Here is a 56,252-nt window from a genome sequence, read left to right as displayed (position 1 = left end):
TCATCTATATCATGACAAGTAGCCGAAGCTTTAAATCCATCTTTATCAACTATCACTTTTTTATGATTCGTTCTATACCTACATGTATCTCCCATACTAAGAGAAGCTCTTATTTTCCAATCATCCCAATTATATTTCTTTTTCTCTTTATTATTTACTATTTCAAAATGCTCCTTAAATTCACTATAACTCATAAATCCCATTCCATAATCTGTTTTAAAATGTATATTTCCATTAATTTCTATATATGTAACTATAAATATATCCCCTATTTCCAATATTCCAAGACCTTGTATTTCCTTTATTAATTTTATTTTATTTCCTTCTATTAGCATACTTTCTTCATCCTTTTCATTCTATCGTTATATTTATCAATTGCTTCTTGTTCTTTTTCATTAACATCTCTATTATATTTACCTTTAGCCTGTACTATTTCTCCATTTCTAACTTCAATTGTTACTAGACTTTTGCTTAAATTATCTTTTCTTCTCATAAATAATATATGACATTTCCCATCTATGACATTTTGAATATAACTACTCACACAATTATTTTGTTGAACTGCTTCATCTTTAATTTCAATTGTATTTTCAGGATATATAAATTTATAATCTTGATAGGCATATTCTAATGTTTTATCTATTCTTTTATTGAATATTTCTTCTTCAAATTCAGTCTTAAGTCGATTATAATTTCGGGATGCTATTTTATGAGTTGTCAAGAAATGCCTTGGATATTTTTCGTATTTATCACTTATTGCACTCATCATAATGACATAATCATATAATTCATTTAGAGTACTTTCAAGTCCATTTAATGCTTCATATGTCATTAGGTTATCTATATAATTTATAAGAGATTGAGGCTTATATTTATATGTATCTATTAATCTATCAAATATTGTTCTATAATAACCATAATTAAGAAGTGATATTAAATCAGTTTTTCTTATTGAATTTAATTCTAAGCTTAACAAATTATTATATAAATTGGGATTTTCATTATAATTATGTATTAAGCTTTCATTCAAGGTTATATTATAATTTCTACAAATAGAAATAAGACCTTTTGGTATATCTTTTATTTCACAGTATATAGGATAAGTCACCTTCTTCAGTCCTGCTGAAAATAATTGTTCATATTTAGAATAATTCTGTATTTCATTTAAAAAACTACCTATATTTCTTATTCTGTTTATTTTTCTTCCCCATGTTCTACTATTTATACTTCTATTTACTCTCTCATCAACAAATTTTAGAAAGCCTCTGTAATGTTCTTCTTCAAAAGAGCTTATTACTTCTTCCAGATTGTATCCTCTAAGTTGGGTACATATGTCTTTTACAATTTTACCTGATTTACCTACACACTCTCCTGTTGCTAAATTATATTTTACATTTTTACCATCCTTGAATTCAAACACTAAAAATTGTTTGTTTTTATATGCTTTCAAATAGTACTCTCCTCCTTTATTTAATGATGACAAATGTATGACATAAATTATTCTTTATTAAAATAATTTATTTAACAATTTTTTGGCAGTTTACATACTTTTCTTTCGACCCTTTATTATTTCTTACTTCTATGAGCTTATCTATATTTTCCATATATTCTAAGTTATCAGATATTCTTATAAGACTTTCAAGAAAATAGATTGAGTAACTTTTAGGAATCTTATTTCTTATAGCTAAATCTATAGCTGTTTTAGCAGCATTATAACTTTTTAAATGTGTATGTCCTTGTTCAAATTTTTTATTAGTATTATATACAATATATCCAGTACCAGATTTGATAATAATGTACTCTTTTCTTTCATATATTTTATTTGATTTCATTATAAATCCTCTATTTTGTGCCATATCATTTCTAACTTTCCATATTTCCTATTTAATTTTCTTCTAATATCGTACGCAGATTTAATTTCTTCTTTTACATTTTGCCACTCCTCCAAAACTTCCTCATGCTCCTTATTTTCTTTTTGCAAAAAGAGTATTTCTTCATTTAATTCATCAATTTTCATACTTAATTCTCTATTTTTTTCTAATAAATCATAGTGTCTTTGTTCATCTATAAGTATTGAAATCACTACCTTTCACCTTCCTCTTATATGCCATTTTGAGATTGTAAGGTACAAATATAAACAGTATTTTATACAAAGCCTTAGAAAGCCATATACGAGGTCATATTTTTAATTTTCTATTTTCCAATATTCTTGAATCCACCATTCCGTTTCTGTATTACTTTTAATCCATTTTTCATCTACTTTTTTATATTTAGCTCTTTCTTCAATTGATTTTAAATAAATCAAATCATAAACATCAATTTTATTGTCCTCAAAAACAGCTTTACTTACTTTTAGAATTTTTTTATTGCCTGATTTTAGATTATACAGTGTGAGTTTAGGAGAATATTTAGTATCCATATCTATTACTAAACAATGCCTTGGATTTGAACTATTGTCTTTTATATCACATGAGCCTACAAACTCAAAATGAGTTTGTATTTTTTTACTAATTGGTATGTCAGTACTTTCGATTTGATTTACAAGATAGGAGCATAATTCTTTCGTATCTACCTCTTTAAACTTTTTTCCTGTTTCTTTATTAGAGTATTTTCTCATAACCTTTATATCACATGGTAAACTATCTTTTTTAAATTGTTTTTTATTATAGATTGAGTTGTAAATATCATAAACTTTTAAAAGTTTGCTAGACTTTCCAAATTCCTCAAAGAAATCTAATTTAATTAGTATAGACAATTGTTTAGAGTTTATTTGTCCTTGCAAGTCATTCAATAGTTCTAAAAATGAATCATATTTATTATCTTTAAGAGAATATAGATACTCTCCTATATCAGAATTTAAAAATTTAATAGATTCAATCCCTTTATAAATACTATTTGTTTTTTTATCAAAGAAATATTCAGACTTGGAGAATCTAAATTTAGGGTTAAAAATATTCACACCTCTTTTTAGTGCGTATTCTGTTATTTTAGATGTTTTTTCTATGTTTCCATTATTTATATTTAATAAAACTGAAATAAATTCTAGCGGATAATAATATCTAAGATAACCACAAGCATATCCTAAATAAGAATATGGTGTTGAATGATTTAATGAAAATAAATAATCACTTGCATCTATTATTACATTTAAGAAATTTTCTATTAATTTTTCTGATTCATATTTACTAATACTATATCTTTTATTCATAGTATTAATAAATCCTAATTTAATTTTTGGTATGAACTCTTCTGTCCCATCTTTTTTCGCAAATCCTCTTCTTACAACATCTGCCTCACCCATTGAATAACCACAGAACTTATTTAAGAATTCTAATATTTGTTCTTGGTATACTAAAAATCCAAGTGTTGGAGCTAAAAATTCATTTAAAGCTTTGTGTCCATTATCCCTAAATTGTCCATTAGCCAATTCATCTCTATAGGAAGCTCCTGCTGGTCTTATAGCTCCATTACCAACAGAAAATATATCTATATAACTAAAATTTGGATTTGCTTTTCTTATTCTTTCTATCGTGCTTTTAGAAAACAATTGCTTTAAGTATGCTTGTGCTGAATCAGACTCCCACTGAAATATTCCTAATGTATTATCTCTTATGCTTTCCCAAACTTTAATATCATTAACCATATTATCAGGAGTTAATCTAGGAATGTTAGCAAGTTCACAGGTTTTATTTACAATTTCCACTGTATCTAATGCAAGTAAATCAAGTTTTACATAATTCTGGCGGTCGATTTCCTTCATATTTAACATAGTAACTGGATAGTCACATGTAGCGAGTGTTAATGTTCCCATGTTTTCGTCTAATGGTACTGGGCTTACAACTAAACCGCAAGGGTGTGTACCAATTGAAACAATTGTACCATTTATTATGTCAACATATTCAAACAATTCCTTATAAATACTTCTATAATAATTCTCTTTTGTTTCAATATTCTTGCACATATCATCTATTTCTGATAATGGAACATCTAATGCTCTTCCAACATCTCTTATACTTCCTTTTAAAGCTACAGTGTTAAATGTTATTATATCTGCACAATATAGTTCATCTTTGCTATATATATACTGTTTAACTTTTTCCCTTCCTATGGAATCCCAATCTGTATCCACATCTGCCAAACTTATTCTTTCTTTGTTCATAAATCTTTGGAAATTTAAGTCATGTTTTATACTATCAATATCAGTCATTCCAATAATATAACATATCTCACTACCTGCAACTGACCCCCTAGAATATCCATGATATATATTATTATTTCTTGCCCATTCCTTTATATCATTATCTAATAATAGAAAATCAATAGCTTTATTATGCTCAAAAGTTTCTAATTCTTCTCTAATCCTTGGTAGATATTCAGATTCATAATTTGGATATTTATGAATTCCTCTTTTTTTAATTCCTTTAATAATTTTTTCTTTTAAAACATCCTTTGGATTTTTATATAATTTAGGGTACTTATAGCTTTTATCTACCTCAAAAGTTTCTATCATGTCTGAAAGTATGTTAGTATTATGAAGTGCTTTTTTTACATTCTCTATTGGAATTGCTTTTTGCTTTAAATATAGCTCTATTAATTCATTGTAAGTTTTTAAAGTTATATCCCATTTGTCCTCATCACTAAAATGAATGTTTTTAGCTTTTTGCAATATCTTTCTTCCTTTTGCATGTGTTTCATCAAGAGCATGAGTGTCCGTGCCAATAATTAAATTAAGACTATATTTCTTACTTAACTCATATAACTCTTTGTTTAATTTAATCTGTTTTTCATCTAAATGATGTTGTATCTCTAAAAAACATCTATTTTTATTTTTTATAATGAAGTCTAAGAATCTTTTTTTAATTTCATCATTTCCTTTTCCAAATATTCCTCCTAAACATGCCGTAGTTACTATTATATTTTCACTTGTTTTTATTAATTCTTCAAAGGAAATTCTAGGAACATAATAAAAATGATTGTCTTTTCTGTTGTATGAACTTGAAATCAATTTATTTAACTCTTTGACACCTTCTAAATTTCTACTATACAAACAACAATGATAATTGTCTCTTACTTTTTCATCTAGTGTTTCTGTTATATAACATTCAACTGCATGGATATATTTTATACCATGTTTTTCACACAAGCTTTTTTTCTTTGACCAATCTAATATATTACCATGCTCTGTAAAAGCTATAGACTTCATACCTAGATTTGCTATTTTAGAAATGTATTGCTCTGGCTTTGTTACACTATCTATATTAGTTGTACCAGAAGACCTATCTGTATGTATATGGGTTATTGTATAATTGTTCATCTATACCTCTTTATATTTTTCAATTAGAATTTTTTCATTTCTAAATCCACTATCATATAGTTGTTTGATTTTCTCGTTATTCACAGATATGTTGTTTTTTCTACAAAAATTAGATATACCTACTTTCTCTCCATTTTCTAAATTTACATATCTATAGTTTGCAGCTTTACTCTTTTTATTAAGAATTTTATATTTTATAATATCAAGGTTGTTTGGAATATTATTTAAAATTATTTTATCTATTTTCCTACTATCGACCGCTGTAAACCCTAGATATCTATTATCACAATTCTTTATATATCCATTAATTTTAAGATTGCATTTCAAAATTTTAATTAAATGTTCTTTTTCTTCTAATGAATATGCAGCCACACATAAATCCCAATTACTTTCGCCTCTATAACCATCATCTAACATACATATTGAGAATGACAATTCATTTAAATTGTTCATTAATTCTACAACTTTCATTTCTCTATATTTTATAAAACAATTATGTATTCGGCTAGATATCCTATAAAATGGTTGACATACATAACTATTCTGTTTAAAATATTTTTCTTTTTGAGGATAATATTTGGGAGGAGAATTAAAGAAATCTTTCATAATATTGTATTTCCAAAACAGGTAATCTTTTTGATTTTCTGCATGAGATATGATAAATATTGGTTGGTCAAGTCTTTTGTCTATATGTCCATCCCCTAAAAGAGAACCTATTACAATGTCTTTTTGAATGCAATTGAGTTGTTTATTTTCTTGTCTATATTTTTGAGTTAGTTTGTGCTTTTCTGTACACCACTTTTCAATCACTCTTTTACTTACATTTGCTTCTTTTGCCATTTCATCATGATTCAACCCTTCTACAATATATTTCTGATAGCACCAATCATAACTTTGATAAACAGACTTGAAATTAGAATTGTTTTTTAATATAGGTGCTTTAATATTGTTTTCTTTTACTATTTTCTCTAATGCTTTATAGCTAATTTTTAAATTTTTAGAAATTGAATTTATACTATACCCACTTTCAAATTTTTTTATAAGATACTTTATGAAGTCATCATTATATATCCATTTATTTTTTTCTTTCCATAACATTTTTGTATTTTCTATAATCATCACTCCTTTTAAAACTGACATTTTATAGTCAACTTGAAATAGATACTCTTCCAAGTTTCTCTAAGTTTCTAATTATATATGTTCTTGTAATAGTTTTTTGAATATTGATTCTAAGACTGGAACACAAATTGAATTACCTGCTTGTTTATAAAGTTGTGTATTAGATATTTTGATTTTTATACATTTATCTACATCTTCATCGTCAAAGCCCATTAATCTCCAACATTCTTTTGGTGTAAGTCTTCTTATTCTAAAACTATCTATAACTTCAAATTTCTCATTTTTATTTGTATTATCAACTATACAAGGTTGTCTATATCCTCCTTGCATAGTATCTAAAGTAGGACATAATTGTTCTTTATCCCACACACTTCCTGCTTGATGCTTTGATTTTTTTGTATCGAATAATCCTCCTAATCTTTGAGATTTTAATTCTGTAATAACATTATCTTTTTGAATTGTGGTTATGGTATTTGAGCATCCATCATTCCTCATTTCTAATCTTTGTTCAATTTCACCTTGTTCATTGTATCTACCTCTTATAGCTCCATTTGATATATTATTCTCTTTTATGTATCCCATAGAATATCCATGTGTTCCACTACACAAAGTCATAGATACCCCTTCATCTGATATAACTTGACCTGCTTGAGATTTTGGATACTGAGATACATTTCCTTCTTTAATTATCTTATCTATAATTTGTTTAGGTTGCTTATAGTCTCTTGCTGATAGTGTTGATATACATTTATTTGGATTATAACACCATGCAGATGTGCATTTATCGAATATTAAGTCTCCGTTTTCATTATATGGATTCGGTGCAGTAGTTCCAATAACTTCTAAATCATCATTGTTTAATCTATTCTTGGGGAATTTAGTAAATCTATCCTGTATTTCTTTTGGTAAATAATATTTCTCATCAATATTTTTTTCAAGAAAATCTTTTAATCTGTATTGTAATGGGAAACCTATAGGAAATTCATAAGGAGTGTGAACTCCTAATATTGATATGCAGAAAATTCTTTCTCGATTTTGAGGTATTCCAAAATCTTTTGCATTTAAGATTTGATAATATGATGTGTATCCTAATTCTTTTAAATCATTTATATATTGTTCAAAATTATGTTTATGTTTTTTACTTAATACATTTTTTACATTTTCCCAAACTATATATTTGGGTCTAACATGTTTAACTATTTCAACAGTATTCCACATTAAAGAGGATGCAGTACCACTATTTTTATCACCACCATCGCCTTTCCCTGCTACAGAATAGTTTGTGCATGGACTTCCATGTGTAATTATATCTATATTTTGAGAAAGCTTCGATATATCAATCTTTGATATATCTCCTAGATTTAAACCTTCATTTACATTATGTATAATGGAATATGATTTACTTGCATACTTGTCAATTTCACAATAATTTATTAATTTATACTTTACATTAATATTTTTTAGTGCTTTTTCGAATGCTCCTATACCTGAAAATAAACTTAGTAATTTTAACTCTTTTATAATACCATCTCCTCTGAATTGAATATTGATTGGCTTTTCTGAATCATTTTTTGACATGTTATATTGAATTGAATATTTAGATTTGTTTAATCATTTGGAATTGACATTTTATAATTTCTCTTGTTTTTCTGATTCATCACATATTTGTAAACATATTTCTTCCAAATTACATCTATCACATTTTATATCTACGTACTTATCCTCATATTTGTCTTTATCCCAAAGACACTTATTTGCTATTTCATATCTAAAAATCTCACTAAATTTCATATTATCACCTCTTATTAAAACCATGATTTTATTAATTTTTATATTTTTGATTTGCAAATTTCTGAATTGTAATTAAATATTAGCTTAATAGTATCTCACTCTCAATCTTATTAAAATATTTATTTTATTTAGTCTGTACATTCCATTACAAAATAGTCATCTCCATTATAACCCATACATGTAACTTCTATTTCTTCTTTCAATTCGTCATTATCTATACTTATTTTTAAATCTCCGAATATATCTTTCATTTTGTTCAATTCATTTATAAGTTCGCTAATCTTCATTTTATAAATACCCTCACTTATTATTTTTATTTTACAGTTATCATATTTTTAATCATCTTAGTAGTATTTACCAAAGCTTTATTTAAAATATCATCATCTATTTCAATTGGTCTTATATCACCACTTCTAGCCATACCAGCACATACACAATCTGTTATCATTTCTAAAATATCTATCAGATTAACATCTTCTGGACATCTTGACAATAAATGATGTCTTTCATTTTTTATATGTAATTGATACCATTCATCACCAACAAAATCTGTATTATTATTTATAGTTGATAGAAAGTTTTTGTAAAATAGTTTTTCATCAGATTTTTTAGTATAATCATGTGTAACTCCAGCGACCATTAATTTTAAAGCTAATTCATTCATAACATTTCTAACATCTTGTATATGCATATCATTCGCCTCTTGAAATTCTTTAAAACTAACATCTTTTTTTGCTGTTCTTGTATCTCCATTTGAATTTTTATAAATTATAGTCATTTTCTTACCTCCTTAATAATTTTCTAGTAAAAATTTTTCTATCATAGAAACAATATCATGTACTTCTTTATAGTCTGCATTTATTAATTTGTAATCAAATAACTTTTTAACGACTATTTTTTTACATTCATATCTATAAGGTCTATCATATATTTCTAACTCTATTTGTTTATTTTCTTCTATATACTCTATAGAAAAACAAACACTTCCCCATATATTAAATACTATTCCACTTACTGCTCTCATTACTGGTTCTTCAATTTTAGACCAAAGATTCATATTTACCTCACATTAAAAGTATCATTTTATTTAGTTTTCAACTTTTTCATATGTTATTTCAAATATATCTTTTTTACAAGGATATTTCTCTCCTTTAACTCCTGTTATTATGAAATCAGTCCCCAAAATGTAATGGTCGCCTTCTAAAGTTTTTATATATGGCTTATATAATTTACATTCCTCGCATTTATTATGTTGTTGATTTTCATATATACAATTATTTCTTATACATTTAAATCCATCTTCTAATCCTATTCTATATGGCTCTGCGTCAATAATAATTGGTTTCTTTCTATATCTCATAATTTTCCTCCTATTTAAATTATTTAAATATAATCATAGCACTATATTCATTAATACCATAAGGTGCTGAACTTCCAATTCTAGAGCATTTAATCTCCACAATTACGATTTATTACTTTATTTAAGTCTTGATTTTCCTTTTCATATCTTAAGCATAATGTCATTAAAAATTCATGTTCCTTTAATAACCTATCTATTCTTTTCCTTTCATTCATTTCATAATATCTGTATTCTTTGGATAAGCTATGATATAAGTTATAAAATCTGTCTCTATCATTTTTCATCTCATCAAAAAATGCCTTGGAAACAACCATATCACAATTTTCTTTCGTATTTCCTTCTGTTAAGAGTTCTATTTTCTTAATTGTATTATTTATCATTCTGTTTGTTGCTAACTCATACTTATATAGTTCCTCTTGTTGTTTTGTCATTGTTGTAGATATTTTATCTACATTTGTGAATTTTTCTCCTTTTAGCCACTCTAAAAGTTCATACATTATATTGTTCATAACACCCTCCATTTAAAATTAAGCTTTTATATTAAATATATTTTTTATATAATTGTCTATACAACACTCATCAATCTGACTTCCTGATGCTTTAGGATGACCTCCTCCTCCAAATACTTTAGCAATTTCACTTAGATTGATATTATCTTTTATGGTTCTATATGAAATAATTTCTCGATTAATTATAATTATAAAATCAAGCTCTGGATGTAATTCATTTAATCTATTTCCTAATTCACTTATGTGATTTTCTGCAAATACAATTCCTGCATTATACCCTAAAATTTCTTTAACCATTATAGTTTTATCTTTTTCATCTACATATCTATCTATTTCTTTTTGTTTTATTTCTAATAATTTTAAACTTAATTTATCAAATAAATATATATCCTCATCAATTTTAGTTAACATATCTATTATAAAATCCTCTATTCCTATAATGTACATTAAATCATTTAAATGTTTAGCATCTAAATCATTATATTTATCTTTCCATTCCCATGTATCATATCTCCTAACAAGTTCTATGAAATATTTTAATGTAGGCTCTGAAAGATTATTATAATCTTTTTCTAAATACTCAAATAACATTTGTGTACCACATGTTTTACCCTTACTACACTCTATTTCTATATTAGCCCAATCATAATTATTTAAAAATAGTGCAGTCGGATGATGGTCGAGTAATTGAATTTTATCTTTAATTTTATCTAACTTCTTTGCAACTTCTTCATTCACTGATATGTCTGTTATAAATATCTTTTCATATTTATCATGTTTTTCTAATGTTTCTAACACTACATCATTTACGTTTTTATAATTACAATAATTCACCTCTATTTGTTCATGCAAAATATAATTTGCTATAATATAACAACCTACCCCATCTAAATCATTATGCGTTATTAATTTTATCATAATTTTTTCTCCTTTTGATTTTATTTAAATAATAAGATTCTAATTGCTTTTAAAATTATAAACTGGCTTTAGTACCTCTATTACCTCAATAGTATCTCCTATATTGTTTAAGATGTCCCCTATAGGTTTGTATGCTTGTGGTGCTTCATCTAATGTTGATTGACCTACACAAGTTGTGAATATTTTTTTCATAGATTCTTCAAATTCATCTAAAGATATTTGTTCTTTAGCTTTCCCTCTTGACAAAATTCTTCCTGCCCCATGTGGTGCTGAATAATTCCATTCTGGATTCCCTTTACCTTTTCCTAATATAATCCCATCTCTCATATTTATAGGAATTATTACTGTTTCATCTTTATTTGCAGAAATCGCACCTTTTCTAAGTATCTTACTTTCTATGTCTATATGGTTATGAATACATTCTATAACATCATATTTAATATCTCTTATAAAATGTTCATAGTTTATATTTAAGTTGTTATACTTAAATAATATATCTGCAATTATAACCATTCTATTTGCAGCAGCGTATTTTTGAGCTATACCCATATCATGCAAATAATCCTCCATTAAATTATCTTCTAAATAACACAAGTCATCATTTGGTTTACTCACTTTTTTATCACTAAGAACTTTCAAATATTTGTTTATCAAATGTTCTTTATTGTCTTTTTTTAGAGTAGCTATTAAAAACGCTTTTGCATCATGGTATGACTTTTCATATTTTGTAACGCAATATTTTATAGCTTTATCTTGGTAATATTCAGCTATTTGTTTGCCTAAATTTCTTGAACCTGTATGAACCGTGAGATATATATGACCTTTTTCACTTTTATCAATCTCCAAAAAATGATTCCCTCCACCTAAAGTTCCTAATGACATATAAGCTCTAGTCTTGTTTACATCACATCTAAGATTGTTTATATCTATATTAAATGAATTCTTTAATAATTTTTCTCTTGACTTATTATGTACTTTAAATCCATGAGGAACATAATCTCTTATAATCTTATCTAATTTTGTATAATTTATATCACTAATATATTTTTCTAGTGGAATAGTAGCCATTCCGCAACCTATATCCACCCCTACCAGATTTGGTACTATTTTATCACTTATAGTCATTGTTGTTCCTATTGTACATCCCTTACCCGCATGACAATCAGGCATAATTCTTATACTGGCTTCTTTAAATTCCTTTTGATTACATAAATTTATTATTTGTCCTATTGTTATTGAATCTACATTATCTGTAAATATTTTAGCTTTGTTATATTTTCCTTGAACTTCCATTTATTATTCTCCTTTTAAAACCTGTATTTTATTTAAAGATGCTCTATTAAACAAGAGCATCTTTAAATAATTACTACTCTAAATCATTAATTATTGAATTTAATTCTTCTATTATAAGTTTTAATTCTACTATGTATTTAACTATTTTTATTTTTAATTCTACGTCTTTTTGGTCTTTAGTTTTTATTTTTAATAAACTTTCTTCATTAGCTTTTTTCATTTCTGTCTTTAAAGTTTTATATACTTCATCTAGTTGCTCGAATCTTAAATCCCATAAATCCTCAACTGAAATTAATCCTCTAAATTCAAATCTAAGTTTATTTCGTGTTGCTGTCTCAAATATATTTTCCATACTATTATTTACCTCTCTCTTTAGAATTTTATTTACTTTTTCTTCCATAATCAACTCTCCTTATATTTTATAAAATCTGATTTTTAGTCACATTCTAATGTCTTTCCTCTATTTGACCTTATACTCTCCAGATATTTCAATGTTTTCATTCCTCAGAATAATTTTCCCACTTTCAAACATTGTTAGTGTAACATTTTTTAATTCTATTTCTCCAATATTTAAACTCATACATTCAATAGAAACATCATATTGCCCCTCTTTAACTACTTCTAAAACTTTTTCTAACATCCATCTTGTAATTTTATCTTCTGGAACTAGAGTCCAATTAATATTATATTCTTTAGATTGATGAATTATAAGATTATCTCCAGCTTTTATTTTGTATTTCGTCATTTAAAACCTCCTTTTATTGATTTTTGATAATATTATCCTTATTAAATCTACTCATCTACATTTAATTTAGATAATTTGATTTCATATTCATCAACTATATCAATTTCCTCGTACCAAGAAGACTTAATATCACTTTCAGCCACTTTTAATTGTTCAACAGTGCTTTTTTTCATTCTATCCATCCAATCTTTAGCTTCTTTTTCAGTACAAACTCTATGCATATATAAATGTACAAATTTCCCTTCACGAATTAATTCTTCTGCAATGTAATATAACTTTAAATTCTTATTATCTAAATCTTGTTTATCTTCTGATTCTTCTAAAGCTGATATTAGCTTTTCTGCTAAATCTTCATCTTTTATATCTATGTTTTTTAATATACTTTTTGTGGACATGTCATCACTCCTTGTTATATTTATTTTTTAATCCATCCTTCTGGATAATCATTTCTTAGAACTCTTAATCCTAGTATTTGTTGGGCTTGATGTATAGCATTTTGAAAATCTCCTAATTCAGAAGGATGTTGTCTTTTCAATTTGCAAAATTCATTCCATGCATTTGTCAGATTATCCATAACCAATCCTTCTTCATAACTTAATCCATCATGCCTTTTGCCTTCTCTATTGCCATTCATTGTTATTGTAATTCCATTTAAATCTAAACTATTTTTATTTAAACTTTTTATATAATGTCTTATAGGTTTTACTATGTCTTCAATATCTAAATTTACCTCTCTAAGTAAACTATAATCGCTAGAATCATATTCAACATAAGCTAATTGATTTATATCACTATTAAAACTTAATGATAATTCTGTTTTTCTGGCTATAGGTATTAAATCCTTTTTGCAACTAGGGCATACAATTATCTTTTCATCTAAAAAATAATTATATTCTTGTGATGTTTCTTCTCTATTGAAATATTTATTACAGTTTTCACACCAAAATCTCACAATATCACTCCTTATATTAAATCTAATTTTTCTAATATACTCATTCTTGCACTTTCAAGTTTGCATCTATCACAATTTTTCTTTGAATTCTGCATTCCATCATAGACACATCCACTACGACAAGGATTTGATGACATATAAGCGTCTATAGCTCTTATTTCATTCTGAGTCAATTTTATTATTTTCATAAAATTCTCCTAATCATTTTTAATTAATACATTCTAGCATTTCTTTTCTATATACATTACTATAGACTATTTTTCTTGCTGTTATATCCATTTCTGATTTAGCTTGTTTTTCTTTATATGAAAATTTATCAATGTATTTATCAAGAGCCATTAAACTTTCATTCATAGTATCTAAAGTCTCTTTCAATGTTTTTATTTCAGATGCTAAATTTTCCCTCTTAGCTTCTAATTTTTCTTTCTCGGATGATACTTCTTCCATTATACTAAGATATTCTTTTTCAGATTCATCTAATTTTCTAATCAAGCTTCCAATTATATTTAAATCAATTTCTCTATCAAAACCATATTCAATTTTATACAATGTTATTATTTTGGTGTTTCTTAAATCCGTTATTAATATAATATTATCAGCCAGTCTAAAATTTGTTTCAGTATATTTATCATTAAATCTTCCTGTATAAATTAATTTACTTTGTTCAAACATTTTATTTAAATCTGTTTGATGCTGCTCTTTATTAAGATTAAGATTTTGTTCCACACATTTTTTTTCACATCCTTTAATCCTCTCTATATATCTTCTTAATGCATGATTAGTTACATTTATCATTTTTTCCACCCTTTATTTTGTATTTTATTTAGTTGTTATTATTTTTAAAAAGATTTATAATCTGTGATGTATTTCTTATCTTATTTATAATAATACCACATTTATTTTTATATTTCAATACTTATTTTATATTTTATTTAGTTTATTTTTCGGATTTTATATTTAACTCTACTAGGTAAAATCATATTAAAACTAGTATTTTAACTTAATTCTCAACCTTATACCAATACCAATCTATAAGACTTTCCATAGCATACTCCCATGCGATTTTATCTATATAATCCTCTCTCTCTTCATCAGACATATCTTTTAAATCATCATCATCTATTTCAAGCTCTAACTCACAGCCTGAGCCAACTTTATTAGTTTTAACACATACATTTATTTTCATATTTAGCCCCTTCTATTTAAACTAAACTTTTCCCCCAATCAAAACAGACTTTAACTCATTTTCTTTATCTTTAGAATAACAATATCCATTGTAATTATTCACACATGTTAATAATTTACATCTTATTATATACTCATTTATTATACTATTATTATTATCATATATAGACATTATTTCAGCTAAGGTTTCCCCACAATATTTACATACGAAATCGTAAGTTTCTTGTTGATTTTTTTTAATCAAACAACAATCTTTATCTTTTAAAAACTTATGCCTAAATATACATCTTAAACTCTTAATAAATATCACTCCTTACATACTTATTATTCTTGTCATACTGTTGTCATCACTGAAAATACTAGTTTTCATTAATATCATCATTTAGTTCTATTTCCTCTGTATCTGTAACAACAAACCAATATGGTTTATATCCAAATTCATCTATCCATTTTTTAAATACTTCGCTTATCCTACTCTCTAGTATCAATATATCTTCAACACGTATATTTTCAAACCAATCTTCTCCATACCCTCCAAATTCATTATCAATTTTATCTTGAACACGCTCTAGTGCTTCTCCTGCATCTATGTCGGGTATATTAACCTCCTCTTTTTGACCAACATAAACTAATCTACCGAACTCCCCCAACCTTCTAAGTTCTTCCTTAGCTGCTTCAATAGCTTCCTCTTTACTTTCGTATTCATCACTTGCAAAATATTCATCATCCCAACTATATAGCCACACATCTTTTTGCATATAAATTCCTCCTCTATTTATTTTCTTATCTGTCTCCTAAAATAACTCTGCATTCACATCTCTATCTCTAAAAAATAACTCTCGAATTACCTTTTTATTTTCATACTCAACATCTAATATTTCATAACATTTATTACATAACTCTATGCTTATCTTGTTCCATCCTTCTCTTAATTCATCTCCACATCTAACACAAACCTTATTTTCTTCACAAAGCATAAGAAACTCTTTTTCTTCTCTGTCATTCGCATTTCCAGTTAAAAATATTTCATTTCTATCAAATTCAAATTCTAAATTTTTACCATGAAGATGTCCTATTCCAAAATCACTAAAACCACTTAACATTCTGTTTGATAACTCTCTAATACCTAAAATACCAATACTTTTTCTCCCATTTCTAAAATCTCTATTTGCTGTTAAATCAACATTACTTTTCATTTTTCAATAATCTACTTTTTATTTTTTTAAATAAAGTTAATTTAGGCGGTTCTACATTAGAGTTATTTGTCGTAGGTAATGGCTTTATATTGGTAATCTGCTTATATGTATCATTATTTTTTTCTAAAGAATCTAATTCTTTTTTTAATTCATCTAATGATTTAGGTGTAATTATATACTTTGATATGTCTTGTTTTCCTTTTTTCTTATAATCATTTATCATTTTTTCTAATGTTAAATCGCAATACTCATCTTCCCAGTCTCCAAGATAATAAAATCTATCTACAATAGCTCTGCTTTTCTCATCTGAAAAAACGCCAAATAATATTGGGTCTTTATCTCTCCTCTCTTTGCTTATCTCCTTTGTAATTTTACCTGTATAATCAGTAAACAAAACATACATTTTATCAAATATATCTTTTGTTTTTTCTATAACTTCTACTATTTCATCAGGTATCTCTCTTTCGTAATTTTCGAGTTCTATTATCTTTACTGTATTTTTAGATATATCATCAATATATTTTTCTACATCTTCTTTATATATAAATCTGTCTACTCCAAATTCTATTATTTTTCTTTCTTTTTCAATACATTCAAGTAAAAACATTAATTTCTTAGCACCCTTTTTTTGACCAGTTATAATATATTTGTTTAAAAGAATTAAAGAATTTTCATATACTATATCAAGATTTTCATTTGTATTCTTTTGCTTTCTATTTTTAATATCTTCAAAATAATCTCTAGGTGTTAATTCTATATTTTCCATAACTAATTTCCTCCTTACATCACACCAATTATAAATTTACAATCTACTATCATAAGAATTTCTCTCAATGTTTTGCCTATAAATGGATGATTATTATCATAAATATTTCCTGATATATTTTCACATTCGAATTTATACTCTAATAAGAAATCCCTTATTAATTCATCTGAATCTAAATCTTTTGGATTTGGCACTTCTAATTCATCCCAGCCACATGGATGTATATTACATGGCACATAAATAGTTCCTCCAAACTCATCATGTGATAACTGACAAATTTTTATAATAAAATCATCAGTAAGTTCATCTCTTTCACAAATCTTTCTAAAATTAAAATCCATTTGATATCCTCCTGCTTTTTATTTCAATAATAATTCATCTAAAAAGTCTAAGTACACAGTTAATTCCTCATCTGTCATATTGTCTAAGTCTGCCGAACCTGTTCCTATTTCTTTTTCTGCTTCAACTATAAACTCTCTGTACGTTTGTATATTATCTGCTTCAAGCTCTACATCACATATTCTTTTATCTAAGTCCTCTTTTCTCATTCTTAATCCACCTTTATTATCATAATTTTCAAACTCTTTTAGGTTCATGCTCTGCTGATTTTTACTTAATTTAGTAATTTACATTCAATAGCTATATCTGTAATAGCTTAAATATATCTCACTTTCCAACCATAACTATTCGTCTTTTTTTCTTTAGCTAAACGAGAAATATAACTCAAGCTAACATTTAAATATTCACTTGCTTCTATCCCACCAGAGAATATTTTAATTTCTCCAGTTTTAGTATTAAAACATTCTATTTTTTTATTTTTTCTTCCCTGACCTTTTTGGTTATTTATATTTTTCATTTCACTCAAACTGCATTCAGATATATGTTCTTTACACTCAATATTTTCTAAAAATTCTCCTGCATCTATCCAAACTTTCATCTCATCAGCCCCAAAATTTTATTGATTTATTTATACATTTCTCCACAATTTTTACATTGATATACAATACCTATTTTTGTGTTAAGTTCATATATATCTCCACCACATTCACATTTTTTAATTCTCACTGGCTTACCCTTCATTTTTAGAACTCCTTTATTTTATTCTTCTGTTGAATCTAACAATCTTGTAACTTTTTTTTACAGACCAATCACATGGCAGCAACCCCTTGTCTATTAATTCATATAACATACAATTATGCTCATCAAGATATTTCATATATCCAAGAGGACAATTTTTACAATGTTTAGATTTTGTGCAAACATATTTAATAATATTTAAAGCACTTAAAGTATCCCTTATATCTTTTTCTGTTAACTCAGTTTGATTCTCCATCTATGCCTCCTTATAGTTTTCTAGCATCTTACAATTCTTCTTATTACATTTACCACCACAACCACATTTTTCAATATTTCTAAACAAACCTTTTTGTATTTTCTTTTCAGCACAAAGTTTTTTTAATAAATTAAATTGATATTCTTTCATTTCCATCCCCTTCTATTTCTAATTTGCATTTTATTTATTTGTTGAATTTATTAAAAATATAAATTTACAATATATTCTACTAGCTATTCTAAGATTTAATAGTGACTTAGAATAGCTTAATTTCTTTATGATAAACAACTTTAATCAATGTACTCTTCTTATTAAAAAATCCATAGTTCTTCTAAATCCATTTTCAGCTTTTAATTTATAAACATACTCTACGTCATTTTCTATATTATCAAACTTATTTAATTTATTCATGTATTTATTTATTACATCTATTGGTACTATTTCAAAAAAGAGTTCATCTTCTATTATATGTTGTAATCTATGTAAATCATTTTCCATTAAACAATATGTAAATTTATTAATTATGATTAGCAAATTAATATCTTGTTTAATAAGCTTTATCATCTCAATTCGTTGTATATTTTTCTCTAAAGTGTTTCCATGAAATTTATTTGTCGTTTTTATTATACTCATTTGCTTCTCCCCCCTAATTTGATATAATTATATTATAGCATATCGAACAGTCGTTCTGTGTATTTTTTAAGATTTTATTTTTTAAATTTTCATTTTTGATTTTGTACACTTGTTGTTTTTTTATAAACGTACATTTTTTGTACGTTTATAAAAGTTCTATTCCCTGTTAGTCTTTAAATTATGGTATCTTTGATGATATGCTTTATATATATTATTTGCATCTCCCTTTAAACATTTTAATTCCAAGTATCTTTTTATTTCTGGTATAGTCCAATTCATACATTCATAAGCTTCTTGTTCATACATGTCATAAATTATTCCTGATTTTTGTAATGTCTTACCAGTTAAATGGATATCTAAATCTTCAAAAGCTATTGATAAAGTTTTCAACCTATTTTGTATGCCATTTTTAGAAATAGCTTTCATTCCGTTATCTGTCATTTTAGTTGGTCTAGTTTTTATAACATATTCACAATCCATGTTGAATTTATATTCTGTTTCTTTATTACTTCCTCTTATCTCACTTTTAGTATAATAATCTTCTTCAACAACATCTTCTAATATTTCTTTCATATAATCATCGCAGAGGAATCTTCTATTTGGCAAATTTATATATGAATAATCTTTTGCTATATCTGTTACTTTTAAGAATCTTAATTCTACATAGTCTTTTCCCATAATTCCATTAAAAAGTGCATATACTATAAACTTGTCTTGAGCATTTAAAAAAGCACTACATATATTTTTTATTTGATTTCTTGTAAAATACTTATTGACATTAAATTTTATCAAATCAGAATATTTATTAGTATCTATATCTATATCATACTTATTTTCTTTTAATATATCTCTGAGAATTCTTAAATTTGTATATACTGTTGTAGCAGATTCACCTATCAAACGAGTTTTTATAAAAACATCTATATTTTCCTCAGTTAAATTACTTATTTTATCTATTTCACTTTTTTTCATGAATTCTTCTAAATATCCATTAATTCTATTGTATCTCATTGTCTCTTCTTTTATTGTACTTTCTAATTTATTAATCACTTCTAATTCACTCCCCTTTATTATATATATAATAAATTATAGTACAATATAATCTGTAAGTATATATTATTATATTTTATTCATCTTAATTGTACTTTAATTTTTAAGTATTTAATAAAAAATATATTCAAGTTAAATTAACATCTCCTTTTTAATCTCATCATAAATTGGATTATCATTTACTATTTTTATTATATCCTGCTCTTCTCCTAAATGCATATAATGTTTGTACATAGTTTGAATATTTTTATTACCTGTTATTTTTCCTATTGTTTCTAATTTTTCTCCTTTACCACACATAGTTGAAACAAAACTATGTTTAAAACTATGAGGTGTAACGTGTGCTAAACCTGCTAATTTTAACATATTTTCTACTAATCTTTCAATTGACCTTGTTGTAATCCTCATTTTATTTCTAGATAAAAATAATGCATCTTTGCTATTTTTTGTATCATTCTTTCCTTCCATTTGATTTCTGTAGAATAGAAATTCTCTATATAATTTTAACACATATTCATTTAAAGCTACATTCCTTTTTAGTTTTCTCTTTCCTATGCAAATAAATTCACCAGTAGCAAAATTGATATCTTTTATATCCATTTTTTCTACTTCGTGTACTCTCATACCTGTGCTTATTAAGATATTTATTATTAAATTATCTCTACTAGCATTATAATCTTTTTGATTGATATACCTATCTCTCGAAGTTTTTAATAATTTAATAATTTCATTTTCATTTAATATTTTCTTCTGAAATTGTTCTTCATCTTTAGCTAATGAAACATAAGCAACTGGATTGTGATTAACTTTATTTATAGCTATAAGTGAATTATAATAAGATTTAAATGATGCTCTTTTCCTATTTATAGTAGTAGCTTTTATTCCTTTATTTCTTAATGGTATAAACCATTTTTTTACTATGTCTTTATAATTTATGTTATTTAACTCTTCTATTGTGCAGTCTTCTGTTCCAAACAAATATTTTATACCTTCCCGAATATCAGATTTATATGCTGCTATTGTTTTATCATCTCTACCATTATACTGCTTTAATATTGCCAGATATTCTTCCATCGCTTCTATTGCAGTCATATGTATATCACTTCCTTAATCAATATTATATTTATATGATATATCTATTTTATTTAGTTGTCAATATTTTCTAATTAAATATTTTTTATTTTATTTAGTTTATCTCTTATATTTTTTGATTGAACTCTCTTTGCACAAAATTCAATCAAAAAATATGCTCTTCATTAAGATTAAAAAACTAAAGCTTATAATACTTATTTTTTTATTTATCATACTTTTTTATGTATTCTAATAATGCCATGCTCATCAAATCAGACTTATTAAATTCTCTATATTTTTCACAAAACGTATCAAATAAATTCCAAGCGTCTTTATTTAATCTAACAGTAGTCCTTATAGCGTCTTTAGATGGTAAATCGATTTTAATTCCATCTTGTACGACTTCTATTATATTTACATTTGTATCGTCTTTTTTATCAAACCAATTTAGAACATCTTGTATTTTATCATAGTCCTTTGCTAAAGAAATTATATTATTTTTAAATTTATTGTCAATTACTATGTCATTACTGTTGTCATCTTCTATTGTCATATTAAATATATTATCATTATTACTCTGTGATTTATTATTTACTACCTTTGTCATACCATTGTCACCAATAAATATATACTCATTATTTATACGCTTATAACCTCTTTTAGTGAGATATTTTCTTATACTACTTTCAGACACGCCAAGCTCTATAGCAACTTTAGTCAAGCTCTTACTATTATTTAACTTATTATTAATATATTCAACTATATATGTTATATCATTATTTTTTAAATCATTCCAAGACATCTAATCACCTCTAAGTCAAGTATACTATATGGGATTACGATTGTCATACTATGTTCATCTCTTAATTCTATCTTTTATCTACATATATCTCTAAACTATATCATTTTTTTACAATATTAAGATATTTGAATTTTTAGTTTGCTTGTTAAAAAATATATTAAAATAACCATTTTAATAGATATTAACTAATTTGATGATATTCTCTCCAATCAAAATTATCCCCTTCTTTTTTAAGCCACCAATAGTCTTCATGTGAACAACCATGACATTTTTTACATATCTCCCAAGGATCATAAAAATCTAATCCAAGCCCTTCTAGTATACTATTTAATCCATGTCTTTCTTCTGGCATAACTCTATCACCTATAAAATCTCTTATATTCTTATCATTAGGGTGATAATCAAGCCTTAAATCTGTGTAGTCATATAATAGTGGTGGCAAATAATTTATATTATCTACTGTATCATACAATTTAAAACTAAATATATCTTTATCTTCATTATAAATAAAGTCACCTATAGGGATATCTTTAAACATTAGCGTATATTTGTCTAACATAATGTAATCTCTCCTTAATTAAAAATTCCATAAAGTTTTATTTTTTTCCTTATAATCATCTAAACTTTCAAAGTATTGTTCTAAAGGTTTATAATATCCATTAGAACAACTTTTTAAAGCCTGTCTATAATCATCTACAGTATCACTCGATACTATTATTAACTTTAAATTATTTTCAAGTATTTGTTTAAGTAATATAAATCTTCCTATTCTTCCATTCCCATCTTGAAATGGATGAATAGATTCAAATCTAAAATGAAATTCTGCTAAATCTTTTAATGTGATATCTTTCAAATTATTATACCATTCAAGAAGTTCTAACATCTTTGCTTCTACTTCAAATGGTTGTGCTAATATAGTATCAGTTCCTAGTATTCTATTTGGTATTTTCTTATATATACCAGATAATCCCATATTATGCATACTTGAATTATACATTAATTGACCATTCAAATCTTTTATATACTTTTCTGTCAATGTTTCTCCTAATGTATCTATTATAGTTTCAAATACATAACTTGAATTTACTGTTGTTATGACATCATCCAAAGTATGGTCACCCTTTACTATATTATGTTCTATTAAATCATCCAAACTATCACTAGTGAATGTACTTCCTTCAATTTTGTTTGAGTGGAATAAAAAATTATGTCTCAAATCTTTATATAGTGAATTTGGTATACTTTTAGTATATTTTAGATTTTTTATAAATTTATCTTCAATCAAATATATTCATCTCCATCCATTTTTTTAATTCTGTTATAATATTAATCTTAACAAAAAGTATTAACTTTTACACTATCTTTTAAACCATATTTATTAATAATGATGTTTAATTGAGAAAAGAGTAATTATATTACCCTTTTCTCAATTATTTAACTATAGTGTAAATCCTTTAAACCTACCATCTTTTATAATAAATGATAACCCCATTGTATGCCACCTATAAGCATCGTACAGGCTTATATTATTGATATCTTTTATATAGCATATCATGAAATCCTCCTAATATAATTATATTTCTGACATAATCAATCATTGTATCCTTCTCACTAAATAATCCATAGTTCTTCTAAATCCATTCTCTGCCTCTGATATATAAACTTCTTCTAAAGCATTTTCTATATTATTAAACTGGTTTAATTTATTTACATATTTATTTATTATGTAAACTGGAATTATTTCAAAAAATAACTCATTCTCTATTATGAATAATAAAATATTTATATTACATTTTTTTACATAATATATAAACTTCTTAATCTTTATCACTAAACCACCATCTTGTTTTGTTAACTTTATTGTATCAATCCTTTGAATATTTCTATCTAATATATTACCTTGAAATTTATTTGTTGTTTTTATTATACTCATCTCAATCACCTCAACTATTTTTAACTGTATATATACATATCTCATTGTTTAAATTATAATCAAGTTCCCAATTTTCCACGAATTTAATAGCTCTTTCATAATTCTTTTTAGCCGTATTCTTATAACTATTAACTCCAAACTTTCTTCTATACTCTTTCCATAATGAAAAATATACTCTTTTTCTTAATTTAGCATCCTCATATGCTGAAAAATTTAAACTTCTATATAATTGTACAATTCTCTTATTTACCAAACTTCTAATAGCTTCTTGCTGATTATAATCTATGGTTGTAAAATCATATAGTACATTAACTTTTTCTTCCAGCTCTTGTTGTCCAGATTCAAGTTCGGTTTGTCTTTGTTCTAGTTTTATTATAACCTTTAATTCTGGAGACAACTTTTCAAAAGGGTCGTTTATCTTTTCTCTCATACTAAAATATTCATCCATTATTTTATCATGTATCTCCCAAGCTAAATCAGTATCCATTATCTTGATTAATTTTGAATAACCTCTTTCAGATAATAAAAATATATTATCAGCTTGAGTTATGGATTGCTTGGCATAACCTAATTCTATCAACGTATCCGTTTCAAGGATACGTTTAATATCTATATAATCTATATCTTCTCTAAATCTTTTTATATTATCTTTTATCCTCTCTCTTATCTTAAAATTAGGCTGATTATGTATTTCTGATATAGTCTTATCTGTCATACATTTTTTATCTTCACCAAAACCACCTTCTATAACTGGTATTTCTAAATTCATAAACTTTTGTTTTCCTTTAACTTTTAATTCATTCACTTTTTCCATCTCCCTTTTTAAATTATTAAATGTAGTTATTATAAGTTTTAAAATAGTAACTACATTTTTATGTTAAATTACAATTTAATTAAAAATTGACATAATAACTTTGTATTTATTAAATGAACCTCTTTTACACTCAGTAGACATTGTTATGTCTAGTAACGTTCTTATTTATTGCCATTATTTACCATATTCTTCAAAATATCTAAATTATCATATATATATTTAATACCATTTAAGAATTGAGTTTGTTGTTTGATATATCTTCTTATATCTCTACTTTTTGGATATTTGACCAATAAGTCCTTAAATTTTTCAATCATTTCATTTCTTGCATCAATATCATTTTCTATGTATTCCAATTGATTTAATATAGATAACTTATCACTATTATTCATTTGTGCCACCTCCAGTTGACAAAGAATAATATTCTATATAAGTATTAATACAATTAGTTAAATCAATTTTACTATCTAATGTTAAATACCAGTCACCCATACAAGAAGGATAGAAGTAATATTTATTATCATCTTTTATATAAATTATTGAACTTCCATCACTTAAAAATATCTTGATGTTTCCATTGTTATTTAACTTATTAACCATATATGTTTCAGTTGAATGACTTATATTGCTAGACAATTCTTTATAAGTATTAACTGCTTTATCTAACTCTTTTTTATTTTTAAAACTATAGTTCCAGTCACCTAAACAAACTGGATAGAAATTATAAACTTGTTCTTTAGTATCATACAGAACTACACTTTCATCTTCTAACACTTCAATAACTCTATCTGTAGTTTCTACATAAAAATTATCTAATTCGGTAGCCTTAACTTCTATTACTCCAACAACTCCTATAATAATTAAACCTAATAACATCCCTTTAATCATATTTTTTATATTTTTCATCTTAGTACCCTCCTAATTTATAATTATGAACTTGTACAAGTCTGTATAAGCTCTTTGAATAACTTCTTAATGTATTTATACCTTTGCATTTTTATAATTTTTAAAATCGTTTTATCAAATCACTATCATTATCAATTAATCTATAGTAATATACCTATAATAATAGTGATTTGATAATTTGAATATCCTATTAAAAATATAATTTTAAACACTTTATTACTTCATATTTTATATTAAAGATATGACACTCTTTTATATAAAACATAATCGTCATCTATATAAAAATCATGGTCATTAATCTCATCATCAACATATGTCATGATAAATGCTTCAAACAAATAACTTTCACTTTCTTGCATTGTCATATTATTAAATTCTTTTAAAACATTTTCTTTTAATTCTTCAATCATTAAATTAAATTTAGTTTCTAATGTTTTATAATTTTCCTCGTCATAATCTGTGTATTGTAATTTATTTTGTATAGCTATAGTTTCATAAAGAATTGTATCATCATTATTGTAAAATAATTTATGGTCTCTATTTGCTCTTATAACTCCTTCAAGAAATCTATCTTTATTACGAATATTTATATAATTATCGTTGTAAATATCAATTGAATAATTTGATAATGAGTCTTCAAAATAAACTAATGTTTGACTTATTATGTACATTTGATTTTCTTCATAATCTTTTCTTATATATTCCCTTAACTTACTATTTGTTTTATAAACTCTTTTTAATTCTTCTCTATTTAAATCTGCTATTTTTTTATTCATTTTCACACACTCCTAATATAATCATTTTCTATTCTTTATCAAGCTATTATCATTATCGATTGATTTATAGTATTACACCCATAATGATAATAGCTTGATAAACTGTTTATCTTATTAAAATCATTCTTTTAATTACATTCTCATAAAGATAAAATCAAGTATCAAAATTAAACTATCTATATATTTTTCTATTTCTTTATATTTTAAGTCAAATATATCTGTATTATCAATTTTGTAACATAATTTATCTATTTGGTATTCTGTAACTTCATCTATCTTATTCTGATATTTATATTCTGATAATGTTTTTCTTAAATCTTTTATATATCCTTTTAATTCTCTTAAGCTACTTGTTTCAAGTGATACTTTAATACCTTTAGCCTGATTTATTAACATTTTAACCCCTCCAATTATATTAAATTTAATATTTTATTTTAAATTTTCTTTTATATACTTCAATGCTCCTCTTAAACTTTTTCTATATACTAAATTTTTATCTTCATACTCATATTCAGCATCATCAAATTTTCTTTCTTTAAACCAAACACATAAAGAATATTCTCTTTTATTTTCCCAAAATACATCTTCAATGTTAACCTCAATATCATTATTTATTCCAATAACTGTTACATGGCCACAAAAGGAATGTTCTGTTTTATAATTGTTTTCAAATAAAGTATCCATTAATTCATCCTCCATTGTAAAAATGTCTTCTCTCTTTACTGTAATCTCGGTATATGGTTTTGAAAGTAACTTGATTACAACTGTTTCCTCTCTAAAATTATCTTTTAACACTTCACATTTTTGTACTTTTTTACTCTTTTTATCTTTAAATTTTACTATCATCCCACAATTTACTGTATTCATTTTGTAAACCTCCAATTTATATTAAAGTGTTATTATTTCATATTTCTTTCTATCTGAAACGCTATCAACCCATATGCCTCAGCTTGTCCTTTTGCTATTTCGTCCTCGTTTCTATATGCATCTCTCTCGCATTCAAACTCTAATTGTTTAAAATATTTAACTATCTCATTTTTTGTTTTAGGTGTTCTTTCTAGCTCAAACGCTGCCAACTCCCATGCTTCAACTTCTCCCTTCGCTACTTCATTATTATTTATATTTGCATCTTTCTTGTAACTAGATGCGATTATTCTAAAGTATTCAATTGTTTCCTCTTTTGTTCTATATGTTCTTTCCATTTTTCTTCCTCCATTTATATTAATAATTAATTTTATTTATTTATTGTTTTTTCAAACGCTGATTGATCTATTTTAATTAACCCTCTTTCTTTACAATAAGGACAATTATGTTCTTCTAACTTATATACTCCACTTTCACCACAAATTCCACACAACATATAACCTTTTTCTATTTCTAAATCCCAACATTCTCTACACGATATTATACAACCATTTTTACCAACGTTTGATTTATTTAATAAAATTGGAGCAAAATCACATGGACATTTATAATTCATTATTAATTGCATTTTATTTTTGAAGTAAGGATAATTTTCAACTACATATTCCCAATTTCTAGTTTTTAATCCTTCTGATTTTGTATCTATTTTAATATTCTCATTTATATAAAATAAACTTATGTCTTCCAACAGTGCTTTTGTCCATCTAGTTTCTCTATATAGTAATCCATATTCATATTTTTTTAATACGTTATATAGTTTTTTACTATAGTAAGACATAAGTTTTGTTTCATTATTAAACTCTGCATTAAGAAAATTTTTAACTATTCTATCAACTATACTTTTTATAACTATTTGCTTTTTTTCTAAATATGTGAATTTGCCCTCATTATCCATGAATTGATTTATAAATACCATATCATCTTTTTCTACTATTGCATGACCTTTAAAATATTCTAATATTTTTACTTCTACATGGTCATAGTCATAGTCAATATTTATTATTTTGCACTTTATTAATTCTCCTCTAGCTATATTTCTACATTTAATTATCATTCCATTTTTATATACTCTGTTCTTTTCAATCTCTTCCTCTTCTTTTTTACATATGTCTTTTATATGTTCCATTATTTTATAAAACATTTCTTTGCTGATTCTTTTTCTAATTAATTTCCCTTCACAATCTTTTCTTAAAGAAACACTTTCTTCTAATCTATAATACCTCTTTGTTCTACAGTTATATTCATAATGATAACCACCTGTGTACATACTTATGTGTCCCTCACTAAATCCATTAGTTAATACATAATTCTTTCCTTTTTCATCTTTACAAATATAGTCACTCATATTTTTATTCCTCCTAATCAATTTAAAAGTTGAATTTTATTTATATTCTTATATTCATTACTTTATTTTTACTTCTATTCCAGTTATCTCTTTAAAAATATCAGCATCAAAATTAGGTATGTCCATAATAATTTTCTTTTCTTCTTCTGTTAAACTATCCCACATATCTTTATACATCTCTTTGAATGTAGAAAATACTTTCAAATAACCATGATTGATTAAATATTCTGGATTATTTTCTTTTTCTTCTTCTGTCATGTCATCAATATGAATCCATTTTTTTAAATAACTATTTCTTTTTAAAATATCTCGTGCCTCGCTATTCATCCAATCCTTATATGTTAAATCAGTTTCTTTATTAAACATCCTAATTTTTGGAGCATCTGTACAAAATATACCTGTATTATAATCTCCTATGTTCCATTCTCCTGTATTACATTTTCCTATATTATAATTTCCTGTATTATAATCTCCTATGTTACAATATCCTGTATTGTCATCCCCTATATTATCATGTCCTGAGTTACGATTCCCTCTATTGTCATTTCCTGTATTCCAATTTCCTGTATTTCTATCACCTGTATCGAAACTTCCTATATTATAATCTCCTGTATTCCAATTTCCTGTATTGTTGTATCCCGTATTACAATCTCCTTTATTGCCATGTCCTGTATTCCTATCGCCCGTATTGCTATGTCCTGTATTACAATCTCCTTTATTATAACTCCCTATGTTACTATCTTCTGTATTACAATCTCTTGTATCTACATTATTTTTATTATCAATTAAGCTATCATAATCTAATTTTAAATCGAATAATAAATTATATACTTTTGTATCCGTTATAGTAAATACTTCCCAACTTACAATGTCACATATTCCCTTATCTTTTAAATCAAGTTCAACTGTATTATTTTCAATATAATCCTCCACTAATTCAACTAGTATATTTTTTCTAGTATATTTTTTTACATTTCTTAAAAGTACTTGAAAAACTGGATGGTCTTCATTATCGTAAAATACTACTATTCTATTCATGTTATTACCCCCTATTATCTTAAAATTGGATTTTATACTATCAATAACTTTGATTGATTGACCAATCTATAGTTCTTCTAAAACCATTTTGTGCTTTTAGTTTATAAACTTCTTCAAAATTGTTTTCTATATTTTTAAACATATTAATATATTTTATATACTTATAAATTATATTAATGGGAACAATCTCATAAAATAATTCATTTTCTATTATGTATTTTACGCTATATAAATTATATTCTTTTACATTTTCAAAGAACATTTTAGTTAGAGATGACAAACTATTATCTTCTTTTATATGTTCTATCATTTTTATTCTTTGTGCATTTCTCTGTAATATATTTCCATAAAATTTATTTGAAGATTTTATTATACTCATGTTTAACACCTCCTAATTATTCCAACTATATATGTCTTCCATACTTTTTATTTTATCTATCATAGTATGTACCTCATTAAATTTAGCGATAGGTATATCCTCCCATTTTGTTACATCATATCTTGAAAATAATCTTGTCACTACAGTTCTATAAATATAGCTGTATGCATTAATATTATAACCTTCCATTTCTGATAATTTTAGTTTTAATAATTTTGATAACATCATAGTATTTTTAGTTTTAAATCCTACCATACTTTTTATCTCTTCATATTGATTATTTTGTTTCTCATACTTCTTATCTAATTTATCCTCCATTTGATTGAACTTATCTTCTATTTTCTTGTCATTTTCTATTGATAATTGTTCAAATCCTGCCAACATGCCACTTAACATCACTGGCATTAATACCTCTTTTATATTTTCACTATTAATATTGAATGAACCAGTTTTTCTTATACTTGGTAATACTTCATCCGTTACCCAATCTTGAAACTTCTCTGCCTTTTTCTTTTTAGACGCAAATATCAATCTATACACTCCATTTTCAGTAAGAAAGTTTTCTCCTCTATTATTTAATTTTCGGAAATCGTGGTCTCCGATTTCTGAATTAGTCAGCTTAATTACTTGTTTTTTGTTCATTTTGCTTATGTTATCATTTACATTTTTTATGTCTAAACACTCCGCCACATGTCTTGGATTAAATAAAATCTTTCCTTCAAACTCAAATATTTCTACTTCCTTACCTTCAAATATCATTAAATCATTCATATTAACCCTCCTATAAATTAACTATTTTATATCAAAATATTTTAATACCTTCAACATCATTTTGATTGTTATAATATATAGTTTCATCCCCTAGTAACAAGCTTTTTCCATTTTTAAATAGTATATACTTGTCGTTACCTTCTAAATATACATTATGTGTCTTTTGCTCTGTAACATTATTTACATTTATAATACTATCTATATTTGATACTATTATTGTCATTGTAGTTAATACAACTATCCCTAATATTTTTAATGATTTTTTCATGTTATTGCCCTCCCTATTTTATTTACAGTCAATCGTTTCTTCTATTTCTTTTAAGTTAACAGAAGATATAAAAGCTAAGATTTTCTTTCTATTTAATCTATCAGTTTCAATTATATAATCTTCAAGTTGATGTAAAGTTTCAACACTATTCTCTAACAAAGATGATATTTCTGAAAAACATACATCGTTGGATTTTGCTACATCTGTATAATAATCAAACTCTTCTTTTAACTCTTCAAACTTATCCTTGTACCCCTCCGTATCTTGATGTATTTCTATCCAGTTGTATAAATCATCATCAATTTTATCCCTTAAATCTTCTAATTTTGTGATATAAATTCCTAGACTTGAAATGTATCTCATGATTATCCCCCTTTATAATTTATTAGCTTGTTTCAATAATTCTAATTGATTACTATTTCCATATTTTAATAAAATACTTTCTGTATTGCTCCAATAACTATTATCTAAATCTTTTTTAAACAACGATTTTATCTTGATTATTAATTTCTTCATTATCTATTCCTCCTTTAATTTTCTTTGAGTATTTTAATATTTCTTTACCTTTATCCATATCTAAAACACCTGTATATCGTGAATAACTATATCCATGAGGATTACTAAGTATATATTTAGTTTCATCCTCATTACAGATAAGTATATATATTTCATTCATTTCAAATTCTTCCACATGAGTATCTATATAGTCACTATCATATTCTTTAGTATCATCTATTTTATGTTTGTATCCTGTGCCACCATAACGCTCTAAGAATTTAATATCTGTTAAAAGATTACTACTGAATAGTTCAAAATTATTGTTAGATAATTTAATAATTCTTTTAACTATCCCTTTTTCTATTTCTTGGAAATCTTTTAAATCATTTAAATCGCAAGCTTTACGAGTAATATTATAATACTCAGAACCTGTTGCGACTATTTCATAATCTTCCAATGTTTCCATGTTGTACATGTTATTTCTTTCTTCTATTCCCTCATTTAAAACTTGATTTTTATACTCTTCTGCATATTTCAAAATATCCACTATTTCTTTTTCAGAAATTTCTTCTCTTCTATCCTCTTGTAATTCCTCTATATATCCAGTTTCTTTCAAGTATGTTCTAGCTTTTTCGGTATCCTTTATATACCAACATTTTTTAAGCCCATGCCATTTAAATCCATTGAGGCTTAGATTACTTCTTACTTTCTCAGAAGGTTTATTACTAAAATATAATTCAATGCCCTTTTTTTCTTCATTAAAATTGACTTTTATGTCATTACATCTATCTATATTATTTTCTACTTTAGTATTATTTTTCTTAGTAGTTTTATATTTAGATGTTTTCTGAACCCATTTTTCGATTTTTTCTATATGTTCAACTTGTTCTATTTTATATACATTTAGATTACCTCTTTGTAATGTTGCATCAAAAGATTTTTTACTTAGATTTATTCTAGCGTCTACTGCTTTGCTTTCTCTAAATGTTCTATGACTTATTTTTACTGCTCTATATATTCCCTTAGTTTCATTTATTTCTTTTATTACACATAGTTTCCCATTGCATGATACAATGTCGCCTATTTTCAATTCATTTTGTCTGTCTATTTTCACTTTTTCAGCTTTATATGTTACTTTCTCTTCAATAACCATTTCTAGTTCTTCATCATCACCATTTCCAATTTTAGTAGCTACAATTGATTCTAATTTATTTAAAAATGTTTTAAATTGTTTTACTGCTTTCTTCTCATAATCCTTTAATTCTCTTTCAATTGTCTCATATTCTTCTAATTCATTATTATATCTATGTATATATCTATATTCATTTTTAAATGTTTCTGTTTGTATATCAAACATATATTCATCTGGTACACTTGCAAAAGGTGTTAAGCTTCTGCCTTTAGCGATTATTTTCCCTTCTTTCTCAATATGCCATATAGAACCTTTTGGATTCCCATGTTGAAAACTTGGATAAACACATATTATTTCTTTTATTGTATTTTCTTTTATACTAGCTTCTATTTTATCTAGCATTAATTTTGCCGTTTCTGCTTCTTCTTCTGTACAACCATTTTCGATTGTCATGTTTTTTAATTTGTCGATTTTATCATATTTGTTTGAACTATTAGTGTCATATTCTATTTTATACTTCTCATAACTACTATAATAAGTATCAGTATTATCTACAACAAGAACATAACCATTTTTTGATGCTATCCCATCCCAATTCGCAGGACTATAATAATCAGTCATAGCGTCACTTTCATTAGCCTTATATCCAAAAACATCCCAACCTAAATCCATCAATTCATGTGCTATGTTTACCTTTGCATCTTTTTTTTCATAGTAATTACTCATAATTTTATTCCCCCTTCAAATTTTTATATTGGAAGTGGCATTTTTAAAGAATGCCCTAAAACTTTTAATCTAAGAAATATATTTTATATGGAATAGACCAACCATTGTTAATTATGTATTTTATCCATTCTGTAATAATTTCAAGTACTTTGTTTCTATCTTCTAAAGATGAAAAATTTAATCCTAAATAATCAAAATCAATTATAGTTTTTGTATTACCTGAATCTATCATTATTATTTTTTTGCTATTTATTTTAAATAAATATCTCTTAAATTTACATCTTACAAAAGCCCTATCACAATTTAAATTCAAATTGATTTTTCTATTTATCCCCTTATTAATTCCCCTAAACTCTTCTCTCTCTTCTATTCCTAAACATTCCATTAGTAAATTTTCTAACATATTATACCATCCCTTTATTTGTTTTACGACCGTTCGGTCATATATTTATTTAAAGCTTTCCCTTTTCTTAATTTAATTATAATTTATTAAGTCCATGTTGTCAAGTCTAAATGGTCATATATTCTTTTAAAAATTTTTATTTTTTCTCTAGTAAAACATTCGCTTCAATATCTAAAAAAGTTATTAATCTTTCAAACTCTGAAATAGAGAATTCTCGTTCGCCTTTTTCCTTCCTCACATAAGAACGTAATGAAATATCAATTCCTCTTGCAACGTCTTCTTGAGAATACTTTTTTTCTTCTCTTATTTCTCTTAACAGATATAATTTCATTTTATCCTCCTCCAATATCATTATTATAGAATAATAATATCACATTAAAGAGTTATAGAAAAGACACTCAATAATTCAAGTGTCTTTTTATGTATTGCTATTTAATTGATTTAAGTTTTTTTAACTCTTTTAAGTCATTTAGATTACATGTCGTTGTGACTTGTACATCTCCTAAATCTTCTCTTATTTCTGTTATATTTTCAGCCGTTGCAATAGCTTGATTATATAAAATATCTTGTTTCTTCTCAATACTATCAAGTCTATTTTCAATACTGTCAAATCGCTTGTCCATACCATCAAGCCTATTTTCCATATTATCAAATTGTTTGTCAATACTGTCAAATCGTTTGTCAATACTATCAAATCTACCTTGTATTTCTTGTAATAGCTCTAATATTTTTTCATCCATACCGTTCACACTCCTATTTTATTATTATAACATGAATGTAAGTACTATATTCAAGTACTTAATAAAACAATCCGTAAATTATTTTACTAAATACTTGATGTACTTTTGATAATGCAGTACTTCACAACTGCTATGTCGTATTAAGTTTTCAAGGTACCATTATATTCTCGTTACGAATATTTAATTAAAAATTTTTGTTTGTTTTGATATTTTAATTATAAGCCCTTCGTTACGAATAGTCAAGCATTTTTTTGAGTAGATTTTACATCTACTCAGTTATTTTTTCTATTATTATTTTATTTCCATCAAAAGTCAATATAACTTCTCTATCTAATTTGGTAATATCCATGTGTTTTATCCATGTTGTAGGAATTGTAACTCTATTTGTATAAGAGTTTTCACTAGAGTTTCCACCACTTTTATTAAATATTACTTTTGCTTTTCTCTGTTCATACATTCATCATACCTCCAATGATATTATTGTTTAATAATATCACATTAAAGAGTTATAGAAAAGACACTCAATAGCTCAAGTGTCTTTTTATGTATCGCTATTTAATTGATTTAAGTCTTGCTATTTCATTCCAATTTTTAGATGTAGCAATCTCCACAAAATTCATATTATCATCAATTCTATCCAAATGCTTATCTACTTCGTTTATATCTGTCTTAGCAATAAGTATATCTTTGTGTATGTAGTCAAGTTTCTTGTCTACTTCATCAAAGCGATAACTTATATCCGTTTTTACTTCTTTTACTTCATTTTCAATACCATCTAATCTGTTATTAATTCCTTTAATTTCTCCTTGCATTTCCTGTAATAATTCTAATATCTTTTCATCCATCACGACCACGCTCCTATTTTATTATTATATCATGAATGTCGGTACTATATTCAAGTACTTAATAAAACAATCCATAAATTATTTTATTAAATACTTGATGTGTTTTTGATAATGCAGTACTTCACAACTGCTATGTCATATTAAGTTTTCAATGTGCATTTCATGGTCGATTTTACGACTTTCATTTTTAAACTTTTTCCTTTCTATGTTTTAATTATATAATATCGGTCGCTACTTGTCAACGATTTTACGACCGATATTATAAAAATATTATTCTTTTTCTTTTATGTCTAGTAATTCCAAAGGATTGATATTTAAAAAATTAATAATATTTTCTAATTCCTCAACTTTAAATTTTCTTTTACCAGATTCTTTGTCTTTGTATGTTGTTGTTGCTAAACCTATATAAGTAGCAAATTGTTGCATACTATAACCATGTTCTTCTCTTAATTCTTTTAATCTTTCTAAATTCATTTTATACCCTCCAATATTATTATAGAATAATAATATCATATTAAAGAGTTGTAGAAAAGACATCCAATAGCTCAAGTGTCTTTTTATGTATCACTATTTAATTGATTTAAGTTTAGCTATGTCTGTCCAATTACTTGATGTAACTATCTCGACCTTATTTAAGTCCTTTTTAATATCTGTTGTGTCTTCTACTAATTTAGATGTATGTTTAACAACTACGTCTAATGTATTTCTATTAATTTTTACATCTGATTTAATTTCTGTAATATCATCCTGCATTGTATCAAGTCTGTTTTCAATACTACTAAATCTAGTGTCTATATCTTTTTTCATTTCTGTAATACTACCTTGCATTTCTTGTAACAATTCTAATATTTTTTCATCCATTAATACCACACTCCTATTTAATTGCTTTAAGTGTTGCAATGTCATTCAGATTATAATTAGTAATAGTTTCTATTTTATTAATGTCTAATTGCATAAGTTTTATACTTCTTTTTGTATCTTCTGTTTTTAAATCTAATTTTATTATATCGCCTTTTATTTCTTTTAAATCATCTTTAATTTCAACTTGTCCAGTTTTTAAGTCCTTAATATCGCCTTCAATACCATCTAGCCTAGTATTAATTCCTTTTATTTCTCCTTGCATTTCTTGTAACAATTCTAATATTTTTTCATCCATACCGTTCACCATCCTATTATATTATTATAACATAATTTAAGTGTCTTATTCTAACACTTACTAAAATAATCTAAGATAAAGACCTTAAATTATATTAGTAAATGTTAGATAGTTTATAACCAATGTAGGTGTTAAGCAGTACAAACTATAATTTTAATGCTTAATCTTTAGTGTTTTTGATAATGCAGTACTTCACAACTGCTATGTCATATTAAATTATATTGAGTGCCATTTTAGGAGCAACTAAGTTGATACCTCAATTTTTTATAGGCTCTAATTGGAAACCTTTATTAATTTTATTTACTTACTTAATTTGCTCAATGTTGGGAACACCTCACCAACTAGCATGGCTAATCCATTTTTATAGTTAAAAAATGAAGAAAAAACTGTGTGTAATATTTGTGTTGTGTGCCTTCCACCATTCACACCATTTAAAAAGGTCAACTTAAAGGTAGTAATTTTTAATAGCGATTTTAATATTTCTTAATAGAACCCTTTAAGATATTAGCTAGAGTTTTAAGAATGTTCTTCGCCTGTTACTTCTCTGAGAGGTGGCTCTGTGTTTTCTTGTTCTCCTTTGCTATGATTTAATTATACGACGTTATCTTATTTTTGGCAAGTCATTTTTGAGATTTATTTTTAAAAAATAATGGAATTAATCGACTAATCAAGCAATTCCAATGGTTCTACATTTAAAATTTTTAAGATGTTTTCAACTTCTGAAATAGAAAATTCTCTTTTTCCTGCTTCTTTATAGCTATATGCTCTTTGAGATATATTTATATAAGTAGCAAATTGTTGTTGACTATATCCTCTTTCTGTTCTTAATTCTTTTAGTCTATCAAGTTTCATCTTATCACACCCTTTTTGTTGCATATATTATATAATATTCTATTGACTAATCAAGTAATTCCAATGGGTTTATATCTAAAATTTTATATATTTTTTCTAACTCAGTTACGGTAAAATCTGTTTTTCCCTGTTCTTTTCTATTGTATGTTTTGTAATTTATATCTATTAAAAGAGAGAACTCTAATTGTGTATAACCTTTTTGTTCTCTTAGCTCTTTTAGTCTATCAAGTTTCATCTTATCACACCCTTTTTGTTGTATATATTATATAATATTTTAAGAATAGAATTTTGTCAAACATGATATATATAAAGAATTGAGGTGATACAATGAATAGATTGAGAGAACTAAGAAAAGAAAAAGGATATTCAACTCAACAAGTTGGAGAGCTTTTGAATGTACATTATGTAACAATACAAAACTATGAGACAGGCAGAAGAAAAATTGATAATGAAACACTTATAAAATTATCTAATATATATAATGTAAGTATAGATTATATATTATATCTTACAGATTTAAAAGAAAATATACAACTAGAAGAAGAAGAAGTTAAACTATTAGATAATTATAGAGAGTTAGATACTAAGAGTAAAACAATAGTACAAGAACAAATTAATACACTAAAAAAACTACTGTAAGCTAGAATTATACATCTAGCTTATTTTTATATTCGATTCTAAAATTCAAAGGTACAAACATAAGGCGAATGTATTATAACATACTTAAAATGGCATTAAATGGTCTATGTAATATATTGTAACAATAAAAATAGACTAGCTATAAACTAATCTATTTTTCTATGTGGTTCTAATAATTCATTTGCATCTATATCTAAGTAATATAATATTTGTTCTAGTTCTTCAACTGAAAAATCTCTTTGCCCATTTTCCTTATAAGCATATGCCCTTATACTCATACCCATTTTAGTACTTAATGTTTGTTGGGTATAACCCTTTTGTTCTCTTAGCTCTTTTAACTTATTAAGCTTCATTATATCACCTCTTGTAATTTTAATATTGGGTGTGTTACAATATACCTATAATATACTACTTATAAGTATATTGTATCTTGTATCTTGTTATTAGTTATTAATCATATCTATTAATATGTATAACAAGCCTATAAATGAGATTAAAGCAAAAATTATTTGTTCAAGTGATTTAAACACTTGTACTATGAGCTTTTCAAGTTGGTGGCACAACTCGATTAGCTCTTTTATTTTGTCTTTGGTTATCATTTAAGACACCCCCAATATTAAATTATATAAGGTAGTACTTAACACTACCTTAATTATATTATACTAATATAAGCAATAATATACAAGTAAAATTTTACTTATAGCTTAAAACTTTTAAGTTCAAGAAGTTATTCCAGTTATTTATATTCGATTCTAAAATCTAAAGGTACAAACATAAAGGATATATATTGTAATGCCTTTAAAATGGATTTAAATAGCTCATATAGTATATTATATTGTTTAAATATACTATTATATAGTTATATCAAAAAATCCCCTCACTCGCATACTTATATAAATATATATATCAATATGCGAGTGAGGGGAAAAATCATAAAAATATAAAAGTACTTAACAAAATGTCAAGTACTTTTTATGTATTATTATAATTTTATTTCTTGTAATAATTTCAATATCTTTTCATTAATTGCTTCTACTTAATTGCTTTTAATTTTTCTATATCAGACCAATTCTTAGATGTTATAATTTGTGTTGCATTTAAATCTTGTTTAATCTCTGTCATATCACCTTGAACACGTGATATATCAAAAGACATTTTGTCATGTTCTGCTTTGCTTACATCTGCTTTATGTTCTAGTGCTTTAAGAATTTGAGTATTCTCTTTTAATTGAGATTCTACTATATCAAGTCTATTATTAGTTTCAACTTGTCCAGTTTTTAAGTCTTTAATATCTTGCTTCATATCTGTAATATCTTGTCTCATACTTGTAATATTATTGTTCATTTCATTTAACAACGCTAATATCTTTTCATCCATCACGACCACGCTCCTATTATATTATTATAACATAATCTAAATGTTATATTCAATTAATCGTCGTGTTCTAATCAACTTGTGTCATTGTAAGTATTCATTTGTATGTCTCCTTTTGATTTTATTTATTTGATACTTATATAATACATTTATTTACATTGTTTGTCAATAGTTTTATTTATATTTGCATTTTATACAGTTGATAAGTTGGTTTCTATATAGTTATAGTAGTAGAGGAATGAGTAAGAATAGAATAAAAATGAAAAGTGATACTTAAAGATAGAGAGAGAAGTAAGAGACAGAGAGAATGTGAAAAGAATGAAATGTGAAAATGTTAAAGTAAATGTGAAAGTAAAAAGGTGAAAATGTAAGAGTTACACATCTATAAAGAAAGAATTTTTTTATTTTAATACTATACAATAATATAGATGATTATTACATTATTGTATTAACCTATTACAAGTCTTATTGAAAACATAGATTCTATGTGACTGAACTAAGTAAGTGCCTTTTTCTAAACACATAATAACAACGTCGTATAATAAAAGCATTATGCGACGTTAGCCTTAAAATGCAAGGAATGGGGGCTATTTTCATACTTTAGTCGCTATTGATAATCGTTATCGCCACATAGTCCTTTCTCATCTACATCTCAAATTTTATTTAGCCTTAAAATAAGCACCTATGAAAAATTACACCTCTAATTTGAAATTTTAAACATACACTCATGAGCAATCTTAGACCGTCTCCGATGATTGTAATATAGGATTAATTTACTATTCTCCTTTTATAATTTACAATAAAAAAAGAACCATGTGTCTACTTTATGCTTGCAATATAAGGATAAAACGTCAACATGGAGTGTATGTTTTATACCAACTATATAAAATTTATATTTTTATCTATAAATCAACTATAATTATCATAAAATAATTTTAAATAGTGTATGTTTTAAATTTGAATATCTCAAAATCATATAGATAAAATTTTAACTCTATCAAGTTATCATTTTTTACTTAAAATACAATACAATTCAAACAAAATATACTTCATACAATTTATTCAAGATTAAAACATATAAATATGCCTATTTTATAGAAAAATATATAGTAATCCATATAATTTTTCATATCAATTTTCGTAGACATTATACTCCAGAAAATCAACCTAAAATGATAAAATTCGTAAAGCAATTTTTAAATTTAGATAGTGTATGTAAAAAAAGTTTTTAATATTTCCTCACAAGATGAAATCTATATAAAAAATCATTTAAAATACTTTTACCTATTAGTTCATATTTACACTTAATATACACTGTATTTAAACTATCAAAGGTTATAAATATCATTATTAGTTTATATTTACACTTAAATTAGTTTTAATATAATTCAAATTTAATTCAATAAATATAAATTGTCATTTTATAGTTGAATTTTTGTGCAAATCTAATGCAAAAATTAACTATTTATATGATATAATATATATAGAAAATATTTACTTAGGAGGAATAAAAATGGAAGAAAATTACCAAGTTATAGGCTTAGATATAGGAAGAGGATATGTAAAAGGATATAGCAAGTATAATGGAATGGTTAAAGAATGTTTATTTAAGTCAGTATTCGGTGATGGAAGAAATATTGATTTTGAGAAATATAAAAATCCAATATACATAGATTTTGAAAGTGTAAGTTATTTTGTTGGTTCATTAGCAGAAAAAGAAAGTATAACACCTATAAGAAATTCTGATGATTCTAAAGTTTCTTTTACAATGAGAATATTAGTTGCTGCTGCCATTAATGAAATAGCTGTAGCTGATGAAGTAAAAATAATGATGGGTGTTCCATATAAATCCTTTAGGAAAACAACATTAAAAGAAGTTGTAGACACATATAAAGGAAAAACATTTAAAGTAAAAGATAAAATAAAAGGTGGGCATAAAGAGATAAAAATATCTGATATATCAATTTTTAGAGAAGGGGATGCAGCTTTATTTCATACATTAGAAGGAAAAATAAATGAAGATAAAGCAGTTGGCATGGTTTCTATAGGATTTAGAAGTACAGAGATGTCTTTTTTTGAGAAAGGATTTGTATTCAATGATAAGCTATCTGATACATTAGAAGCTGGCAATCAGGATGCTTTAACAATGGTTCAGAAGCAATTAAAAGATAGAGGGATAATAAGAGAACTTAATGAAATAGATAGTTCTAATGACTATGATGAACTTAAAAAGGTTGCTTATATAATGGCCTCTGAAAGTACTGCTCAAAGAATTGCCTCTAAATGGAAAAATATTGATGAAATGGATGTATATGTAAGTGGTGGTACTGCATTACATATGACATTTGATAATAGATTCAAAGTTTCTCAAGATGCTCAAATGGCTACAGCAAAAGGATTATTTGAAGTAGGTATGGAACAATTCTAGGAGTGAATATTATATGAAAAAATCATCTAGTTTTTATTTAGAAGAGGATATATTTGATGAAATAGAAAAATACCAGAGTGATAAAAATATAAGTAGTAGAAATACAGCTTTGGAAAGAATAATATTAGAGTGGAAGAATCTTCAAGAAGAAAATAAATTATTAAAACAATGTTTAGGTAATGGAGTATATGCAATAAATAAAGAAACAAGTGCTAATGAAGAAAAAAAAGAGATAAAGAAAGAAAATCCTATTATTAAAAATATATTTAATAATATGCCTGATTAAAAATAATTATTAATTTATAGTTAGATGCCTAGAATAATAACATCGAAAATATTTAATAAAAGCCATTTTAAGATAGTTATATGCTTGTCCATGTTACTTTATTCATATCATGGAAATAATTCTCTTAGAATGGCTTTAAATTTATTCTTCTTTAGATATTTTTGCATTAATCTTTCTCAATGAATCTGCTGCTTGTTTAATCTTTTCTTCTGAAATAGAATATATTTCTAATTCAGTAAATCCATTCTCTTTTAATACTTGAATATCTTTTTCTTTTTGTGTTATAATATTGTTAACATTAATTGAATTTAAAGTTTTTCGTTTCGAGTCACTTGTTGAAGTAGCAGCTTCAGTAGGTGACTTTTTACTTTTCTTCTTACTATTCTTAGTTTTCGTGTAATTTTCTGCATTTTCTCGAATCTTTGATTTAGACATTGCTATTTCATATACGTTATTACCATACAAATTATTTTCATTTTGAATTCTATAAACTTTTATAAATCCACGTTCTTTTAGAACTTCAACATATTTTATAAATGCATTTTTACTTATGTTTAGTTCTGTATAAATCGTTTCCATTCGAGGATGACAGTATTTCTTATTACCTGCAAAACTGGACAAATAAGCATAAATAGCTTTTGAGTAGACAGGAATGTCCTTGTTTCGCATGAGATATTTTGGAGATATACCATATCCATGCGAAAGAATACTATCTTCTTCTAGCCTAACATCTAAAACCTCACCATCTTTAATTTTTATTATATTATCCATACTTTACTCCTACTTAGTGTAATTTGTACTCATAGACAAATGCTCCATCCACAAATTTTTTATTAACTTCAAGATAACCTTTGTCTTTCAATTCGTTCCAAGCCATCCTAAACGCATAAGCTCCTAAATCTAAATAGTCCATCAAAAACTGTTTAGAAAAATAAGATTCATCTTTAAATGCTGAGATAGTTCCATATAAACCTTTTGCCTTTAAGCTAATACTTCTACTTTTAAAAATCTCTTCTTTTACCATAGTTTAATTTTTGCACCCTCCTATTTTTTTATTTTAAGCTTATTATAGTTTATAATCCGCAAATTTTCAAGGTAATTTTTCCCTTTATGTAAACAAATAAATACAAAAACAAATATATTAAAGACTGTTTATATTAATATACCATCTCATGGTACGCCCATAGTATGGGATATCGAAAAATTCGATGTACCACGAGATGGTATATCGAAAGAATCCCTATTTTTCAACGTTTTCTCAAATTTTGCCCCGATATACCACGAGATGGTACATCGAAAAATTGCACTATCTAAAATTAATTAAAATTGGCTATAAAATGCATGTTTATCAACAGATAAAAAACTTGAATGTGGATAAAAATATAGCTTATCCACAAGTTATCAACAACAAATCCACAGGTTATTAACATATAATAAACTAAATAAAACATAAAAAGTTGACAAATTAAAAGAGAAATGTTATTATTATAATATAAAAATAAAGTAATAATGTATTATTAATTCAGCATAAAATAAAGAGGTGGTTCATATAAAAAATAACATTAACAACTAAATAAAATTAAAATAAAGGAGTAAATATATGAAAAAGAATAAAAAATATAAGTATATGAAAGGGTTATCAAATGAAAAAAAAGAAAAAAGAAAATCTGAGAGAGGACTATAATGATTTTTTAAATGAATGGGATATTATAGGGATAAAAGACAAATATCAATGTCCTGAATGTTTATATCTAGGTAGAAAATGTGATATACATAAAGGTGATGAAAGGGAAGAAAAATGGCATTAAAAAGAGTAGAATTTAGAGGAAGTATAGATAAAAAAAGTATTTGGAATTATAAGTATAAATTAAATCACAAAGTAAAGACATTAGAAGAGAGAAAAAAGCTTATTGATGAATTATTAAACTTAAAAGATGTAAAAGGAGTTAAATTTAGTGATGATAAATTTTGGCAGGAGATATTTGATATTGGAATTTGCAAAGCTAATCTAAACACATCTGACACGTTGTGGTCTAATACCAATATAAGTCATTTTTTAGAAGCAGCAGGTACATATTTACTAGCAAAAGAAGAGAAGAAAGAAAAGAAAGAGAATATAAAGGTATATAATACTTTCACAGAGTTCAAAAGAAGTGAACAACAAGAAAAAAAAATACGAAAACATGGGGACATAGTAGAGTATGATGTTGGAGATAGTGAAAGCTCTAATGGGAAACCAATAAAAATATTAAAAAATCAAAAGAATTTCAAACTAGCTCCAGACCTAAAAATAACTAAAAAAGATAGAAAGAAATATTCTGAGATAGAAGATTATTATGAGTATAAGAAATACTTATTAGAATTAAAAGAAAATAAAGAACATAGGGAGAGATTAGCTAAAAATATAAATTTGGATATTAAAGAGCTTAAGATAAAAAAAGGTGGAGATGTTTATAAATTTATAATTAATCAATTACCAAAAATTCAAGATGATATGTTACAAGTTAAAATTCAGAAAGAAAAAAATATAGTATGGAAAGCTCCATTAAAAGATAGTGGTAATAATATTATGGATTGTGATTTGATAGATTTGTTTGACCCAGTACATGTAAAAGCATTGCTACAAGTTCCTTATAATGAAAACTTAATAGATGAAATAGCATTAAGTAAGCAAGATATATTAAATAAAATAGAATTAACTGATACACAAAAAATTATATTATCATCATGGGAGAAGGGAGTTACTCAAAATGAAATAGCAAAACAACTAGGTATAGCACAAAAAAATGTAAATTTACATATTGATAGAATAGTAAATAAATTTATAGATAAATATACTGAGATATATGAAGATGAATATTACTATGTTTATTTAGTAAAAGGAAAATATAAAAAATGTAATAAATGCGGAGAAGTTAAACTAATACAAAGGTTTGATAAGAATGGTAAAAAGGGATATATGCCTATGTGTAAAGCTTGTAGATAAGATGGTTTGCAAAACAGGGTATAAAATCGGCTGGAAAAGACATTAATATATGTAGTGGTAATTAATACTACTACAAATAAATAAAATGTATAATAAAGTCGAGGAGAGATTGAAAATGAGAAAAAATGAGTATGTAAAATTATTTCAAGAGAAACTAAAGGAAGAAGGATTAGAGCTAAAACAAAAAGAAGTAGATGTAGTATTAGATGCATTTAAAGAACTAGTTGTAGATATATTTAAATCAGGTGAAGACGCTACTATAAGTGGATTTCTAAAAATAGGAAGAAAAGAAATAGAAGCATGTGAAAAAACACATACTTTACCAGGAAAAGAAGGAGAAAAATATATTGTACCAGCCAGTACTAAACCAACAGTTAAATTTATAACTTCTTTTGTAAAAGAACATATGATATTAAAATAATTATAAACTAAATAAAATTCAAAATAAAATAGATAAGTCTTACTTAGACTTATCATTGTGGAGATACAGGAGATTATTAATGGTTCGATTCCATTAATCTCCATTTTTAAATAAAAAGAAAGCACATGTCGTGAGATAGCAGTAAGTCTTTCTTTTTCTTTTTATTAAGAAAGAGAGGGTGAGACTATAGAGGAAATAGGTATAAAAGAAGTAAGTAAGATAATATGTGTTAGTGAAAATACATTATATAAAGATTTTAAAAAATGTATTACCAAATTAGAAAAAAATAATATTTCTTATCATGGAAAAGGCAAAAAAAGAAAGTTTTATAAAAAAGAAATAAAAGACAGTGAATATATAGCATATGATATTTTTAAACAAATTTCTTATAATGTTTGGAAATTTGATAGTAAAGTAGATATAGATAAATTATTATATTATATGGCTATAATTTTAAGTATGCAAGATATAAAAGGAAATATTAGTGTATTGTCATCGAATCAAATTGCAAATATAGTGGGAATAGACAAAAGTACCATATCAAGATATAAAAATAAATTAATTAAAAATAATATCTTTATGCCTTCTAATCTATCTAAAACAGTTACATATGCTACATTTAAAGATATAGATGTCTTAAGTATTAAAAGTGAATTAATACCACATAAAGAAAATTGTAAAAATAGAGTAAATCAAGATAAAGAATTAGATAATTTTAGATATCAGGTGAGACTGGTAGCAGATAAAAATATAAACTTTAAAAGAAAAGACAATATCATAGTTGATAACAGTTTATATGAAGATTATCTAAATGCATGTAGAATTATAGCAAATACACCATTTTTAAAAGATAGAGAAAATTATAATAGAGTAGTAAATATGGTGAAACATAATAAACATGAATTAAATGTAACTCAGAAAGATAAATATATAGCATTTAATGAATTTGCAAGAGAAATAGGATTAGTTAAGTTATATCAAATACATAAGACAGAGTATAGAACTAATGTTATGAAAAATAAAGAGTTATTAGATATAATTGTTAAAGCTTTTAGGTATAGAAATAATAATAGTGATATTAATAATAAACTAGTAAAATACAACTCATATTAATTTTTCCGATGACTCGCATACTTATATAAATATATATATCAATATGCAGGTCATCGGATTTTTTTGAAAGAAATATTATTAAAGGTGAATATTATGAATTTACAATATTTTGAAAAGGATAAATATTATGTTTATAAACATTACATTATAGATCATAATGGTAAAGAAAATGTCTTTTATATTGGAAAAGGAATTGGAGACAGAATTTATAATCAAATCAGAAATGAAAAATGGGACAACATAGTAAAGAGTAATGATAATAATTATAATGTTGATATTATAAAATATTTTGAAAATGAAAAGGATGCATTGGACTATGAAGTAAAATTACAATTACATTATTGGAATAATGGACAATGTAAAGGTTGTGCTGATATAGATGCAGCAATAGGTAAAGAAAAAATAAAGAAACAAAATAAATTATTAGAAGAAGGATTAGTTATACAAGATGATTTTTTAAATAAATGGTTATTTAAATATGAATTGGAAAATATCATCAATACATATGAGTTAAAAGATAATAAAAGAAGAGTAATGTCTGCTAATAAATTTATTAAGTATCTAAAAGAATGTAATTATAAAATTGAAAAAACTAGAGGAAAATTAAATAGTAAAAGAATTACTAGGTATAAAATATGCGATAAGTAGATTATATTTTATAATTATAATAATAAATCACAAGGCTTTAGCCGAAGTGATACCAAAGAACGCTAGTGATGCGGTAGCTATTACTAACGCCTTCACTCCGTTCAGTTGTTATCCTCAGCTAAAGCTTTCGGATTTATTATTATAATTTAATACATATAGATTAAAAGCTACTTCATGTGACGAATGTACACAATATTAGTGGACAACATAATAATCAGTGTTTAAGAAGGAGTATGATTCAATGTGGAGTGTTTACTCCTTTTTTATGTATTTAGGAGTATAGCTTAATTGGTAAAGTAGCAGTCTCCAAAACTGTGCAAATATATGCTATAAAGGTTCGAATCCTTTTACTCCTGCCAAATATGGAGAGGTACTCAAGTGGTAAAGAGGATAGTTTGCTAAACTATTAGGTCAATTTATAATTGATGTGAGGGTTCGAATCCCTTCCTCTCTTCCAATAAAAGATTAAGAAAATATTTTAATTAAAGGGAGATGGTTTCATGGTTAAATATAATGTACACAAGGCTTTAGCAGAAAAGAAGTTATTAGAAGATAAGATAGATAGATGCATTAGTAATTTTAAAATTGTTGGTACTAAAAAAGGCTCTGATAAAAATGTATATGAAACAAAAACAAGTGTAGAAGATTTTAATGCAGAAGTTTCAAGTAAATACCAGCAAATAGAAGATTTAATATATAATTATAATGCATTAGATAAAGCAATTAATATTTCTAATGCTATAACAAATGTTCAAATTGGTAATAAAAATTATACAGTTTTAGAAGCAATAAAAAGAAAGAATAGTATAGAATTAGATAAATCCTTGTTGAGACAAATGGTTAGTAACTATGATTGTATGATGTCTGAAGTAAATCGTAGAAATGAAGAAGTGCAAAGAAATACAGACAAAATGTTTGAGGAAAAGGAAAAAAGCAAAGATGGAGCAGAACTTATTTCATTTTATAAAAAACAACAGGAATGGTCTTTAGTAGACCCTTTAAAAGTAAGAGAGAAAATAGAAAAGTTAAGGGATGAAATAGAAGAATTTGAAAAAGAAGTTGATTTTGCATTGAGTACATCAAATGCACTTACAATTATAGATGTAGATTTAAAATAGTCCTTAATTGGACTATTTTTTTAATTTGCAGGTTAGGTGAATAACATAAATTATAAGTTCCCATTGATTTTGGGTTAAAAATCAAACTACTTATATAAAAGTGATGGGTACATACAAACGAAACGATTGTACTGTATAAAAGAGAACAATAGATATAAAGCTTAAAGTTAAAAATTCAAATATAAAATCTCAAGGATAAAAGATTAAATTATTAAAATAGTAAAAATAAAATAAAAAAGTTATAGAAAATCCTTGATAAATGCTAAATGCGTTAACTTATATTAGCTATTGTTAGCTACAAGGCTGCCTAATTTGCAAATAAATATATTCCCAGTAGAGTTAACAAAATTATAAAAAAGGTGAGGGTACATGAAAAATAATAAAGGAACAGTATTAGAAAAATGTGAAATAATAAAACAAGAAAATAATACATATAAAATTATAGAACATCTGAAAGATGGAGACCATGAAGTATTACTTAGTGATGTTTTGGATAAGTATACTGGTGATACAGATTTAAATATAACAATAAGATTTAGTGAAACAATAGTCCAATAAATTAACATTGGACTATTTATTTTTTATTAATATATTGATAATGAGATTTAGTTGAAAAATAGGGAGATATTGAATATGAAAGATATATTAAAACAAAAAGAAAATGAATCATTAATTGATTATAGCTTTAGAATACGATTAGCAAAAGTTAATAAAGAGATAGATTTAGACTGGGGAGAGATAGTTGAATTGTTAGGCCTAGAATGCTCTGCTGACCATTGCAGAAAAGTTTCGTATGGTTTGAAAGAGGCTTTTGATTATCTTAATTCTAAAATACAAAATAATTCTACCCAAGAAGAAATTGATTTAATAGATGAAAAAATATTAGAGTTGAAAAAAATTAAAGTACAATTATCTGATGAAAGGTCTTTGGTAAATAAAAAGATAAGAGAATATTCAAGAATAGATAATATAATTGATTTATTTAAAAATAAAATAGATGATATATCACTTCATAAACCATTTCTAAGCGATTCTAGTTACAATAACTATGAATCTTCAAATCAAGAAGCTCTTATTCTTATTTCTGATGCACATTATGGTTTAGAAACAATAAATGCTTTTAATAAATATAATTCAGAAATATTTAAGTTAAGAATACAATATTTATCAGATAGAGTAATTGAATATAGTAAGTTACATAAGGTTAAGAGACTGCATCTAATGTTACTTGGAGATTTAATCTCTGGGCATATACATAATTCAATAAGATTAGAGAACAGGGAAAATGTAGTTGAACAAATAATAGAAATCTCTGAGATATTAAGTGAATTTATATATAAATTATCTAAAGAACTTAAGCAAATTATAATTTATTCAGTTGGAGGTAATCATGACAGAGTTCTTCCAAAGAAAGATGAAAATTTAGATAAAGACAGTTTCAATTTATTAATAAACAAATATATAGAGTTAAGAATTAAAAGTATGGACAATGTTATTTTTCAAGAAAACATATATGACACTGACATTATAGTAACTAAAATATGTGGAAATACATGTTTTGCTGTGCATGGAGATAAAGATAATGTGTCTACTGCAATTCCTAAATTAACATCTCTTATAAAAATCATTCCTGATTTTATTTTTATGGCTCATCTACACAATTGTAAAGAAGATACGTATGGAGAAAGTGAAATATGTGTAAATGGAAGTTTTTCTGGAACTGATACATATGCTAAGAATCTAAGATTAAGCTCATATGCAATGCAGAAATTTATGATATTCAATGATGATGGAAGATTATGTACTTATAATATTAAGCTTAAATAGAGCTAATTATTAAAGGACTAATACGATAATATTCTATCATTATGGTATTGTATTAGTCCTTTAATGGGGCTAAATTCAATCTCCCTTCAGAGGTCAGTTTCATGCTGACCTCTCTTTTTTCATCTCAAAAGGAGAGTGATAAAAATAGCTAGAAAAGGTAAGATTAAATGTTCTTGTTGTGGAGAAGAAAAGTCAGCAGCAAGAGATTTCTATAGCAGCTCTAGTAAATTACATAAGAGCTTGAGTACTTTCCCTATGTGTAAGAATTGTGTTGAAGAATTGTATGATGAATTAGTTTACAAGTATGCTGGGGATAAAAAAATAGCAGCAAAGAGATTATTTATAATGTTAGATGTTTACTATGATGAAGATTTGTATAATTCATGTGTCAATAAGGAAACTAAAGGAAAATCTAAATGGTTAGGCGGGTACATGAAGACTAAAGCAAATGCCAGATATGCAAGTAAATCAAGTCTCGATAACATTAATTCAAAAAATTCAATTGAAGATGATATTGATTCTGATTGTAAATTAAATAAAATAGAAACAAATAATGAGATGGTTGAAAGATGGGGGCCGGGGCTAAAAAAAGAAGATTATATGTTCTTAGAGAGTAAATTTAATGAGTTTTCTATGGCATATCAATGTAAAAGACCTGCTGAAAAAATGTTGTTTGAACAAATTTCTAAATGTTTATTGAAGAGTAATGAGTCACTAAGAAATAGTGATATTACAGGGTTTGAGAAAATGAATACCTTAATATCAAAACTTACGAATGATGCAAATATAAAACCTATTCAAGAAGCCAATTTGGCAGAAAATGAGACTATTACATGGGGTACATGGGTTGACAAAATAGAGAATTATAGACCAATAGGAGAGTCTTCAGAACAATTTAAAGATGTAGATAAAATAAAAACATATATTGATAAATGGTTTATAGGACAAATGAGAAAAGTGTTTGATTTAGCTAGTGAGGATAATCCAAATGATGACCAAGACTAGAAAATTAAATAATAACGAAATTAATTTAGATAAAAGTAAAGCTTTTGAAGAAGGAATAATTGAATGGACTAAGTTCTATAGAGAAAATCCACATAGATTTTGTATTGATTATTTTGGCCTTAATTTATATTTAGTTCAAATTATTCTTATATATATGTTTGATAAATGTAATTATGCAATGCTTATATGTGCTAGAGGATTTGCAAAGAGCTGGATTGCTGCTGTATATGCATGTTGTAGAGCCGTTTTATATCCAAATTCTAAAATTGGTATAGCTGCATTTACTAAATCACAGGCAGAGCTTATTATAAGGGAGAAAATAGAGAAAGAGTTAGTAAAACAATCTCCTATGTTGGCCAGAGAAATAAAAAAAATAGAATATAACAATAAATTCTCCAAAGTTACATTTCACAATGGAAGCACTATAGAAGCAATAGTCTCAAATGAGCAATCGAGAGGATTCCGTTTTAATATACTTATAGTGGATGAATTTAGATTAGTAAAAAAAGAAATACAAGATAGAATTCTTAAACCATTTTTAAATGTAAGTAGAAATCTAAAATTCAAAAAAGATGGGAAATATGAAGATTATCCTCCAGAACCTAATAAAGAATTGTATTTAAGTAGTGCATGGTTTAGAATGCATGAAGCATATGACAAATTTAAATTGTATGTGAAAGATATGATAGATGGTAGAGATAAATTTGTACTTAATTGTAATTATAAACTTTCTCTTTATCATGGGATATTAGATAAAGAAAGAGCAGATGAAATGAAAAGAGAAATGGATGCTGTTTCTTGGATTATGGAGATGGAATCACTTTTCTTTGGAGAAAATGAAGATGCGATATTTAAATCATCTTATGTAAATCCATGTAGGACATTGAAAAATCCATTTTATCCTCCAACGGATTTGGAAGTGTTGTCTGCTAAAAATGGGAAGATTAAGTGTAATTTACAAAAAAGGAAAGGCGAGTTAAGAATAATTTCTGCTGACATTGCCATTGCAGAAGGAGATAACAATGATAACTCAGTATATACATGTTGGAGATTGTTGCCTGAGAAAGATTATTATGAAAGAATGGTTGTTCATATAGAATCTCATAATGGTATGAAACCAGATAAACAAGCAATAAGATTAAAACAATTATTCTTTGATTTTGAAGCTGATTTCTTAGTTGTAGATACTCAAGGAGTAGGACAGAGTGTTTTATCTGATTTACTTAGAGTTAATTATGATGATGCCAGAAATAAGGAATACAATGCATTTTCTCATGCAAATACAAATCATTTACATAATAATTTTATTACAAAAGAGAATTATCCAGTTATATTTGAAATTAAAGCATATGGACAAATAAATCATGATTGTATAATTGGTTTACTGGATGTTTTCCTGAAAAATAGAATAAAATTACCTATAAATGATGTAGAAGCAAATGATATGTTAAGTAGTACATCTGGGTATGCAAAGAAAAATTATATAGACCAAGCAAGAATGATATTGCCATATAAACAAACTACGCTACTTGTAAACGAATTAATTAACTTAGAAACTGTTAAAAATGATGGTCAAAAGTGGCTTAAAGTTAAAGAAAAAGGAAAAGCACGAAAAGACAGATATTCTTCTTTAGCATATGGAAATTATCTAGCAAATTTACTGGATATAGAATTAAAAAAGAGAAATAGTAAAGAAAATGGACAAATAATTTCATTCTGGTCAGGAGGTGGAAACCATAATAGAACTCAAAGGAGATAAAAAAGATTATACTTTAGACCAAATAAAGTACTTAAATGAGCAACTAAGACAAAGAAATTATGCAATGATAGAAAATACTATAAATCTGTCAAATGAAATGTACAAGATAAGAAATATAAGTAGAGACCAAGTAAGAAAAGCTATGACAGACCCTTACAAAAATGTAGAATTACTACAAAAGGTTAGCCTTTTACTCAAAGAAACATCAGGTACATATAAGAGAATTCTAAATATGATTTCAACCATGAATACATTTGACCATTATATAATACCAGCAAACATTTCTAAATTTAAAGATAAAAATGATTATATCAATTCTTTTTTTAAATCAGCAACTCTTCTAAAAAAATATCAACTTAAACATATTTGTCCTTGGATAACTGAAAAAGTATTAGAACAAGGAGAAATATATCTATATAAAATTGAAGATTCAAAATGTATAATGATGCAACAAATACCAGCTTCTTATTGCACAACAACATCTAAAGTAAATGGGGTATTAAGGTATGGTATTGATTTACGAAAAATAAATAGAAAGACTTTATCAGCATTTCCAGTAGAAGTTCAAGAAGCATATAAAAAATTAAATGATGGAAGATTAAAAAAAGAAGACTTAATAGAAAACAAATACTATGAATTAAGTGATAATGCTGTAGCATTTAATATAGATATTGATTCGACAAAAGGAGTACCATTTTTTAGCTTTTTATTTGATGATATTTTAGAGCTTGAAGATATGAAAGATTTAAAAGGTTCTAATGCAATTATTGAAAGTATTAAGTTAATACATGGAAAAGTACCTTATGGTAAAAATGATGAACCATTAGTTTCCTTTGATTTATTAAGTGCGTACTACCATGATATAAAATCTAATTTACCAGCAGGGACATCTGTAGCAGTAACCCCACTAGATATGGAAGGGATTAATCTAAGTGATGGAAAATCAAAAATTAATGATTATGTTAAAGAAGCAAAAGAATTTATATTTGATAATGCTGGAATCAATACAGCTCTTTTTAACTCAGACAAAATAAATACAGAATCAATTGCAGATGGTGTTATAGCAGATAGTTTAATACCTATGAGGATTCAAAATGAGATAGAAACATGGATAAATTATGAACTAAATAAAAAGAACTCATCTAAAGCATTTCAACTTTACTTTGTTGGGACAACTCATTTTAACCAATCTAAGATATCACAACAACTTAGAGAAAATATAAATAGTGTAGGAGATAGTAGGTTAGTATATTTAGCTAGTACTGGAAAAGAACCAATCGAAATTGCTAATTTATATAAAGCAGAACAACTAATGGAAATAGATGATTTATTACCAGTAAAACAAGCTTCATATACATATTCAAATGCTGACGCTGGAAGACCTACTAATGAAGACAAAGGTGATGGTGATACAAATGGAAATAAATCAGATAGAAAAGATGAGAATAAATAATGAACGATTTATTATTGCATTTACAAGCGATAAAAAAGACGAATTAATTAAAAAAGGCTTTACTTTTATTAATGAAAATAAGTATGGTAAAGAATCAGTTTATTTATTTGAAAATAAACCTACTGAAATACTTAATTTTGAGAAGGAAGATTTTAAAGATATAAGTTTTAGCGATGTAATGTTTATTTAAGGAGGTGAAAGGTTGAAAGTAGTTAGTATTCCATGTGGATTTGAGACATTTTCTAATGAAGAAGATGATAGAAAATTAAATGTAAAACTAAAAATTTTACATGAAGGCAAAAATTTAAATAAAACTAAGTTTGATTTACCAACTATAAATGAAGCAGAATCAACTTTATCAGATATACCAATACTTGGATATATAAAATATGATGATGAAGAAAATGCAGTAGATTTTGATGAGCATAATATGATAACTAAAGTTGTAAAGGATAATGATGGTTATTCTATAGAGTATAAATTCTTAGAAAGACCACTTGGAGTTATTCCAAATAATACTGAAATAACTTATACAGAAGAAGATGGAAAGACATATCTAAACTGTACAGGGCTTATATGGAAACATTATTCTAATTCAGCATATCAATTATTGACAGAGTCAAAGTCAAAAAGTGTAAGTATGGAAATAGCAGTTGAAGATGGAGAAGTTGATAAAGCTGATGGTTATTATAATATTAAAAAGTTTAGTTTTTTAGGAATTACTATTTTAGGAGATGATGTTGTACCTGGAATTGAAGGGGCATCTATAAATACATATAGTAATTTTTCAAAATATAAAAAAGCAATTTATGATATTTGCAAAGAAATGTATTCGTTTGAAGGAAAGGAGGAAGATATATTGAGTACAAATAAGAACTATGGACTATCAACAGAAAATATAAGAATTTCTATTAATAGTCAATTAAAAAATAAGATGGTTGAGGTTGAAGACCCTTACTGGGGAGGTAAATACACAACTAGAGAATATTATTTAAGAACTATTCTACCTGAAGAAAAAATAGCTATATTAGAAGATAATATAAATTATTGTGACTATTATGGTATACCATATTCTATAGATGGAGATGATGTTGTTTTAGATTATGAAAACAGAAAATCATATATAGAAGAATGGAGAGAGAAAAAAGAAGGAGAAGTTATAGAAATTTTTTCTAAAGAGGATACTTTAAAAGATTTAGTCCTTGAGAAATTTAATGAAAAAGAGACTGAAATAAAAAATTTAAATGAAGAACTGGAAAACTTAAGAGAATTTAAAGCCGATAAAGAAATGGAAGAATATAAAGAAAAAATTTCTAATGTTATCTCAGAGTTTAATTCTTTAACGGAGGATGAGGTTAAGACTTTTAAAGAATCAGCTATAAACAAAGAGTTATCTTTAGAGGAGCTAAGAAAAGAGTTAAGTTTACTTGATTATGCTAAGTTAAAAGAAAACACAAAGAAATTTAATTCTGACAAGGGACTTATAGTTGAAGAAGCAAAAATAAATTATTCATCTACATTAGAAGATGAAAATAAAAATACAAAATCATATGAACAAATATTGAAAAAACACTCAAATAAGTAGTGTTTATTTTTATGAAAAAATAAAAAAGGAGATATAAAAATGGCAGATAAAGCGATATTAAATTGTG

At 25.6% G+C, this 56,252-nt stretch carries 82 protein-coding genes, 2 tRNA genes and 1 pseudogene (2 of these 85 cut by a window edge); 19 read left to right on the top strand and 66 right to left on the bottom strand.

What is annotated here, in order from left to right; genetic code table 11:
• The 62 genes and pseudogenes from ACTG46_RS21870 to ACTG46_RS21565 form a co-directional block, all read right to left on the bottom strand.
• Positions 1-335 carry the 5' portion of a hypothetical protein gene (locus ACTG46_RS21870; RefSeq protein ID WP_479924411.1) on the bottom strand. It extends 103 nt beyond the left edge of the window, so only the first 335 of its 438 coding nucleotides appear in the window; the start codon lies at positions 333-335; the stop codon falls past the left edge of the window.
• Positions 329-1,450 (bottom strand): PcfJ domain-containing protein, encoded by a 1,122-nt coding sequence (locus ACTG46_RS21865; protein WP_479924410.1) that lies wholly within the window; start codon positions 1,448-1,450, stop codon positions 329-331. Before ACTG46_RS21865 ends, ACTG46_RS21870 begins: the two co-directional genes overlap by 7 nt.
• Positions 1,451-1,517: 67 nt before the next feature.
• Entirely contained in the window at positions 1,518-1,832 is a 315-nt protein-coding gene (locus ACTG46_RS21860) for a hypothetical protein (RefSeq protein ID WP_479924409.1), read from the bottom strand.
• Positions 1,832-2,083: a hypothetical protein gene (locus ACTG46_RS21855; RefSeq protein ID WP_479924408.1), complete on the bottom strand. Its 252-nt coding sequence runs from the start codon at positions 2,081-2,083 to the stop codon at positions 1,832-1,834. The genes ACTG46_RS21860 and ACTG46_RS21855 overlap by 1 nt, the downstream gene beginning before the upstream one ends.
• Positions 2,084-2,185: 102 nt before the next feature.
• Positions 2,186-5,314 (bottom strand): PHP domain-containing protein, encoded by a 3,129-nt coding sequence (locus ACTG46_RS21850; protein ID WP_479924407.1) that lies wholly within the window; start codon positions 5,312-5,314, stop codon positions 2,186-2,188.
• The gene (locus ACTG46_RS21845; RefSeq protein WP_479924406.1) at positions 5,315-6,454 is read right to left on the bottom strand and encodes a hypothetical protein; all 1,140 of its coding nucleotides are present in this window, start codon (positions 6,452-6,454) and stop codon (positions 5,315-5,317) included.
• Positions 6,455-6,505: 51 nt separating this feature from the next.
• Positions 6,506-8,011, bottom strand: a complete 1,506-nt coding sequence (locus ACTG46_RS21840; protein ID WP_479924405.1) for a DNA cytosine methyltransferase — start codon at positions 8,009-8,011, stop codon at positions 6,506-6,508.
• A 51-nt stretch (positions 8,012-8,062) separates the two neighbouring features.
• Entirely contained in the window at positions 8,063-8,224 is a 162-nt protein-coding gene (locus tag ACTG46_RS21835; protein WP_479924404.1) for a hypothetical protein, read from the bottom strand.
• A 128-nt stretch (positions 8,225-8,352) separates the two neighbouring features.
• On the bottom strand, positions 8,353-8,511 hold the full coding sequence (locus tag ACTG46_RS21830) for a hypothetical protein (RefSeq protein ID WP_479924403.1): 159 nt from the start codon (positions 8,509-8,511) through the stop codon (positions 8,353-8,355).
• A gap of 26 nt (positions 8,512-8,537) precedes the next feature.
• Positions 8,538-9,002, bottom strand: a complete 465-nt coding sequence (locus ACTG46_RS21825) for a DUF5662 family protein (RefSeq protein WP_479924402.1) — start codon at positions 9,000-9,002, stop codon at positions 8,538-8,540.
• A 12-nt stretch (positions 9,003-9,014) separates the two neighbouring features.
• Positions 9,015-9,281: a hypothetical protein gene (locus ACTG46_RS21820; protein WP_243193670.1), complete on the bottom strand. Its 267-nt coding sequence runs from the start codon at positions 9,279-9,281 to the stop codon at positions 9,015-9,017.
• Positions 9,282-9,311: 30 nt separating this feature from the next.
• A complete protein-coding gene (locus tag ACTG46_RS21815) occupies positions 9,312-9,587 on the bottom strand; it encodes a hypothetical protein (protein WP_243193729.1) in 276 nt (91 codons plus the stop codon).
• Positions 9,588-9,673: 86 nt separating this feature from the next.
• On the bottom strand, positions 9,674-10,093 hold the full coding sequence (locus ACTG46_RS21810) for a hypothetical protein (protein WP_479924401.1): 420 nt from the start codon (positions 10,091-10,093) through the stop codon (positions 9,674-9,676).
• 18 nt (positions 10,094-10,111) lie between these two features.
• On the bottom strand, positions 10,112-11,011 hold the full coding sequence (locus tag ACTG46_RS21805) for a DHH family phosphoesterase (RefSeq protein ID WP_479924400.1): 900 nt from the start codon (positions 11,009-11,011) through the stop codon (positions 10,112-10,114).
• 39 nt (positions 11,012-11,050) lie between these two features.
• Complete coding sequence (locus ACTG46_RS21800; RefSeq protein ID WP_479924399.1) at positions 11,051-12,304, bottom strand: RtcB family protein; 1,254 nt, start codon at positions 12,302-12,304, stop codon at positions 11,051-11,053.
• 73 nt (positions 12,305-12,377) lie between these two features.
• A complete protein-coding gene (locus tag ACTG46_RS21795) occupies positions 12,378-12,704 on the bottom strand; it encodes a hypothetical protein (protein ID WP_479924398.1) in 327 nt (108 codons plus the stop codon).
• A gap of 60 nt (positions 12,705-12,764) precedes the next feature.
• Complete coding sequence (locus tag ACTG46_RS21790; RefSeq protein ID WP_479924397.1) at positions 12,765-13,049, bottom strand: hypothetical protein; 285 nt, start codon at positions 13,047-13,049, stop codon at positions 12,765-12,767.
• A 47-nt stretch (positions 13,050-13,096) separates the two neighbouring features.
• Positions 13,097-13,444 (bottom strand): hypothetical protein, encoded by a 348-nt coding sequence (locus ACTG46_RS21785; RefSeq protein ID WP_479924396.1) that lies wholly within the window; start codon positions 13,442-13,444, stop codon positions 13,097-13,099.
• Positions 13,445-13,464: 20 nt separating this feature from the next.
• Positions 13,465-14,001: a hypothetical protein gene (locus tag ACTG46_RS21780; protein WP_284182630.1), complete on the bottom strand. Its 537-nt coding sequence runs from the start codon at positions 13,999-14,001 to the stop codon at positions 13,465-13,467.
• Positions 14,002-14,012: 11 nt separating this feature from the next.
• The gene (locus tag ACTG46_RS21775; protein ID WP_284182629.1) at positions 14,013-14,189 is read right to left on the bottom strand and encodes a hypothetical protein; all 177 of its coding nucleotides are present in this window, start codon (positions 14,187-14,189) and stop codon (positions 14,013-14,015) included.
• A gap of 19 nt (positions 14,190-14,208) precedes the next feature.
• The gene (locus tag ACTG46_RS21770; protein ID WP_284182628.1) at positions 14,209-14,796 is read right to left on the bottom strand and encodes a hypothetical protein; all 588 of its coding nucleotides are present in this window, start codon (positions 14,794-14,796) and stop codon (positions 14,209-14,211) included.
• Positions 14,797-15,001: 205 nt separating this feature from the next.
• Positions 15,002-15,187, bottom strand: coding sequence for a DUF7167 family protein (locus ACTG46_RS21765; protein ID WP_243193657.1), 186 nt, complete (start codon positions 15,185-15,187; stop codon positions 15,002-15,004).
• Positions 15,188-15,208: 21 nt separating this feature from the next.
• A complete protein-coding gene (locus tag ACTG46_RS21760) occupies positions 15,209-15,496 on the bottom strand; it encodes a hypothetical protein (RefSeq protein ID WP_479924395.1) in 288 nt (95 codons plus the stop codon).
• Between the two features lie 49 nt (positions 15,497-15,545).
• Positions 15,546-15,944: a hypothetical protein gene (locus tag ACTG46_RS21755; RefSeq protein WP_284182620.1), complete on the bottom strand. Its 399-nt coding sequence runs from the start codon at positions 15,942-15,944 to the stop codon at positions 15,546-15,548.
• A gap of 36 nt (positions 15,945-15,980) precedes the next feature.
• The gene (locus ACTG46_RS21750; protein WP_479924394.1) at positions 15,981-16,382 is read right to left on the bottom strand and encodes a hypothetical protein; all 402 of its coding nucleotides are present in this window, start codon (positions 16,380-16,382) and stop codon (positions 15,981-15,983) included.
• Complete coding sequence (locus ACTG46_RS21745; protein WP_479924393.1) at positions 16,372-17,148, bottom strand: hypothetical protein; 777 nt, start codon at positions 17,146-17,148, stop codon at positions 16,372-16,374. Before ACTG46_RS21745 ends, ACTG46_RS21750 begins: the two co-directional genes overlap by 11 nt.
• Before the next feature lie 14 nt (positions 17,149-17,162).
• Positions 17,163-17,489 carry a hypothetical protein gene (locus ACTG46_RS21740; protein WP_021425136.1) on the bottom strand — a complete coding sequence of 109 codons (327 nt, stop codon included), beginning with the start codon at positions 17,487-17,489 and terminating at the stop codon, positions 17,163-17,165.
• Positions 17,490-17,507: 18 nt separating this feature from the next.
• A complete protein-coding gene (locus tag ACTG46_RS21735; RefSeq protein WP_107612882.1) occupies positions 17,508-17,696 on the bottom strand; it encodes a hypothetical protein in 189 nt (62 codons plus the stop codon).
• A 107-nt stretch (positions 17,697-17,803) separates the two neighbouring features.
• Entirely contained in the window at positions 17,804-18,085 is a 282-nt protein-coding gene (locus ACTG46_RS21730; RefSeq protein WP_479924392.1) for an NUMOD1 domain-containing DNA-binding protein, read from the bottom strand.
• A 156-nt stretch (positions 18,086-18,241) separates the two neighbouring features.
• A complete protein-coding gene (locus tag ACTG46_RS21725) occupies positions 18,242-18,481 on the bottom strand; it encodes a hypothetical protein (RefSeq protein ID WP_479924391.1) in 240 nt (79 codons plus the stop codon).
• On the bottom strand, positions 18,482-18,631 hold the full coding sequence (locus ACTG46_RS21720) for a hypothetical protein (RefSeq protein WP_479924390.1): 150 nt from the start codon (positions 18,629-18,631) through the stop codon (positions 18,482-18,484).
• A 144-nt stretch (positions 18,632-18,775) separates the two neighbouring features.
• Positions 18,776-19,114 (bottom strand): hypothetical protein, encoded by a 339-nt coding sequence (locus tag ACTG46_RS21715; RefSeq protein ID WP_479924389.1) that lies wholly within the window; start codon positions 19,112-19,114, stop codon positions 18,776-18,778.
• Between the two features lie 156 nt (positions 19,115-19,270).
• Complete coding sequence (locus ACTG46_RS21710; RefSeq protein ID WP_243193648.1) at positions 19,271-20,164, bottom strand: hypothetical protein; 894 nt, start codon at positions 20,162-20,164, stop codon at positions 19,271-19,273.
• Positions 20,165-20,296: 132 nt separating this feature from the next.
• Entirely contained in the window at positions 20,297-21,256 is a 960-nt protein-coding gene (locus ACTG46_RS21705; protein WP_243193647.1) for a tyrosine-type recombinase/integrase, read from the bottom strand.
• A gap of 202 nt (positions 21,257-21,458) precedes the next feature.
• A complete protein-coding gene (locus ACTG46_RS21700) occupies positions 21,459-22,037 on the bottom strand; it encodes an integrase (protein WP_479924388.1) in 579 nt (192 codons plus the stop codon).
• A gap of 181 nt (positions 22,038-22,218) precedes the next feature.
• The gene (locus ACTG46_RS21695) at positions 22,219-22,596 is read right to left on the bottom strand and encodes a hypothetical protein (protein WP_479924387.1); all 378 of its coding nucleotides are present in this window, start codon (positions 22,594-22,596) and stop codon (positions 22,219-22,221) included.
• Positions 22,597-22,614: 18 nt separating this feature from the next.
• On the bottom strand, positions 22,615-23,319 hold the full coding sequence (locus ACTG46_RS21690) for a Fic family protein (protein WP_243193728.1): 705 nt from the start codon (positions 23,317-23,319) through the stop codon (positions 22,615-22,617).
• A gap of 312 nt (positions 23,320-23,631) precedes the next feature.
• The gene (locus ACTG46_RS21685) at positions 23,632-23,970 is read right to left on the bottom strand and encodes a hypothetical protein (protein WP_219674326.1); all 339 of its coding nucleotides are present in this window, start codon (positions 23,968-23,970) and stop codon (positions 23,632-23,634) included.
• A 10-nt stretch (positions 23,971-23,980) separates the two neighbouring features.
• Positions 23,981-24,775, bottom strand: a complete 795-nt coding sequence (locus ACTG46_RS21680; RefSeq protein ID WP_479924386.1) for an ORF6C domain-containing protein — start codon at positions 24,773-24,775, stop codon at positions 23,981-23,983.
• A 170-nt stretch (positions 24,776-24,945) separates the two neighbouring features.
• On the bottom strand, positions 24,946-25,176 hold the full coding sequence (locus ACTG46_RS21675; protein WP_479924385.1) for a hypothetical protein: 231 nt from the start codon (positions 25,174-25,176) through the stop codon (positions 24,946-24,948).
• The gene (locus tag ACTG46_RS21670; protein ID WP_479924384.1) at positions 25,169-25,690 is read right to left on the bottom strand and encodes a hypothetical protein; all 522 of its coding nucleotides are present in this window, start codon (positions 25,688-25,690) and stop codon (positions 25,169-25,171) included. The genes ACTG46_RS21675 and ACTG46_RS21670 overlap by 8 nt, the downstream gene beginning before the upstream one ends.
• Positions 25,691-25,923: 233 nt before the next feature.
• Complete coding sequence (locus ACTG46_RS21665) at positions 25,924-26,466, bottom strand: hypothetical protein (protein ID WP_479924383.1); 543 nt, start codon at positions 26,464-26,466, stop codon at positions 25,924-25,926.
• Positions 26,467-26,598: 132 nt separating this feature from the next.
• Positions 26,599-26,862 carry a hypothetical protein gene (locus ACTG46_RS21660; RefSeq protein WP_284182608.1) on the bottom strand — a complete coding sequence of 88 codons (264 nt, stop codon included), beginning with the start codon at positions 26,860-26,862 and terminating at the stop codon, positions 26,599-26,601.
• A 33-nt stretch (positions 26,863-26,895) separates the two neighbouring features.
• Positions 26,896-27,333, bottom strand: coding sequence for a hypothetical protein (locus tag ACTG46_RS21655; RefSeq protein ID WP_479924382.1), 438 nt, complete (start codon positions 27,331-27,333; stop codon positions 26,896-26,898).
• A 32-nt stretch (positions 27,334-27,365) separates the two neighbouring features.
• Positions 27,366-27,668 (bottom strand): hypothetical protein, encoded by a 303-nt coding sequence (locus tag ACTG46_RS21650; RefSeq protein WP_219674319.1) that lies wholly within the window; start codon positions 27,666-27,668, stop codon positions 27,366-27,368.
• 32 nt (positions 27,669-27,700) lie between these two features.
• Positions 27,701-28,735 (bottom strand): hypothetical protein, encoded by a 1,035-nt coding sequence (locus ACTG46_RS21645; protein WP_479924381.1) that lies wholly within the window; start codon positions 28,733-28,735, stop codon positions 27,701-27,703.
• A 57-nt stretch (positions 28,736-28,792) separates the two neighbouring features.
• Positions 28,793-29,773: a pentapeptide repeat-containing protein gene (locus ACTG46_RS21640; RefSeq protein ID WP_479924380.1), complete on the bottom strand. Its 981-nt coding sequence runs from the start codon at positions 29,771-29,773 to the stop codon at positions 28,793-28,795.
• 40 nt (positions 29,774-29,813) lie between these two features.
• Entirely contained in the window at positions 29,814-30,152 is a 339-nt protein-coding gene (locus ACTG46_RS21635; RefSeq protein ID WP_479924379.1) for a hypothetical protein, read from the bottom strand.
• A 12-nt stretch (positions 30,153-30,164) separates the two neighbouring features.
• On the bottom strand, positions 30,165-30,923 hold the full coding sequence (locus ACTG46_RS21630) for a BRO-N domain-containing protein (RefSeq protein ID WP_479924378.1): 759 nt from the start codon (positions 30,921-30,923) through the stop codon (positions 30,165-30,167).
• Between the two features lie 31 nt (positions 30,924-30,954).
• Entirely contained in the window at positions 30,955-31,191 is a 237-nt protein-coding gene (locus ACTG46_RS21625; protein ID WP_479924377.1) for a hypothetical protein, read from the bottom strand.
• An 18-nt stretch (positions 31,192-31,209) separates the two neighbouring features.
• Positions 31,210-31,554, bottom strand: coding sequence for a hypothetical protein (locus tag ACTG46_RS21620; RefSeq protein ID WP_479924376.1), 345 nt, complete (start codon positions 31,552-31,554; stop codon positions 31,210-31,212).
• A 12-nt stretch (positions 31,555-31,566) separates the two neighbouring features.
• Positions 31,567-31,707, bottom strand: a complete 141-nt coding sequence (locus tag ACTG46_RS21615; RefSeq protein ID WP_284182604.1) for a hypothetical protein — start codon at positions 31,705-31,707, stop codon at positions 31,567-31,569.
• A complete protein-coding gene (locus ACTG46_RS21610) occupies positions 31,670-33,547 on the bottom strand; it encodes a hypothetical protein (RefSeq protein ID WP_479924375.1) in 1,878 nt (625 codons plus the stop codon). Before ACTG46_RS21610 ends, ACTG46_RS21615 begins: the two co-directional genes overlap by 38 nt.
• Before the next feature lie 64 nt (positions 33,548-33,611).
• Entirely contained in the window at positions 33,612-33,950 is a 339-nt protein-coding gene (locus tag ACTG46_RS21605) for a hypothetical protein (RefSeq protein ID WP_479924374.1), read from the bottom strand.
• A 136-nt stretch (positions 33,951-34,086) separates the two neighbouring features.
• Positions 34,087-34,281, bottom strand: coding sequence for a helix-turn-helix transcriptional regulator (locus ACTG46_RS21600; protein WP_479924373.1), 195 nt, complete (start codon positions 34,279-34,281; stop codon positions 34,087-34,089).
• Positions 34,282-34,378: 97 nt separating this feature from the next.
• Positions 34,379-34,690 carry a hypothetical protein gene (locus ACTG46_RS21595; RefSeq protein WP_479924372.1) on the bottom strand — a complete coding sequence of 104 codons (312 nt, stop codon included), beginning with the start codon at positions 34,688-34,690 and terminating at the stop codon, positions 34,379-34,381.
• A 268-nt stretch (positions 34,691-34,958) separates the two neighbouring features.
• A complete protein-coding gene (locus ACTG46_RS21590) occupies positions 34,959-35,147 on the bottom strand; it encodes a hypothetical protein (protein WP_479924371.1) in 189 nt (62 codons plus the stop codon).
• 94 nt (positions 35,148-35,241) lie between these two features.
• The gene (locus ACTG46_RS21585; RefSeq protein ID WP_479924370.1) at positions 35,242-35,535 is read right to left on the bottom strand and encodes a hypothetical protein; all 294 of its coding nucleotides are present in this window, start codon (positions 35,533-35,535) and stop codon (positions 35,242-35,244) included.
• A 270-nt stretch (positions 35,536-35,805) separates the two neighbouring features.
• Positions 35,806-36,009: a helix-turn-helix domain-containing protein gene (locus ACTG46_RS21580; protein WP_227451938.1), complete on the bottom strand. Its 204-nt coding sequence runs from the start codon at positions 36,007-36,009 to the stop codon at positions 35,806-35,808.
• A 93-nt stretch (positions 36,010-36,102) separates the two neighbouring features.
• A pseudogene (locus ACTG46_RS21575) lies at positions 36,103-36,691 on the bottom strand (coiled-coil domain-containing protein).
• A 663-nt stretch (positions 36,692-37,354) separates the two neighbouring features.
• Positions 37,355-37,543, bottom strand: coding sequence for a helix-turn-helix domain-containing protein (locus ACTG46_RS21570; RefSeq protein WP_479924369.1), 189 nt, complete (start codon positions 37,541-37,543; stop codon positions 37,355-37,357).
• Between the two features lie 46 nt (positions 37,544-37,589).
• Positions 37,590-37,778, bottom strand: coding sequence for a helix-turn-helix domain-containing protein (locus ACTG46_RS21565; protein ID WP_479924368.1), 189 nt, complete (start codon positions 37,776-37,778; stop codon positions 37,590-37,592).
• A 92-nt stretch (positions 37,779-37,870) separates the two neighbouring features.
• Here ACTG46_RS21565 and ACTG46_RS21560 point away from each other — a divergent pair, with 92 nt between their 5' ends.
• Positions 37,871-38,182 carry a helix-turn-helix domain-containing protein gene (locus ACTG46_RS21560; protein ID WP_479924367.1) on the top strand — a complete coding sequence of 104 codons (312 nt, stop codon included), beginning with the start codon at positions 37,871-37,873 and terminating at the stop codon, positions 38,180-38,182.
• Positions 38,183-38,328: 146 nt separating this feature from the next.
• Here ACTG46_RS21560 and ACTG46_RS21555 read toward each other — a convergent pair whose 3' ends face one another.
• On the bottom strand, positions 38,329-38,535 hold the full coding sequence (locus ACTG46_RS21555) for a helix-turn-helix domain-containing protein (RefSeq protein WP_107612864.1): 207 nt from the start codon (positions 38,533-38,535) through the stop codon (positions 38,329-38,331).
• A 679-nt stretch (positions 38,536-39,214) separates the two neighbouring features.
• Complete coding sequence (locus ACTG46_RS21550; RefSeq protein WP_479924366.1) at positions 39,215-39,559, bottom strand: hypothetical protein; 345 nt, start codon at positions 39,557-39,559, stop codon at positions 39,215-39,217.
• A gap of 1,510 nt (positions 39,560-41,069) precedes the next feature.
• Here ACTG46_RS21550 and ACTG46_RS21545 point away from each other — a divergent pair.
• Complete coding sequence (locus tag ACTG46_RS21545) at positions 41,070-41,984, top strand: ParM/StbA family protein (RefSeq protein ID WP_284182597.1); 915 nt, start codon at positions 41,070-41,072, stop codon at positions 41,982-41,984.
• A gap of 13 nt (positions 41,985-41,997) precedes the next feature.
• Positions 41,998-42,270, top strand: a complete 273-nt coding sequence (locus ACTG46_RS21540; protein WP_479924365.1) for a hypothetical protein — start codon at positions 41,998-42,000, stop codon at positions 42,268-42,270.
• A gap of 141 nt (positions 42,271-42,411) precedes the next feature.
• Here ACTG46_RS21540 and ACTG46_RS21535 read toward each other — a convergent pair whose 3' ends face one another.
• Positions 42,412-43,041: a helix-turn-helix domain-containing protein gene (locus ACTG46_RS21535; protein WP_479924364.1), complete on the bottom strand. Its 630-nt coding sequence runs from the start codon at positions 43,039-43,041 to the stop codon at positions 42,412-42,414.
• A gap of 13 nt (positions 43,042-43,054) precedes the next feature.
• Complete coding sequence (locus tag ACTG46_RS21530) at positions 43,055-43,294, bottom strand: hypothetical protein (RefSeq protein ID WP_243193626.1); 240 nt, start codon at positions 43,292-43,294, stop codon at positions 43,055-43,057.
• Positions 43,295-43,913: 619 nt separating this feature from the next.
• On the opposite strand from ACTG46_RS21530, the gene ACTG46_RS21525 reads away from it, so the two are divergent.
• The 16 genes from ACTG46_RS21525 to ACTG46_RS21450 form a co-directional block, all read left to right on the top strand.
• Entirely contained in the window at positions 43,914-44,078 is a 165-nt protein-coding gene (locus ACTG46_RS21525; RefSeq protein ID WP_243193625.1) for a hypothetical protein, read from the top strand.
• Positions 44,069-45,256, top strand: coding sequence for a LuxR C-terminal-related transcriptional regulator (locus ACTG46_RS21520; RefSeq protein WP_479924363.1), 1,188 nt, complete (start codon positions 44,069-44,071; stop codon positions 45,254-45,256). Before ACTG46_RS21525 ends, ACTG46_RS21520 begins: the two co-directional genes overlap by 10 nt.
• Before the next feature lie 115 nt (positions 45,257-45,371).
• The gene (locus tag ACTG46_RS21515) at positions 45,372-45,677 is read left to right on the top strand and encodes an HU family DNA-binding protein (protein WP_479924362.1); all 306 of its coding nucleotides are present in this window, start codon (positions 45,372-45,374) and stop codon (positions 45,675-45,677) included.
• Positions 45,678-46,118: 441 nt separating this feature from the next.
• Entirely contained in the window at positions 46,119-46,790 is a 672-nt protein-coding gene (locus tag ACTG46_RS21510; protein ID WP_479924361.1) for a CII family transcriptional regulator, read from the top strand.
• Between the two features lie 93 nt (positions 46,791-46,883).
• On the top strand, positions 46,884-47,438 hold the full coding sequence (locus ACTG46_RS21505; RefSeq protein ID WP_284182593.1) for a hypothetical protein: 555 nt from the start codon (positions 46,884-46,886) through the stop codon (positions 47,436-47,438).
• A gap of 273 nt (positions 47,439-47,711) precedes the next feature.
• Positions 47,712-47,797, top strand: a tRNA-Trp gene (locus tag ACTG46_RS21500).
• Between the two features lie 5 nt (positions 47,798-47,802).
• Positions 47,803-47,895: transfer RNA gene (locus ACTG46_RS21495), tRNA-Ser, on the top strand.
• Between the two features lie 43 nt (positions 47,896-47,938).
• Complete coding sequence (locus ACTG46_RS21490) at positions 47,939-48,556, top strand: hypothetical protein (protein WP_479924360.1); 618 nt, start codon at positions 47,939-47,941, stop codon at positions 48,554-48,556.
• 369 nt (positions 48,557-48,925) lie between these two features.
• A complete protein-coding gene (locus ACTG46_RS21485) occupies positions 48,926-49,114 on the top strand; it encodes a hypothetical protein (protein WP_479924359.1) in 189 nt (62 codons plus the stop codon).
• A gap of 75 nt (positions 49,115-49,189) precedes the next feature.
• Positions 49,190-50,383, top strand: a complete 1,194-nt coding sequence (locus ACTG46_RS21480) for a metallophosphoesterase (protein WP_479924358.1) — start codon at positions 49,190-49,192, stop codon at positions 50,381-50,383.
• A gap of 135 nt (positions 50,384-50,518) precedes the next feature.
• On the top strand, positions 50,519-51,388 hold the full coding sequence (locus ACTG46_RS21475) for a hypothetical protein (protein ID WP_479924357.1): 870 nt from the start codon (positions 50,519-50,521) through the stop codon (positions 51,386-51,388).
• Entirely contained in the window at positions 51,372-53,147 is a 1,776-nt protein-coding gene (locus ACTG46_RS21470) for a terminase large subunit domain-containing protein (protein ID WP_284182588.1), read from the top strand. Before ACTG46_RS21475 ends, ACTG46_RS21470 begins: the two co-directional genes overlap by 17 nt.
• Positions 53,116-54,600: a hypothetical protein gene (locus ACTG46_RS21465; RefSeq protein WP_479924356.1), complete on the top strand. Its 1,485-nt coding sequence runs from the start codon at positions 53,116-53,118 to the stop codon at positions 54,598-54,600. Before ACTG46_RS21470 ends, ACTG46_RS21465 begins: the two co-directional genes overlap by 32 nt.
• Complete coding sequence (locus ACTG46_RS21460) at positions 54,563-54,790, top strand: hypothetical protein (protein WP_479924355.1); 228 nt, start codon at positions 54,563-54,565, stop codon at positions 54,788-54,790. Before ACTG46_RS21465 ends, ACTG46_RS21460 begins: the two co-directional genes overlap by 38 nt.
• Positions 54,791-54,802: 12 nt before the next feature.
• Complete coding sequence (locus ACTG46_RS21455; protein WP_479924354.1) at positions 54,803-56,185, top strand: hypothetical protein; 1,383 nt, start codon at positions 54,803-54,805, stop codon at positions 56,183-56,185.
• A gap of 39 nt (positions 56,186-56,224) precedes the next feature.
• Positions 56,225-56,252 carry the 5' portion of a hypothetical protein gene (locus ACTG46_RS21450; protein ID WP_479924353.1) on the top strand. The gene runs 431 nt beyond the window's last position, so 28 of the gene's 459 nt are visible here — the first part of the coding sequence; the start codon lies at positions 56,225-56,227; the stop codon falls past the right edge of the window.

This window comes from Clostridioides sp. LIBA-7678 (assembly GCF_056716065.1).
Note: the sequence above shows the minus strand (reverse complement) of the source record. Positions and strands in the feature narration are given on the sequence as shown.

Coding starts and splice junctions, on each gene's coding strand:
- ACTG46_RS21800 (WP_479924399.1), bottom strand. CDS start 12,304: ATGGAAGTTCAAGGAAAATATAACAAAGCTAAAATATTTACAGATAAT.
- ACTG46_RS21570 (WP_479924369.1), bottom strand. CDS start 37,543: ATGAAACTTGATAGACTAAAAGAATTAAGAACAGAAAGAGGATATAGT.
- ACTG46_RS21595 (WP_479924372.1), bottom strand. CDS start 34,690: ATGGATGAAAAAATATTAGAGCTATTACAAGAAATACAAGGTAGATTT.
- ACTG46_RS21650 (WP_219674319.1), bottom strand. CDS start 27,668: ATGGAAAGAACATATAGAACAAAAGAGGAAACAATTGAATACTTTAGA.
- ACTG46_RS21770 (WP_284182628.1), bottom strand. CDS start 14,796: ATGATAAATGTAACTAATCATGCATTAAGAAGATATATAGAGAGGATT.
- ACTG46_RS21645 (WP_479924381.1), bottom strand. CDS start 28,735: ATGAGTGACTATATTTGTAAAGATGAAAAAGGAAAGAATTATGTATTA.
- ACTG46_RS21605 (WP_479924374.1), bottom strand. CDS start 33,950: ATGTTAGAAAATTTACTAATGGAATGTTTAGGAATAGAAGAGAGAGAA.
- ACTG46_RS21625 (WP_479924377.1), bottom strand. CDS start 31,191: ATGAAAAAATCATTAAAAATATTAGGGATAGTTGTATTAACTACAATG.
- ACTG46_RS21545 (WP_284182597.1), top strand. CDS start 41,070: ATGGAAGAAAATTACCAAGTTATAGGCTTAGATATAGGAAGAGGATAT.
- ACTG46_RS21665 (WP_479924383.1), bottom strand. CDS start 26,466: ATGAATAAAAAAATAGCAGATTTAAATAGAGAAGAATTAAAAAGAGTT.
- ACTG46_RS21515 (WP_479924362.1), top strand. CDS start 45,372: ATGAGAAAAAATGAGTATGTAAAATTATTTCAAGAGAAACTAAAGGAA.
- ACTG46_RS21705 (WP_243193647.1), bottom strand. CDS start 21,256: ATGACTGCAATAGAAGCGATGGAAGAATATCTGGCAATATTAAAGCAG.
- ACTG46_RS21505 (WP_284182593.1), top strand. CDS start 46,884: ATGAATTTACAATATTTTGAAAAGGATAAATATTATGTTTATAAACAT.
- ACTG46_RS21715 (WP_479924389.1), bottom strand. CDS start 19,114: ATGAGTATAATAAAAACGACAAATAAATTTCATGGAAACACTTTAGAG.
- ACTG46_RS21755 (WP_284182620.1), bottom strand. CDS start 15,944: ATGCAAAAAGATGTGTGGCTATATAGTTGGGATGATGAATATTTTGCA.
- ACTG46_RS21610 (WP_479924375.1), bottom strand. CDS start 33,547: ATGAGTAATTACTATGAAAAAAAAGATGCAAAGGTAAACATAGCACAT.
- ACTG46_RS21725 (WP_479924391.1), bottom strand. CDS start 18,481: ATGGAGAATCAAACTGAGTTAACAGAAAAAGATATAAGGGATACTTTA.
- ACTG46_RS21550 (WP_479924366.1), bottom strand. CDS start 39,559: ATGGATGAAAAGATATTAGCGTTGTTAAATGAAATGAACAATAATATT.
- ACTG46_RS21655 (WP_479924382.1), bottom strand. CDS start 27,333: ATGAATACAGTAAATTGTGGGATGATAGTAAAATTTAAAGATAAAAAG.
- ACTG46_RS21555 (WP_107612864.1), bottom strand. CDS start 38,535: ATGAAGCTTAATAAGTTAAAAGAGCTAAGAGAACAAAAGGGTTATACC.
- ACTG46_RS21615 (WP_284182604.1), bottom strand. CDS start 31,707: ATGAAGAAATTAATAATCAAGATAAAATCGTTGTTTAAAAAAGATTTA.
- ACTG46_RS21850 (WP_479924407.1), bottom strand. CDS start 5,314: ATGAACAATTATACAATAACCCATATACATACAGATAGGTCTTCTGGT.
- ACTG46_RS21700 (WP_479924388.1), bottom strand. CDS start 22,037: ATGTCTTGGAATGATTTAAAAAATAATGATATAACATATATAGTTGAA.
- ACTG46_RS21560 (WP_479924367.1), top strand. CDS start 37,871: ATGAATAGATTGAGAGAACTAAGAAAAGAAAAAGGATATTCAACTCAA.
- ACTG46_RS21675 (WP_479924385.1), bottom strand. CDS start 25,176: ATGAATAATAGTGATAAGTTATCTATATTAAATCAATTGGAATACATA.
- ACTG46_RS21635 (WP_479924379.1), bottom strand. CDS start 30,152: ATGAGTATAATAAAATCTTCAAATAAATTTTATGGAAATATATTACAG.
- ACTG46_RS21685 (WP_219674326.1), bottom strand. CDS start 23,970: ATGAGTATAATAAAAACAACAAATAAATTTCAAGGTAATATATTAGAT.
- ACTG46_RS21820 (WP_243193670.1), bottom strand. CDS start 9,281: ATGAATCTTTGGTCTAAAATTGAAGAACCAGTAATGAGAGCAGTAAGT.
- ACTG46_RS21830 (WP_479924403.1), bottom strand. CDS start 8,511: ATGAAGATTAGCGAACTTATAAATGAATTGAACAAAATGAAAGATATA.
- ACTG46_RS21470 (WP_284182588.1), top strand. CDS start 51,372: ATGATGACCAAGACTAGAAAATTAAATAATAACGAAATTAATTTAGAT.
- ACTG46_RS21750 (WP_479924394.1), bottom strand. CDS start 16,382: ATGAAAAGTAATGTTGATTTAACAGCAAATAGAGATTTTAGAAATGGG.
- ACTG46_RS21590 (WP_479924371.1), bottom strand. CDS start 35,147: ATGTATGAACAGAGAAAAGCAAAAGTAATATTTAATAAAAGTGGTGGA.
- ACTG46_RS21670 (WP_479924384.1), bottom strand. CDS start 25,690: ATGAAAAATATAAAAAATATGATTAAAGGGATGTTATTAGGTTTAATT.
- ACTG46_RS21835 (WP_479924404.1), bottom strand. CDS start 8,224: ATGAAATTTAGTGAGATTTTTAGATATGAAATAGCAAATAAGTGTCTT.
- ACTG46_RS21530 (WP_243193626.1), bottom strand. CDS start 43,294: ATGGTAAAAGAAGAGATTTTTAAAAGTAGAAGTATTAGCTTAAAGGCA.
- ACTG46_RS21525 (WP_243193625.1), top strand. CDS start 43,914: ATGAAAAAAAAGAAAAAAGAAAATCTGAGAGAGGACTATAATGATTTT.
- ACTG46_RS21480 (WP_479924358.1), top strand. CDS start 49,190: ATGAAAGATATATTAAAACAAAAAGAAAATGAATCATTAATTGATTAT.
- ACTG46_RS21600 (WP_479924373.1), bottom strand. CDS start 34,281: ATGAAATTATATCTGTTAAGAGAAATAAGAGAAGAAAAAAAGTATTCT.
- ACTG46_RS21510 (WP_479924361.1), top strand. CDS start 46,119: ATGGCTATAATTTTAAGTATGCAAGATATAAAAGGAAATATTAGTGTA.
- ACTG46_RS21490 (WP_479924360.1), top strand. CDS start 47,939: ATGGTTAAATATAATGTACACAAGGCTTTAGCAGAAAAGAAGTTATTA.
- ACTG46_RS21520 (WP_479924363.1), top strand. CDS start 44,069: ATGGCATTAAAAAGAGTAGAATTTAGAGGAAGTATAGATAAAAAAAGT.
- ACTG46_RS21565 (WP_479924368.1), bottom strand. CDS start 37,778: ATGAAACTTGATAGACTAAAAGAGCTAAGAGAACAAAAAGGTTATACA.
- ACTG46_RS21810 (WP_479924401.1), bottom strand. CDS start 10,093: ATGAACAATATAATGTATGAACTTTTAGAGTGGCTAAAAGGAGAAAAA.
- ACTG46_RS21775 (WP_284182629.1), bottom strand. CDS start 14,189: ATGAAAATAATAAAATTGACTCAGAATGAAATAAGAGCTATAGACGCT.
- ACTG46_RS21620 (WP_479924376.1), bottom strand. CDS start 31,554: ATGAGATACATTTCAAGTCTAGGAATTTATATCACAAAATTAGAAGAT.
- ACTG46_RS21745 (WP_479924393.1), bottom strand. CDS start 17,148: ATGGAAAATATAGAATTAACACCTAGAGATTATTTTGAAGATATTAAA.
- ACTG46_RS21860 (WP_479924409.1), bottom strand. CDS start 1,832: ATGAAATCAAATAAAATATATGAAAGAAAAGAGTACATTATTATCAAA.
- ACTG46_RS21720 (WP_479924390.1), bottom strand. CDS start 18,631: ATGAAAGAATATCAATTTAATTTATTAAAAAAACTTTGTGCTGAAAAG.
- ACTG46_RS21580 (WP_227451938.1), bottom strand. CDS start 36,009: ATGAATTTAGAAAGATTAAAAGAATTAAGAGAAGAACATGGTTATAGT.
- ACTG46_RS21825 (WP_479924402.1), bottom strand. CDS start 9,002: ATGACTATAATTTATAAAAATTCAAATGGAGATACAAGAACAGCAAAA.
- ACTG46_RS21790 (WP_479924397.1), bottom strand. CDS start 13,049: ATGACGAAATACAAAATAAAAGCTGGAGATAATCTTATAATTCATCAA.
- ACTG46_RS21640 (WP_479924380.1), bottom strand. CDS start 29,773: ATGAATAGAATAGTAGTATTTTACGATAATGAAGACCATCCAGTTTTT.
- ACTG46_RS21535 (WP_479924364.1), bottom strand. CDS start 43,041: ATGGATAATATAATAAAAATTAAAGATGGTGAGGTTTTAGATGTTAGG.
- ACTG46_RS21735 (WP_107612882.1), bottom strand. CDS start 17,696: ATGAGAAAAGAGGACTTAGATAAAAGAATATGTGATGTAGAGCTTGAA.
- ACTG46_RS21695 (WP_479924387.1), bottom strand. CDS start 22,596: ATGTTAGACAAATATACGCTAATGTTTAAAGATATCCCTATAGGTGAC.
- ACTG46_RS21785 (WP_479924396.1), bottom strand. CDS start 13,444: ATGTCCACAAAAAGTATATTAAAAAACATAGATATAAAAGATGAAGAT.
- ACTG46_RS21845 (WP_479924406.1), bottom strand. CDS start 6,454: ATGTCAGTTTTAAAAGGAGTGATGATTATAGAAAATACAAAAATGTTA.
- ACTG46_RS21630 (WP_479924378.1), bottom strand. CDS start 30,923: ATGAATGATTTAATGATATTTGAAGGTAAGGAAGTAGAAATATTTGAG.
- ACTG46_RS21540 (WP_479924365.1), top strand. CDS start 41,998: ATGAAAAAATCATCTAGTTTTTATTTAGAAGAGGATATATTTGATGAA.
- ACTG46_RS21805 (WP_479924400.1), bottom strand. CDS start 11,011: ATGATAAAATTAATAACGCATAATGATTTAGATGGGGTAGGTTGTTAT.
- ACTG46_RS21765 (WP_243193657.1), bottom strand. CDS start 15,187: ATGAAAATAAATGTATGTGTTAAAACTAATAAAGTTGGCTCAGGCTGT.
- ACTG46_RS21460 (WP_479924355.1), top strand. CDS start 54,563: ATGGAAATAAATCAGATAGAAAAGATGAGAATAAATAATGAACGATTT.
- ACTG46_RS21485 (WP_479924359.1), top strand. CDS start 48,926: ATGAAAAATAATAAAGGAACAGTATTAGAAAAATGTGAAATAATAAAA.
- ACTG46_RS21840 (WP_479924405.1), bottom strand. CDS start 8,011: ATGTCAAAAAATGATTCAGAAAAGCCAATCAATATTCAATTCAGAGGA.
- ACTG46_RS21795 (WP_479924398.1), bottom strand. CDS start 12,704: ATGGAAGAAAAAGTAAATAAAATTCTAAAGAGAGAGGTAAATAATAGT.
- ACTG46_RS21585 (WP_479924370.1), bottom strand. CDS start 35,535: ATGGATGAAAAGATATTAGAATTATTACAGGAAATGCAAGGAGAAATT.
- ACTG46_RS21730 (WP_479924392.1), bottom strand. CDS start 18,085: ATGAAAGTTTGGATAGATGCAGGAGAATTTTTAGAAAATATTGAGTGT.
- ACTG46_RS21660 (WP_284182608.1), bottom strand. CDS start 26,862: ATGTTAATAAATCAGGCTAAAGGTATTAAAGTATCACTTGAAACAAGT.
- ACTG46_RS21740 (WP_021425136.1), bottom strand. CDS start 17,489: ATGGATTTTAATTTTAGAAAGATTTGTGAAAGAGATGAACTTACTGAT.